Source organism: Bradyrhizobium sp. Gha (genome assembly GCF_900113735.1).
Taxonomy (GTDB): Bacteria; Pseudomonadota; Alphaproteobacteria; order Rhizobiales; family Xanthobacteraceae; genus Bradyrhizobium.
This window is the reverse complement of the sequence record NZ_FOQM01000001.1, coordinates 227,960-285,630: the sequence shown is the minus strand read 5'-3', so window position 1 is coordinate 285,630 and position 57,671 is coordinate 227,960. Positions and strand designations below refer to the sequence as shown.

The 57,671-nt window shown below is 63.0% G+C and carries 45 protein-coding genes and 2 pseudogenes (2 of these 47 running past the window's edge); 33 read left to right on the top strand and 14 right to left on the bottom strand.

Annotation, left to right across the window (positions count from 1 at the left end; genetic code table 11):
- A protein-coding gene (locus BM222_RS01400; RefSeq protein WP_092226486.1) for an AAA family ATPase crosses the window boundary here: on the bottom strand, positions 1-3,177 show its 5' portion. The gene continues 3,051 nt to the left of window position 1, outside the view; only the first 3,177 of its 6,228 coding nucleotides appear in the window; the start codon lies at positions 3,175-3,177; its stop codon lies off the left edge, out of view.
- A 519-nt stretch (positions 3,178-3,696) separates the two neighbouring features.
- Between BM222_RS01400 and BM222_RS01395 the strand changes: the two genes are divergently transcribed.
- Both BM222_RS01395 and BM222_RS01390 read left to right on the top strand, forming a co-directional pair.
- Positions 3,697-4,839 carry an AI-2E family transporter gene (locus tag BM222_RS01395; RefSeq protein WP_092226485.1) on the top strand — a complete coding sequence of 381 codons (1,143 nt, stop codon included), beginning with the start codon at positions 3,697-3,699 and terminating at the stop codon, positions 4,837-4,839.
- Positions 4,840-4,855: 16 nt separating this feature from the next.
- A complete protein-coding gene (locus BM222_RS01390; protein ID WP_092226484.1) occupies positions 4,856-5,311 on the top strand; it encodes a potassium channel family protein in 456 nt (151 codons plus the stop codon).
- Between the two features lie 34 nt (positions 5,312-5,345).
- On the opposite strand, the gene BM222_RS01385 is transcribed toward BM222_RS01390, so the two are convergent.
- Positions 5,346-6,029, bottom strand: coding sequence for a helix-turn-helix domain-containing protein (locus BM222_RS01385; protein ID WP_092226483.1), 684 nt, complete (start codon positions 6,027-6,029; stop codon positions 5,346-5,348).
- Positions 6,030-6,335: 306 nt separating this feature from the next.
- Here BM222_RS01385 and BM222_RS01380 point away from each other — a divergent pair, with 306 nt between their 5' ends.
- Positions 6,336-6,959, top strand: a complete 624-nt coding sequence (locus BM222_RS01380; protein WP_177242941.1) for a response regulator transcription factor — start codon at positions 6,336-6,338, stop codon at positions 6,957-6,959.
- 181 nt (positions 6,960-7,140) lie between these two features.
- Complete coding sequence (locus BM222_RS01375; RefSeq protein WP_092226481.1) at positions 7,141-7,509, top strand: response regulator transcription factor; 369 nt, start codon at positions 7,141-7,143, stop codon at positions 7,507-7,509.
- A 15-nt stretch (positions 7,510-7,524) separates the two neighbouring features.
- Here the strand turns inward: BM222_RS01375 and BM222_RS01370 are convergent, their stop codons facing one another.
- Together BM222_RS01370 and BM222_RS01365 are read right to left on the bottom strand one after the other, a co-directional pair.
- Complete coding sequence (locus BM222_RS01370; RefSeq protein ID WP_092226480.1) at positions 7,525-8,109, bottom strand: invasion associated locus B family protein; 585 nt, start codon at positions 8,107-8,109, stop codon at positions 7,525-7,527.
- A gap of 72 nt (positions 8,110-8,181) precedes the next feature.
- Positions 8,182-9,870 (bottom strand): aspartate:alanine exchanger family transporter, encoded by a 1,689-nt coding sequence (locus tag BM222_RS01365; protein ID WP_092226479.1) that lies wholly within the window; start codon positions 9,868-9,870, stop codon positions 8,182-8,184.
- Positions 9,871-10,005: 135 nt separating this feature from the next.
- Between BM222_RS01365 and BM222_RS01360 the strand changes: the two genes are divergently transcribed.
- From BM222_RS01360 to BM222_RS01335, 6 genes and pseudogenes are all read left to right on the top strand, one after another.
- The gene (locus BM222_RS01360; RefSeq protein ID WP_092226478.1) at positions 10,006-10,686 is read left to right on the top strand and encodes a YoaK family protein; all 681 of its coding nucleotides are present in this window, start codon (positions 10,006-10,008) and stop codon (positions 10,684-10,686) included.
- The gene (locus tag BM222_RS01355) at positions 10,683-12,386 is read left to right on the top strand and encodes a SulP family inorganic anion transporter (protein WP_092226477.1); all 1,704 of its coding nucleotides are present in this window, start codon (positions 10,683-10,685) and stop codon (positions 12,384-12,386) included. The genes BM222_RS01360 and BM222_RS01355 overlap by 4 nt, the downstream gene beginning before the upstream one ends.
- Before the next feature lie 136 nt (positions 12,387-12,522).
- Positions 12,523-15,276 (top strand): annotated as a pseudogene (locus tag BM222_RS01350) (decarboxylase).
- 18 nt (positions 15,277-15,294) lie between these two features.
- Entirely contained in the window at positions 15,295-16,995 is a 1,701-nt protein-coding gene (locus tag BM222_RS01345; RefSeq protein ID WP_092226476.1) for an aspartate:alanine exchanger family transporter, read from the top strand.
- Positions 16,996-17,014: 19 nt separating this feature from the next.
- Positions 17,015-17,449, top strand: a complete 435-nt coding sequence (locus BM222_RS01340) for a hypothetical protein (RefSeq protein WP_092226475.1) — start codon at positions 17,015-17,017, stop codon at positions 17,447-17,449.
- 195 nt (positions 17,450-17,644) lie between these two features.
- Positions 17,645-18,088, top strand: coding sequence for a hypothetical protein (locus tag BM222_RS01335; RefSeq protein ID WP_092226474.1), 444 nt, complete (start codon positions 17,645-17,647; stop codon positions 18,086-18,088).
- 38 nt (positions 18,089-18,126) lie between these two features.
- Here BM222_RS01335 and ppk2 read toward each other — a convergent pair whose 3' ends face one another.
- Both ppk2 and BM222_RS01325 read right to left on the bottom strand, forming a co-directional pair.
- Positions 18,127-18,927, bottom strand: coding sequence for a polyphosphate kinase 2 (gene ppk2 / locus BM222_RS01330; protein WP_092226473.1), 801 nt, complete (start codon positions 18,925-18,927; stop codon positions 18,127-18,129).
- Between the two features lie 21 nt (positions 18,928-18,948).
- Positions 18,949-19,401 (bottom strand): hypothetical protein, encoded by a 453-nt coding sequence (locus BM222_RS01325; RefSeq protein WP_092226472.1) that lies wholly within the window; start codon positions 19,399-19,401, stop codon positions 18,949-18,951.
- 165 nt (positions 19,402-19,566) lie between these two features.
- On the opposite strand from BM222_RS01325, the gene BM222_RS01320 reads away from it, so the two are divergent.
- The 6 genes from BM222_RS01320 (at position 19,567) to BM222_RS01295 (ending at position 26,390) form a co-directional block, all read left to right on the top strand.
- Positions 19,567-19,992, top strand: a complete 426-nt coding sequence (locus tag BM222_RS01320) for a hypothetical protein (RefSeq protein WP_092226471.1) — start codon at positions 19,567-19,569, stop codon at positions 19,990-19,992.
- Positions 19,985-21,217, top strand: a complete 1,233-nt coding sequence (locus BM222_RS01315) for an HlyD family secretion protein (protein WP_092226470.1) — start codon at positions 19,985-19,987, stop codon at positions 21,215-21,217. Before BM222_RS01320 ends, BM222_RS01315 begins: the two co-directional genes overlap by 8 nt.
- 103 nt (positions 21,218-21,320) lie before the next feature.
- Positions 21,321-23,204 carry a sensor histidine kinase gene (locus BM222_RS01310; protein ID WP_244546980.1) on the top strand — a complete coding sequence of 628 codons (1,884 nt, stop codon included), beginning with the start codon at positions 21,321-21,323 and terminating at the stop codon, positions 23,202-23,204.
- A gap of 150 nt (positions 23,205-23,354) precedes the next feature.
- The gene (locus tag BM222_RS01305) at positions 23,355-25,034 is read left to right on the top strand and encodes a DUF3300 domain-containing protein (protein WP_092226468.1); all 1,680 of its coding nucleotides are present in this window, start codon (positions 23,355-23,357) and stop codon (positions 25,032-25,034) included.
- Positions 25,031-25,948: a DUF2950 domain-containing protein gene (locus tag BM222_RS01300; protein WP_092226467.1), complete on the top strand. Its 918-nt coding sequence runs from the start codon at positions 25,031-25,033 to the stop codon at positions 25,946-25,948. Before BM222_RS01305 ends, BM222_RS01300 begins: the two co-directional genes overlap by 4 nt.
- The gene (locus tag BM222_RS01295; protein ID WP_092226466.1) at positions 25,932-26,390 is read left to right on the top strand and encodes a hypothetical protein; all 459 of its coding nucleotides are present in this window, start codon (positions 25,932-25,934) and stop codon (positions 26,388-26,390) included. The genes BM222_RS01300 and BM222_RS01295 overlap by 17 nt, the downstream gene beginning before the upstream one ends.
- A gap of 3 nt (positions 26,391-26,393) precedes the next feature.
- On the opposite strand, the gene BM222_RS01290 is transcribed toward BM222_RS01295, so the two are convergent.
- A complete protein-coding gene (locus BM222_RS01290) occupies positions 26,394-26,930 on the bottom strand; it encodes a GNAT family N-acetyltransferase (RefSeq protein ID WP_092226465.1) in 537 nt (178 codons plus the stop codon).
- A 161-nt stretch (positions 26,931-27,091) separates the two neighbouring features.
- On the opposite strand from BM222_RS01290, the gene BM222_RS01285 reads away from it, so the two are divergent.
- Genes BM222_RS01285 through fabI form a run of 4 tightly spaced genes read left to right on the top strand, consistent with a single transcriptional unit; the run spans position 27,092 to position 32,317 of the window.
- The gene (locus tag BM222_RS01285) at positions 27,092-29,320 is read left to right on the top strand and encodes a DUF3141 domain-containing protein (RefSeq protein ID WP_092226464.1); all 2,229 of its coding nucleotides are present in this window, start codon (positions 27,092-27,094) and stop codon (positions 29,318-29,320) included.
- Between the two features lie 29 nt (positions 29,321-29,349).
- A complete protein-coding gene (locus BM222_RS01280; protein WP_092226804.1) occupies positions 29,350-30,312 on the top strand; it encodes a phosphate acetyltransferase in 963 nt (320 codons plus the stop codon).
- A 5-nt stretch (positions 30,313-30,317) separates the two neighbouring features.
- Complete coding sequence (locus tag BM222_RS01275) at positions 30,318-31,532, top strand: acetate/propionate family kinase (protein WP_092226463.1); 1,215 nt, start codon at positions 30,318-30,320, stop codon at positions 31,530-31,532.
- Positions 31,529-32,317, top strand: coding sequence for an enoyl-ACP reductase FabI (gene fabI, locus BM222_RS01270; RefSeq protein ID WP_092226462.1), 789 nt, complete (start codon positions 31,529-31,531; stop codon positions 32,315-32,317). Before BM222_RS01275 ends, fabI begins: the two co-directional genes overlap by 4 nt.
- 174 nt (positions 32,318-32,491) lie before the next feature.
- Here fabI and BM222_RS01265 read toward each other — a convergent pair whose 3' ends face one another.
- From BM222_RS01265 to BM222_RS01245, 5 genes are all read right to left on the bottom strand, one after another.
- Positions 32,492-32,950: a MaoC family dehydratase gene (locus tag BM222_RS01265; protein WP_092226461.1), complete on the bottom strand. Its 459-nt coding sequence runs from the start codon at positions 32,948-32,950 to the stop codon at positions 32,492-32,494.
- Between the two features lie 12 nt (positions 32,951-32,962).
- The gene (locus tag BM222_RS01260) at positions 32,963-33,613 is read right to left on the bottom strand and encodes a 3-oxoacid CoA-transferase subunit B (RefSeq protein WP_092226460.1); all 651 of its coding nucleotides are present in this window, start codon (positions 33,611-33,613) and stop codon (positions 32,963-32,965) included.
- A gap of 4 nt (positions 33,614-33,617) precedes the next feature.
- Positions 33,618-34,265, bottom strand: coding sequence for a CoA transferase subunit A (locus tag BM222_RS01255; protein ID WP_092226803.1), 648 nt, complete (start codon positions 34,263-34,265; stop codon positions 33,618-33,620).
- 76 nt (positions 34,266-34,341) lie between these two features.
- Complete coding sequence (locus BM222_RS01250) at positions 34,342-34,956, bottom strand: hypothetical protein (RefSeq protein ID WP_092226459.1); 615 nt, start codon at positions 34,954-34,956, stop codon at positions 34,342-34,344.
- A complete protein-coding gene (locus BM222_RS01245; RefSeq protein ID WP_092226458.1) occupies positions 34,953-35,879 on the bottom strand; it encodes an alpha/beta fold hydrolase in 927 nt (308 codons plus the stop codon). The genes BM222_RS01250 and BM222_RS01245 overlap by 4 nt, the downstream gene beginning before the upstream one ends.
- 125 nt (positions 35,880-36,004) lie before the next feature.
- Here BM222_RS01245 and BM222_RS01240 point away from each other — a divergent pair, with 125 nt between their 5' ends.
- Positions 36,005-38,512 (top strand): alpha/beta hydrolase, encoded by a 2,508-nt coding sequence (locus BM222_RS01240; RefSeq protein WP_092226457.1) that lies wholly within the window; start codon positions 36,005-36,007, stop codon positions 38,510-38,512.
- A gap of 9 nt (positions 38,513-38,521) precedes the next feature.
- On the top strand, positions 38,522-39,385 hold the full coding sequence (locus BM222_RS01235; RefSeq protein ID WP_092226455.1) for an alpha/beta fold hydrolase: 864 nt from the start codon (positions 38,522-38,524) through the stop codon (positions 39,383-39,385).
- A 113-nt stretch (positions 39,386-39,498) separates the two neighbouring features.
- Here BM222_RS01235 and BM222_RS01230 read toward each other — a convergent pair whose 3' ends face one another.
- Positions 39,499-41,139, bottom strand: a complete 1,641-nt coding sequence (locus BM222_RS01230) for an acyl-CoA synthetase (RefSeq protein ID WP_092226453.1) — start codon at positions 41,137-41,139, stop codon at positions 39,499-39,501.
- A gap of 774 nt (positions 41,140-41,913) precedes the next feature.
- Here BM222_RS01230 and BM222_RS01220 point away from each other — a divergent pair.
- Positions 41,914-43,872, top strand: a complete 1,959-nt coding sequence (locus tag BM222_RS01220; protein ID WP_092226449.1) for a primary-amine oxidase — start codon at positions 41,914-41,916, stop codon at positions 43,870-43,872.
- A complete protein-coding gene (locus tag BM222_RS01215; RefSeq protein ID WP_092226447.1) occupies positions 43,838-45,115 on the top strand; it encodes an MFS transporter in 1,278 nt (425 codons plus the stop codon). The genes BM222_RS01220 and BM222_RS01215 overlap by 35 nt, the downstream gene beginning before the upstream one ends.
- Here the strand turns inward: BM222_RS01215 and BM222_RS01210 are convergent.
- Positions 45,013-46,167 (bottom strand): helix-turn-helix transcriptional regulator, encoded by a 1,155-nt coding sequence (locus BM222_RS01210; protein WP_092226445.1) that lies wholly within the window; start codon positions 46,165-46,167, stop codon positions 45,013-45,015. The two genes, BM222_RS01215 and BM222_RS01210, sit on opposite strands and share 103 nt — an antisense overlap.
- A 646-nt stretch (positions 46,168-46,813) precedes the next feature.
- On the opposite strand from BM222_RS01210, the gene BM222_RS01205 reads away from it, so the two are divergent.
- From BM222_RS01205 to BM222_RS01165, 9 genes and pseudogenes are all read left to right on the top strand, one after another.
- Positions 46,814-48,097: an ABC transporter substrate-binding protein gene (locus tag BM222_RS01205; protein WP_092226443.1), complete on the top strand. Its 1,284-nt coding sequence runs from the start codon at positions 46,814-46,816 to the stop codon at positions 48,095-48,097.
- The gene (locus tag BM222_RS01200) at positions 48,097-48,873 is read left to right on the top strand and encodes an ABC transporter ATP-binding protein (protein WP_092226802.1); all 777 of its coding nucleotides are present in this window, start codon (positions 48,097-48,099) and stop codon (positions 48,871-48,873) included. Before BM222_RS01205 ends, BM222_RS01200 begins: the two co-directional genes overlap by 1 nt.
- The gene (locus BM222_RS01195) at positions 48,870-49,637 is read left to right on the top strand and encodes an ABC transporter ATP-binding protein (RefSeq protein ID WP_092226441.1); all 768 of its coding nucleotides are present in this window, start codon (positions 48,870-48,872) and stop codon (positions 49,635-49,637) included. The genes BM222_RS01200 and BM222_RS01195 overlap by 4 nt, the downstream gene beginning before the upstream one ends.
- Before the next feature lie 3 nt (positions 49,638-49,640).
- Entirely contained in the window at positions 49,641-50,522 is an 882-nt protein-coding gene (locus BM222_RS01190; protein ID WP_092226438.1) for a branched-chain amino acid ABC transporter permease, read from the top strand.
- Between the two features lie 3 nt (positions 50,523-50,525).
- Positions 50,526-52,175, top strand: coding sequence for a branched-chain amino acid ABC transporter permease (locus BM222_RS01185; protein WP_092226436.1), 1,650 nt, complete (start codon positions 50,526-50,528; stop codon positions 52,173-52,175).
- Between the two features lie 60 nt (positions 52,176-52,235).
- Positions 52,236-54,557, top strand: coding sequence for a N,N-dimethylformamidase beta subunit family domain-containing protein (locus BM222_RS01180; protein WP_092226801.1), 2,322 nt, complete (start codon positions 52,236-52,238; stop codon positions 54,555-54,557).
- A gap of 79 nt (positions 54,558-54,636) precedes the next feature.
- Positions 54,637-55,002: a N,N-dimethylformamidase alpha subunit family protein gene (locus tag BM222_RS01175; protein WP_092226434.1), complete on the top strand. Its 366-nt coding sequence runs from the start codon at positions 54,637-54,639 to the stop codon at positions 55,000-55,002.
- A 59-nt stretch (positions 55,003-55,061) separates the two neighbouring features.
- Entirely contained in the window at positions 55,062-57,401 is a 2,340-nt protein-coding gene (locus BM222_RS01170; protein WP_092226432.1) for a N,N-dimethylformamidase beta subunit family domain-containing protein, read from the top strand.
- Between the two features lie 98 nt (positions 57,402-57,499).
- Positions 57,500-57,671 (top strand): annotated as a pseudogene (locus BM222_RS01165) (glutathione binding-like protein) (it continues 523 nt past the right edge of the window).

The window sequence follows — 57,671 nt, the reverse complement described above, 5'->3', positions numbered from 1 at the left end:
GCCGCGCAGCGACCGAATGAGCTGCAACTGCCCGGCGATGCGATCGGCGGCAAGGTCGACGTGGGCCCGGAGTGCGAAATCGAGGCCTGCCTCGGCTTCCCGCTGCACTTCGGCGAGGGGATCGCCGCAGGCGAGAAGGTGCGTCAGGAAGTGGTGGCGGGTGAAGCTCGCATAGCTCACATCGCCGACTTGCTGCGCAGCGTCGAAGGCTCGCTTCAGCCAGGGACGGCCTGAGCGCACATCTCGGGTCCAGCTGCCGAAGCCGAGATAGACGCGGGCCTTGAACCGGTCCAGTCCGCGGGTTTCGACCAGATCGAGGCCGAGCCGGGCAAAACGGTAGCCGGCGTCATAGTTGCCGAAGTCGGGACCGAGCACGGTGCCGAGCACGATGTAGGCGAGGCACGATGCGTCGGAGTTGCCATATTGCAGGCTGAGATTGGCCATGCGTGCAACGATGAGCCGGCGCAGCTCATCATCGATATACCAGGCCGGCGAGACCAGGACCGTCAGGACGTCCATCGTCCCGCGTGCGATCGGATCCGCCATCTGCGGCAGCTCGAGCAGCGCCTCGACCGGACGATGGCCGATCTCTTGCCACATCCGCTCGTATTCGCGGTGGACTTCATCCGGCGTCGGATGTGCCGACCAGTCGATCCCGACGCGACGCAGATAGTCAAGCGCAATCTCGATGTCGCGATCGCTCGGCTCCATTCGCAATCGGGTCACGGCCGCGAGGTCGGGCAGGGTGGCCGCATGCTGCGCCAGTTCGGCAAGGCGCGCGTTCGCCTTGACGTGTTCGCCGGCCAGGAACTCGCATTCGGCGCGCTGTAGCGCCAGCGTGAAGCTGAGCGCGTAATGCTGCTCCCAGCGATCCAGGGGCAGCATGGCCTCGCCGGTCGCGAAATGGGTGTGGGCCATGGCGAAGTCCGTAGCGGCCTTGGCTCGGCGACCGGCCAAGAGATTGAGCTCCGCCAGCCTGACGCGTTCCTCGGGCGAGGTGATCAAGGCCCTGCCGCGGTTGAGTTGGCCGACGATCTCGAAGACGTCGTCCTCGACGGCATTGGGCGCGGTTCGCGCCGCGAACAGGCGGCCAATGCGAAGATGCGCCGCAGCCCGTTCCTCCTCCGGAATCAGCGCATAGGCCGCCTCCTGAAACCGGTCGTGGACGAAGCGGTAGGTGCCGGCTTGCGGCTCCACGAACTCCTGGCGAACGGCAGGCCACAAGTCGGCGTTGACCTGCTCATCAGAGATGCCGAGCACGATGGAAAGCATGGCGACCTCGGCGACATTGCCGAGACAGGCCATCTGCTGCAAGGCCGTACGCGTCGCTGCAGGAAGCCGGGTCAGCTTCCCCAGCATCAAGTCGATGACGTTGTCCGTGTATCGCTTGGCGTGAATGCGATCGAGGTCCCAGGACCAGCTGATAGCATCGTGGTCGAACGCAAGCAGGCCTTCGTCGACCAGCGAGAACAGGAACTGAATGGCGAAGAACGGATTGCCTGCGGTTTTCTCGTGCACGAGCTGGATCAGCGGGGCTGCGTGGCTGGGCTCGCAACGAAGCGTGTCCGCAAGCAACTGGCCGAGATGCCTGTGGCCAAGTGGTTCGAGCGTGATCTCTACGATCCGTCGTCCCCGCGCCTTGATGGCTTCACGCATGCGCATGACGGGATGAACGGAGTCCACCTCATTGTCGCGATAGGCGCCGATCAGCATCAGGTGCTTCAGGCCTGATCGGGTCAAGACATCCTCGAGCAGCTCGAGCGTCGCCATATCGAGCCATTGCAGATCGTCGAGGAACAGCACCAACGGATGCTCGGCCCGTGCAAACACGCCGATGAACTGCTCGAACACGCGGTGAAAGCGGCTTTGCGCATGCTGAAGCGGCAGCTCCGGAACGGGCGGCTGTTCGCCGATGATGGCCTTCAGCTCCGGGATCAGGTCCACGACGAGCTGCCCGTTCGGGCCAAGTGCGCCGAGCAGGGCCTGGCGCCACGCGCTCAGCTCGGCTTCGCGTTTGCCGAGAAGAGGGCGAACGAGGCCCTGGAACGCCTTGACGAGTGTGGCGTAGGGGATGTCGCGTTTATGCTGGTCGAATTTGCCTGATGCAAACAAGGCGTGCGAGGACACCAGCACCTTGTGCAGCTCGTTGACAACAGAAGATTTTCCGATGCCGGAATATCCCGCGACCAGGGCCAGTTCCGGCGCGCCGCTTTTGACGATCCGTTCGAACGAGGCGAACAACATCTCGCACTCGGCTGCTCTTCCGTACAGCTTCTCGGGAATGAGCAGCCGGTGGGGCGTGTCGTGCTCGCCGAGCGGGAAGTCCTCGATGCGGTGCTGAAGCTCCCATTCCGCAAGACAACGCTGCAAATCCCGCTCGGCGCCGCCTGCTGTCTGGTAACGCTCCTCGGCCATCTTGGAGAGCAGCTTCATGATCAGCCTGGAGACCACGGCTGGCACGTTGCTCGATCGCTTGGCCGGGGCCTCCGGTTCTCTTGCGACGTGACAGTGCACCCATTCCATCGGATCGGACGCCACGAAGGGAAGCGAGCCCGTGACCATCTGGTAGAGCGTGACACCGAGCGAGTACAGGTCGCTCCGGGAGTCGATCGAGCGGTTCATGCGCCCTGTCTGCTCGGGGGACATGTAGGCGAATGTGCCCGCAATCTGCGCGTCGGCAGCCGCGGAAAGCCGTTCGCGTGGGCGGCGGGTTGCGAAGCCGAAGCCGGTGAGATGCACGCTGTCCTTGCCGCGGCTTACCAGGATGTTGGCCGGCTTGATGTCCTTGTGCACCAGGCCCTGCTGATGCACCTTGCCCAGCGCCGCGGCGATCTGGATGGCGAGGCGCAGGAAGCTGCCCATCTCCATGGGGGCGTCGGTCAGCGGCTCGCCACCGTGGTCCTCGAGGACAAGAATGGTGCGGCCATGGTCCTGCACCAGCTCCAGCGGCTTCGCCGCCCACGCGCTGTCCAGCTTGTCCTTCAATGCAAATTCGTGAGCCAGACGATCGAGACTTTGCGGGCTTGGATGCTCGGCGGCCGGAACGACGGCCAGCACGATCTGCCGTTCACCGTCAGTGCGTTCGCGGAAGGTGCGGCACAGAAGAACCCCTTCATCGTCACTGAGGACCTGCGGACCGTGGGCCCAGCCGGCACCCATAAACGATGAAAGGTTCATCTTCGTAGACCATGCCGCCGCCGAGCCCAAATGGGAGCTCAAGTTGGAGCCGAAGCTGGCTCGCCCCGTACTCTGCCTCACCCTCCAACAACGCGACGTTACCGGTTCTTTGTTCGCGCCTTCATTCCGGAGGCCGGTTCGATCGACGAGGCCGGACACCGTGAAATCGTACCGGTGTGAAATCGTATCATTTGCCACAATCTCGTCAACGGATCGACGAGACGACACAAACCGCCATGCAACAGAGGTCTTTTGCGGGCCTATGGCAACTTCAGGGAGAATGAGCGCGTCCGCGGCCACCGCAGCGAGAGCTTTCGCGCGATTTCTTTCGCGTTGCCGATCTTGAGCGGTAGACGGCGAGTTCGGGCATACCGTTTGTCGGCCGCTACCGCGAGGTCGACAACACCCGCCCCGACGCGAGCAGCCGAACGCCGAGCTTGATCTGGATCAAGCCCCCGAAGCGGGCCGCACCCCAGCTAGTCTGCAGCGTGCCGTCCGTCGATCAGGAGGCGACGAGCCTTGAAGACGCTTCGCCAGCTTGTGTCCGGGGAGGACATCGTCCAGCTCGTGATTCGGCTCGGCTTGCTCGGGCTGCTGATCTCGTGGACCTTCATCGTGATCCGGCCGTTCGTGCCGATCCTCAGCTGGAGCGCTGTGTTGGCTGTGGCGTTTCATCCAGTCTTCGCCTGGCTCGCCCGACGCCTCGGCGGCCGTCCCCGGACCGCATCAGCCGTTCTCACCCTGATCATGCTGGGCATCGTCACTGGTCCCGCTGCCTGGCTGGGCCTGAGTGCGGTTGAGGGGCTTCGGTACCTTGCGGGCCAGATCGGCAACGGAGATCTCATGCTTCAGGAGGCGCCGGAACGGATCAGGAATTGGCCCCTGATCGGTCCACAGCTCTACGCGTTCTGGAATGAGGCCTACACGAACGTCCGTGCCGCGCTGCGCGAACTGGCGCCGTATTTGAAGCCGCTCGCCGGGATGATGTTGTCGTTTGCGGGTAACACCGGTATCGGGATGCTCCAATTCCTGCTGTCAGTGGTCGTCGCCGGTTTCCTGCTTCCGTACGGGGCACAGCTTGTTGCCGCGCTCCGCGGCTTCCTGTTGCGCATCGTGCCAGGCCGGAGCGAGCATTTCCTGGAACTCGCCGGTGCGACCATACGCGCGGTCTCACAAGGCGTCATCGGTGTCGCCATCGTGCAGGCGTTGCTGGCGGGCATCGGTTTCAAGCTCGCCGGCATTGCTAGCGCGGGGCTGCTCGCAATCATCGTGCTCTTGCTGTCGATCGTTCAGATCGGCGCCGCCATCGTTCTTCTTCCCGTGCTCGTCTGGATATGGATGGACAAGGACGTCACCGTAGCCCTGCTCCTGACGATCTATCTCGTCGTCGTAGGTCTTCTCGACAACATCCTGAAGCCGCTTCTCATGGGGCGAGGGCTGACGACGCCCACGCTCGTGATCCTGATCGGGGTCATCGGCGGTACGCTTGCGCATGGGATTATCGGGCTGTTCATTGGGCCGATCATCCTGTCGGTTGCTTGGGAATTGGCAGCTGCATGGATCGTGATCGATCGCGCCGAGCCGATTCGGGTGGGCCAGGCCGCCGCTGCCGCGACGGAAACCGTCGTCGTCGATCATGACGAGCTGGGTCTCCAGAATTGAGGTCGGGTTCGCTGCTATGATGCTACAATTCCTTCTCGGCACCCTCGTCAGCGTGATCAATATCGGGCTCCACGCGCTGGTGACGGTGGTCGCGGTCGCCATCGCCCGCAGTGCAGGTCTGCGTCATAGCAATCGGCCGAGGCTGCATCTCATGGGCGTCATGATCGCGGTTGCCGTCGTGTTGAAGATCGCCCACATGCTCGAAATCCTGATGTGGGCGGCGACCTACCACGTCGTCCGCGTCGCTCCTGCCGACACCGACATGCTCTATTTTGCTTTCGTCAATTACACCACGCTCGGCTACGGCGACATTACGCCGGTGCGCGAATGGCAGTTGATCGGCCCGCTGACCGCGATGAATGGCGTCCTTTTGTTCGGCTGGTCCGCCGCCATTCTGTTCGAAGTCTTGCGCAAGACGCTCGAACATCTCGGGCTGACGGAGGCGCCCGGCAAAAGTCTGCCACGGCTCTGATGCAGCGGGACTCGTGGATCCGCATTTCGCCGGTTCAGGGCTGCAGATCCAGGCTGGCGAGCTGGTGCCGGTCGAGCAGCACGATCTGGCGCTGGGTGTTGCCCACGAAGCCGAGAACGCCGACCTCATGCAGGCGTGACAGAGCCCGCGAGACGGTTTCCAGCGTCAGCCCGAGATAGTCGGCGATATCGCGCCGGGACATCGGCAGCGCCAGGACGCCCGCCGCCGTCAGCCGCTTGTCCATTTCGAGCAGGAAGGCCGCGACCCGCTCGAGTGAAGTCTTGCGTCCCAGCAAGAGCATGTGATCTTCGGCATGCTGGAGATTGTTCGTGGTCATGCGCAGGAGGTTTTTGGCCACCATGGCATCGTTCTGGGCCACCGTTTCAAGGCTTTGCCGCCTCACGAGGCGCACGGTCGTGTCGACGATCGCTTCAGTCGTGAACCGGTGCTCGTTGCCATTTTCGAGCCCGAAGATATCGCCGACGAGGTGGAATGCGCCGATTTGCCGGCGGCCATCCGATAGCAGCTTGTAACTTCGTACCGCTCCGGACTTGACCTGATAGACATATTCGGCCGGCTCTTTCTCGCCGTAGATCTCGGTTCCTTTCCGATAGGAAAATTCGCTTAAACTGACCATCGCATTTGAGTCACTTCTCATGCCGAGGTCGCGGAGGGAATTTGGACGCGGTGCGGACTCCGTCGTGATGCGAACGAACATGGGCCAACTCCACAGCTTTGTCGCCGAATCGGTCGGTCAGACGAACAATCTCGGCCGGAAATGCGCCGCGCTAACCCACTCCCGCCGAAGCTGATTTTCGGCTATGGTGGTGGTTCAATCCATTGTCCCAAGGGGCATTGTACCAAGGGACAGCAAAAGCCGTTTGATGCGCGGGATGAGAAGGCGCAGCTGCTGCGCGAATGTGGCTCAGTGCGAAGCAAAGATTTCCATTACCAAACTGTTGAAGATGATATTTCAAACCGAAAGGACCTCAACGGTCCCCATTGAATGCGCGAGAGGTGGAAGGTGGCGGGCCTCGTTCACGTTGTCGACGACGACGAGTCCTTTCGTACGGCGATTGAACGCCGGCTGAAGCTTGCGGGCTACGATGTCGCGACCTATGCGTCGTCACAGGCGCTGCTGGAGTCCGCGCCGAACGACGAGCAGGCGGGATGCATCCTGCTCGACGTGCGGATACCGGGACTGAGCGGCCCCGATCTACAGGCTCACTTGATCGCGTCCGGCTCGACTTTGCCGATCATCTTCCTGACGGGACATGCAGATACGCCGACCACGGTGCGGGCGATCAAGGCGGGTGCGGAGGACTTCCTGACCAAGCCGATCTCCTCGGAGCAGTTGATCGATGCAATCGAGCGCGCATTGGCCAGTCAGGAAATGGCGCGCGCCCAGCGCAGCAGGCTGGATGCATTTCGTGGTCATCTGCTCAGGCTGACGCAGCGCGAGCGCCAGGTGTTCGATCTCATTGTTCGTGGCCGGATCAACAAGCAGATCGCCCATGAGCTCGGGACCAGCGAACGCACGGTGAAGGCGCATCGCCATCAGGTGATGGAGAAGATGCAGGTCCATTCGCTTGCGGAACTCGTTTCCATAGCGGAGCGGCTCGGCATGCTCGACGGCGACGAGCATTAGCTTGTCGGCCGTTCATTCCGACGCTGTGACTTCCCCAAAGGACAATACTGAGCCGCGTTGACAGGCGCAGCGCGCCGTGTGCAATTGTGCACAGAAGGCCTGCTCGGAAACGCGAAGCATTCACATCCCGTATCCCTGCACCGTCGCACGACTTCGTCATCTTCCGGAAAGGCAGACTGCCTTGACCCAGCGCGAATCCGTGTTTGTCGTCGATGACGATCCGTCCATGCGAGCCTGCCTGGATAGGCTGCTGCGCAGCCACGGTTTCGAGACCACGCTGTTCGACTCCGCAGGTGCCTTGCTCGACCACGGCCAGTTCGATGATGCGATTTGCATCATCCTCGACATCAATCTCGGGGCAAAGTCAGGGATTGATGCGCGGCATCGACTGCTTGAACAGGGCGTCACCGCACCGGTGGTTTACATCACCGGCAACGACAGCGCCGCAAACCGCGCGGCGGCGACCGCATCGGGGTGTGTCGCTTATTTGACGAAGCCGTTTTCCGCAGAGGTCCTGATCGAGTCGGTGACGCGCGCGACGGCCGCTTAGGGCCGGCCAGTCACTTCACTCCTCGACATATTGCTCCAGCGTCTTGGCCGGCACGCCGCTGTGGGCGGCCGCGAATTGCGCCAACGGGATCGCAGTCGTGAGGGCGAGGAGGTTGGTATCGACCAGTTCGAGCGTCAGCGCCTTGCCGGCCTCCATCCCCTCGATGATTTTCGGTGCCGCTACGTCGGCTGCGATGCATTGATTGGCCAGGCACCAGGTGTAGGGCACGCGGACGGGGGGCCCGCCGTCGATGCTCAGCTTCGGCGCCTGTTGCAGGTACATGCCCACAGGCACGAACAATTGCAGCCGCACGTTGGGTGCATTCTCGCGCTCGATCAGGTCAACGCGAACGGCCGTTTGTCCGGTGGGGAATTTTCCTGTGATCGAGGTCCGACACAGCATCGGCGCGCCACCAGCTTTGAAGCAGAGCTTTTGCCAGTCGCCATAGGTGATGTCCTTGGCTTCGCGCTGACCGCGCGTTGCGACCTCCGCGGCCGTGTCGGCTTGCGCCGCTTTCGGCGCCGCGATGCCCGAGCTTGCCGCCGTCGCCAGGACCGCGGCGCTCAGGAGACCGCAGAGAGCATCAAGAGGACGAGGCATCGTTGCAACTCCAAGATCCGGCCCAAGATCCGGCTCAAGATCCGGGCTCATTTCTGCGCATCGCGAACTCCCTCACCCCTCGAAAGTCGCGGCGACCACGATCGGACCGAGCACCGTCAGCACGACGTTGCCGATCGCATAGGGCACGGCGACGCCGAGCACCGGCGTCTGGCTCTCGGCGACGTCGCAGGCGCTCGTGACGGCGGCATCGACGGTCATGGCGCCGGCCAGCGCCCCGCAGATGACGACCGGATTCATGCGGAGAATGTAGCACGCAACGAGCGTTCCGACCGTCATCGGGATCAGCGTGACGGCGATACCCATGCCGACCAGCAGCAGGCCATGGGCCTGGATCGCGGACCAGGCTGCGAGACCGTTGCCGAGCCCGATCGCCGCGATGAAGCCGCCGAGGCCGATGTCGCTCAGCGTCTGCTGCGCCGCCGGCGGCAGCGCGCCCAGGGTCGGCTTCCGCGAGCGCAGCCAACCGCAGGCGAGGCCTGCGATCAGCGCGCCGCCACCACCACCGAGCGTCAGGGCGACCGCGCCGACCTTGATGCTGGCAAGTCCGGCGAGGAGGCCGACGGCGATGCCGGCGGCGAGGAAGGCGATGTCGGTCCGGTCGCCGGCGTTGAGCGCGTGGCCAACCTGCGCTGTCGCGCGCGCGATGTTGCCGGTGCTGCCGACCAGCGTCATGACGTCGCCGAGATAGACGCGCGTGTCGGGGCCCAGCGGCACGTCGCGGTCCATCCGCGTGAGAGCGCGCAGGAAGACGCCGCGTGCATTGTCGCCGACGATCTCGGCCACCTCGCGGATCGATCGGCCGTGCAGCTTACGGTTCTCCACCAACACCTCGATCACGTTGCCAGGCAGGCTGCGCAACAGCTCGTCGGCATCGATTTCCTGGCCGATGACGGGCTTTGCCGCGACGATGGCCGCAGTCGGCCCGGTCAGGACGATGTCGTCGCCGTCCTCGAGCATTGCCTTCCTGTGCGGGGGGACATCCGCGCCGCGACGGACGATCCGCTCGACGATGGTCCGGCCACCGATGTCCGCCTCGATGGCCTCGATCGTGCGGCCTGCGGCGGTCGAGACCCGATAGGCGCGGGCCTGGAATTTGCGATAGGAAAGATTCTCCGTTTTCGCCGGAGTGCCGCCGGCAAGCTCCGCCTCGAGCTTCTTGGCTTCGGCCTTGAGATCGATCCGCATCAGCCGCGGTGCGACGAACGGCACGAACAGCAGCGTCAGGATGTATCCGAGCACATAGGTCACGGCATAACCGGCCGCGATATTGGCTTCCTGCTGCTTCAACACATCGGCAGGCAGGCCGAGTTGTGCCAGCGCGCCCGATGCCGTGCCGATCACCGAGGATTGCGTCAGCGCCCCGGCGGTGAGACCCGCGGCCGTTCCGGTGTCGAGCTTGAACGCGTGGGCGAAGATGAGCACGAGCACCAGGCCCGTCGCGCCGATCACCAGCGCCAGCACGACCTGCGCGAGAGTGCGCAGACTGAGAGAGGCAAAAAACTCCGGTCCCGACCGGTAGCCGATCGTGAAGACGAAGAGGCTGAACAGGATCGCCCGCAGGACCGGCGGGAACGTGAAGCTGCCGAGTTGTCCGATCAACACGGCGACGATCAGGATGCATGCGGTGGTACCGATCGAGAAACCGCGAAGCTTGATGCGGCCGAGGATGGTTCCGATCGCAATCGCCAGCAGCAGGAAGATCTCCGGTGCGGTGGTGATGATCCACCTGACGGTATCCATGGTCGCGTTCCCCGGGGCGCTTTGCTGCGATTTGATTGGCGGCGGGGAAAGATTGCTTGATCCAGATCAAGCCTCGGCACGGACGAGGCGATGCCTATGATTTGATGAAGTGTTTGCGAGAGCCGCTTTGCCGACATGAGTACCCTGGACGTTGCAGCCGGCGCCATCCGCCGCGATGAAACTGTCGAGATTGTCCTGCTGCTGGCCTTCGCCGGCGGCTTCATCGACGCCTACACCTGGATCATTCACGGCGTGCTGGCGAATGCGCAGACCGCCAATGTGATCTTCCTGTGGGTTCATGCGATGGGAGGTGAGTGGGCGGAGGCATTGCACTTCGTTCCGCCGATCCTTGCCTTCACCTTCGGCATCGTGATCGCCGCCTGGCTGCGCCGCGTCGCCGGCGAGAGGGCCAGCGCACTCAGCATCCTGCTGGAGATCCTGTTCCTGATCACGATCGGCATCCTGCACAACCGTCTGCCGGACCTCGCCGGAACGCTCGGTATTTCCATGGTCGCGGCCATACAGGCAGCGATGTTCGTCAAGGTCGAGGGAACGGTTTGCAGCACGGTGATGATCACCGGTAACATGCGACAATTCGTCGAGAATCTCTTCGCGATCGTGTGCGGAGGCGCGCCGCTCGGGACGCTGCGCAAGTCGGCCATCTTCTATGCGCTGTGTGCGGTGTTCGGCTGCGGCGCGGCGGTCGGTGCTTTTGCCACCAGGTCCATTCCCAACCTCGCGCTCGGTCTTCCCGTGGTCGCGCTGCTGATTGTGCTGCTGCGCTTCGAAGCGACGCCACGCGAGGTGACCCAATGAATTCGCCTCCAGATCCCGGCTGGACACGTTACTTCCCGCCGTTCGGCTGGCTCGCCGCCTATCGCCGCGAATGGCTGCCGTGCGACGCGGTCGCCGGCATCACACTGGCCGCTTACGCGATCCCGGTTTCGCTCGCCTATGCGGCGCTCGCCGGCTTGCCGCCGCAGATCGGCGTCTATGGCTACATGCTCGGCGGCATCGGCTATGCGCTGCTCGGCTCGTCGCGCCAGCTCGCGATCGGCCCGACCTCGGCAATCTCCTTGATGATTGCAGCCACCGTCGGCGTGCTGGCCGGAGGAGATGCGGTCCGCTACGCCCAGATCGCCAGCCTTGCAGCCTTTGCGGTGGCGGTGCTGTGCTTCATCGCCTGGCTGTTCAAGCTCAGCGTGCTCGTCCGCCTCGTCAGCGACAGCATTCTGGTCGGCTTCAAGGCCGGCGCCGGACTCACCATCATCATGAGCCAGTTGCCGAGCCTGCTCGGGGTCGCCGGTGGCGGCCACAATTTCTTCGATCGCGCCGGCAAATTGGTTGGGCAGCTCGGCGGGGTCGATCCGCTGGTCCTGGGCATCGGCGCCGTCGCGCTCTTGCTTCTCTTGCTTGGCGAGCGGCTCCTGCCGGGCAAGCCCGTTGGCATTACCATCGTTGCGGCTGCGATCATTCTCGCAACGCTCCTGGGCTTGCCCGGCCTCGGTGTGCCCGTTACCGGGAAAATACCGGAAGGGTTGCCGGCGCTGGCGATTCCGACATTCGGCCTGCTGGAATTCGACGACCTGTTTCCGCTGGCCGCAGGTTGCGTGCTGCTCGCCTATATCGAAGGCGTATCGGCGGCTCGCAGCTTTGCCGCCAAGCATGGCTATCAGCTCGACGTCCGTCAGGAGTTCCTCGGATTGGGCGCGGCGAACCTCGCCGCTGCTTTCGGCCATGGCTATCCCGTCGCCGGCGGACTATCGCAATCGGCTGTCAACGACAGTGCCGGTGCGCGCACGCCGCTGGCGCTGGTGATCTGCTCGGTGACCCTCGGGCTTTGCCTGCTGTTCTTCACGGGCGCGCTGACCAATCTGCCCAAGGCGGTGCTGGCGGCGATCGTCTTGGCCGCCGTCTACAGGCTGATCGATCTCCGCGCGCTGCTGCGAATGTGGCAGGTCAGCCGGATCGATTTCTGCGCGGCGGCGATCGCCCTGATCTCCGTGTTGCTGCTCGGCATCCTGCAGGGCGTTCTGCTGGCGTCGATCGCGTCGATCTTCCTGTTGCTGGCGCGGGCCTCGCGGCCAAACGTCGCGTTCCTTGGCCGCTTGCCCGGCAGCGGGCGTTATTCGGACCGCGCGAGGCATGAGGGCATCGAGCCTTTGGTCGGGATCATCGCCTTCCGGCCCGAAGCGTCGCTGCTCTACATCAATGCCGAGACGATCCTGGAGACCGTTCTGATCGCCCTCCGGGCGGCGCCGGGCGTCCGGCTGGTGGTCTGCGACTTGTCGGCCTCGCCCTATATCGATCTGGCAGGCGCGCGCATGCTGCACGAGCTCCATGACGAACTCGCGTCACGCAGCGTGACCTTCTGCATCGTCGGCGCGCATGCGCAGCTCCGCGACCTCCTGCGCGCCGAAGGGCTCGCGGCCAAAACCGATAGCGGCCAGTGGCTACGGTCGCTCGATAGTTTGCTCGGCGACGACCAGGCGACCACCGCGCAGCGAACGGCCTGACTCCGTCTTGTTGCGATGCGAACGGCTGGCGCGTGTCCGGGCGGCGCACGCAACCGTTGATTTGAATCAATGCCGTGAGCGGCGCCGCACTCACGATCCCGCATCACCTTTCGCGCCAGAAGACCGGGAGAGACACATGTCCAAGGACAGCAAGGCCGCGCAGAAGCGCATCGACCAGTTCTTTTCCGGTCCCGGCGCACGGGCAGACGATTGGCGTGATCTGGTCGAGTCCGCGAAGGTCTGGGCCCGCGGGGGTCATCGCGCGGGGTATGACGCTGCGCTCGCCGGTCTGTCGGTCACTGAAGAATTCCACGGCTATCCCGGCCTGCAATTGATGGCGGCCCTGCGCGAAGCAGCCTCGAGCGGCGATGCGGCAGCGTCGTTGTCGCTCGCGACCCGGATCACGCAGGCTTTGGCCACGCGATCCTTCCGCCAGCATGCCGGTGACTGGAATGAAAGGGATGACGGCAATGGCGATGCGCCTGAGCTGGTGCCGCCGACCTTCGCGGGGCACAAGGGACGCCGGCCTTATTTCGAGACCTTGATTGTGACAGGCGTGTCGTCCAGTCAATGGCCGGCACTGGCGGCCGAGTGGCGCAAGCTGCGCCGCCCCGAAGATGGCTTCATCTACGAGCCCGTCATCGTCGGCAGCCTCGAAGACGCCTTCTGCGCGACGATGCTCAATCCCAACCTCGGCGCCGTCGTCATCAACGAGGGCTTCGGGCTGCGCTCGCGGCACGATGCGCCCGTCCTCCGTTCGATGACGGCTATGGCCAACCTCAAGGATGAATCCGATGCGTCCGCGCTGCGGCTCGCCCAGATCATCAAGCGGATCAGGCCCGAGCTCGACCTCTACATGATCTCGAACCGCGACGTCGAGGAACTCGCCGGCAATCCGGAGGCTAACGTCGTCCGCCGCATCTTCTATTCTGTGGAGGAGCTGCTGGAGCTGCATCTGTCGATCCTCGAAGGTATCCAGGACCGCTACGACACGCCGTTCTTCGACAATCTCAAGAAATACGCGCAGCGTCCGATCGGCACCTTCCATGCGCTGCCGATCGCCCGCGGCAAGTCGATCTTCAAATCCGACTGGATCCGCGACATGGGCGAGTTCTACGGCCCGAACCTGTTCCTGGCCGAGAGCAGCGCCACAACGGGCGGCCTCGACAGCATGCTGGAGCCGACCGGCAATATCAAGAAGGCGCAGGAGAAGGCGGCGAGGGCGCTCGGCGCCGATCGCGTCTTCTTCGTGACCAACGGCACCTCGACCTCCAACAAGATGGCGGTGCAGGCGCTGCTCGCGCCTGGTGACATCGCGATCGTCGATCGCAACTGCCACAAGTCGCATCATTACGGCATGGTGCTGGCCGGCGCCCAGCCGCTCTATGTCGAAGCGTTCCCGATGACGGAATATTCGATGTATGGCGCGGTGCCGCTGGCGACGATCAAGCAGGCGCTGCTCGGCGCCAAGGCCGACGGCCGGCTCGACCGCGTCAAGATGCTTGACCTGACCAACTGCACCTTCGACGGCCACATCTACAATACCCGCCGGGTGATGGAGGAATGCCTCGCCATCAAGCCCGACCTGATCTTCCTGTGGGACGAAGCCTGGTTCGGCTTTGCACGCTTCTCACCGTTCCTGCGCCGCCGAACTGGCCTCGGCGCCGCCAATGAGATCGAATCCTGGATGCATGATCCGAAGTCGGTCGCTGCCTACGAGAAACAGCAGGCCGAGCTCGGCAAGAATCCGTCCGACGAGGTGCTGCTCAAGACCCGGCTTATTCCCGATCCGCGACAGATCCGCCTGCGCGTCTACCAGACCAACTCAACCCACAAGTCGATGTCGGCAATCCGGCAAGGGTCGATGCTGTCGGTCAAGGACGTCGAGTTCCACACCGTTGAGCAGCAGTTCAAGGAGGCCGTGTTCACGCACGCCTCCACCAGCCCGAACCAGCAACTCATCGCCAGCCTCGATATCTCGCGGCGGCAAATGGAGCTGGAGGGCTATGGCCTCGTCGCCAACGCCATCGAGATCGCGTTGGCGATCCGCCAGGCGGTCAACAACAATCCGCTGATCTCGAAATACTTCCGTATCCTCGGTGCCGACGCCATGGTGCCGGCCCAATACCGCCAGAGCGGCTTCACCGACTTTCTCGCCGACGGCGTCAACTGGGCGAACACGCTCAAGAGCCTGGACTAGGACGAGTTCTGTCTCGACCCGACCCGTATGACGCTGGTGTGTGGCACGGCCGGCTATGACGGCACGCAGTTCAAGGGCATTCTCGCCAGCGAGTACAACATTCAGGTCAACAAGACCTCGCGCAACTCGGTCCTCGTCCAGTCCAACATCAACAATACCCGCAGCGACGTTGCGCATCTCATCCGCGTGCTCGCCGAGATCGCGGGTGAGGTCGACCGGGGGTTGGCGCAAGGCGGTAGCAACGCCCGCCAGACCTTCGAGGCTCGTGTCAAGAGCCTGATGAAGGATGTGCCTGACCTGCCGAACTTCTCGCATTTTCACCCGAGCTTCCGCAGCGATGCCGGGGACAAGACCAATGAAGGCGACATCCGCAGCGGTTTCTACGCCGCCTATGACGTCGCGGGCTGCGAGCACATCCGCCTCAACGATCCCGAGATCGATCGGCGGCTGAAGGCCGGTCCCGAGCTGGTCTCGGCCAATTTCGTGATCCCGTATCCGCCGGGCTTTCCGATCATGGTGCCGGGCCAGGTGATCACGCAGGAGACCATCGACTTCATGCGCAAGCTCGATGTGAAGGAGATCCATGGCTACGACGCCAAGGAAGGGCTGAAGCTCGTGCGCGCGGAAGCCTTGGCGAAGCTCGGCCGGCCGAGGCCCGGTGCGCAACCGAAGCTCAAGGCCGCGTCATAAGTCCTGGAGGGGACCAACATGAAACCGTTTTTCGAGTTCTTGCAGCAGTATCCGTATCTGCTGCTGTTCTTCGTCGTCGGTCTCGCCGTCTATATCGGCCGGGCCAGCATCAAGGGTTATGGCCTCGGCATGGTCGCCGGCGCCATCGTAGTGGGCGCGGGTCTGTCGGTGTGGTCGTCGACCTATGGCGTGAAGCTCGAGCTGAACAATTTTGCCAAGAGCCTGTTCTATTATCTCTTCATGTACGGCGTCGGTTTGCGCGTCGGTCCGTCCTTCATCAACAGCCTGAAGGGTGACGGCCTCAAATTCTGCCTCCTGGCGGTGGTGTCGAGCGTCCTGGGCCTCGCGCTCGTCGTTCTCGGCGCAAAGATATTCGACCTGCCGGTCGGTGCCGCCGGCGGCATGCTGGCGGGCTCGCAGACCATGTCGGCAGCGATCGGCTCGGCCGAGCAGGCTGTCACCTCAGGCGTCGTCAAGCTGCCGGAGGGCATGAAGCCCGAGCAAGCTTCCGGCATGATCGCGCTGTCCTACGGCATCACCTACATCTGGGGCACCGTCGGAATCATCCTGATCTGCAAATATCTGCCGCGCTGGTGGGGCGTCGACGCCAGGGCCGCCGCGAAACGATACGAGCAGGAATTCGGCGTGAAGGATCTCGAAGGCGGCGGTCTCACCGGCTATCGCCAGTTCGGCCTGCGCGCCTATCGGCTGGAGAACCCGGCGCAGGTCGGGTTGAGCATCGCCAAATTCCGCACGATGAATCCGGAATACCGGATCGTCAATGTCGGGCGCAACGGCGAGCCGCAGGGCGCCGATCCCGACTTCGTGCTGCAAAAGGGAGACATCGTCGCCCTTGGCGGTTCGACCGAGCATCTTACCGAAAAGATGGGCCTCATTGGTCCGGAGGTCGTGGACGCCAAGACGCTCGGCATCCCCATGGACCAGGCGGACATCCTCGTCATCAACAAGGACATGGTGGGACGCACCTTCGAATCTTTCCGCGACACCGCGATTGCCGGCCAGTTGCAGGTCACCAAGGTCGAGCGCGGCGGTGTTCAGATCCCGGCCGGTCTCAAGACCAAGCTGGAGCGCATGGATATCGTCTCCGTGGTCGGTCTGAAATCCGCGGTCAACGAACTCGGCGAGATGTGGGGCCGCATTGCGCGGGCCAACACGTCGACCGATTTGCTGACCCTGTCGGTCGGCATGATCATCGGATTCCTGATCGGCATGGTCGAATTCCCGGCCTTCGGCGCCAAGGTCGGCCTCGGCAACGCCGGCGGCCTGCTGCTCTCGGGCGTGATCGTGTCTTCGGTCGTCTCGCGGCTCCGCTTCTTCGGCAACACGCCGAATGCGGCCCGCAACGTGCTCGAGGATCTCGGCCTCGTCGTCTTCGTCGCCATCGTCGGCGTTAATGCCGGCGCGGGACTGCTGTCGCAGCTCACGGGCGCGATCGCCTTGAAGATATTCATCGTCGGCTTCATTGCCTGCACGATCCCGCCGTTCATCGTCTGGGCGATCGGCTTCCACGTCTTCAAGATCAATCCGGCCGTGCTGATGGGCGGTGTCGCCGGTGCGCGGTCGCATTCAGGCCCGTGCCGCGAGGCGGCGGTCGAAATCCAGAGCTCCGTGCCCTGGATCGGATTCCCGGTCGGCTATGCCGTCTCGGGCATCCTGCTCACCATCTTCGGCTATTTCGCAATGCTGCTGGCGCAGTAAACAAGGGGAACGTAACGTCATGAGAAAGTTTGCCATCGAAGCTGCCCTGGTCGCGTCGCTCCTGGGTGTTGCCGGATTCAGCACGGCCTCGCGTGCCGACACCGGCCAGGTCGCCGTGGTCTTCACCAAAGGCGGCTTCATCGTCGGCGTCGGCGGCGGGGAGGGCGTGCTCCTTTACCGAGGCCGCAAATATCCCTTCACCGTCTCCGGCATGAGCGTCGGCTTCACGGTCGGGGCTTCGACCACGAAGCTCGTCGGCCGCGCGCTGAACCTGAAGGGACCGGCGTCGATCGAGGGCACTTACGCCGCGGGCGGCGCGGGCGGCGCGGTTGCGGCGGGCGCCGGAGCCGTGCAGCTCCAGAACGGCAACGGCGTGATCCTTCAGCTCAGCGGCCCGAAGGTCGGTGCCGAAGTGTCGGCCGCGGTCGGCGGCGTGACCATCCGTCTAAAATAAAGTTGATCCCGGCCCGCAGCGGGCACGTTCACGTGCGCGCTGCGCGAGCCCATCTCTTAAAGCTTTCGTCTTGTTGATTTAAGTCAAGCGCGAACGCAGACCGATAACCGACCTTATCGTCGGGTGCCCATCGCGGTCCTGCGGCGGCATCACCGAAGAGCGAGTGACGGCACCCCAATCAACGGAGGAGATGCCATGCTTCGTTATCTTCTGGCTGCCCTTGCGGTCATTGTCCTGCTTGCCGTCAGCCTCATTCCCGACAACGCTTTCGCCCGCCGGGGTGGTGGCGGCTTCCATGGCGGCGGCGCGCGGGCGGGCGGCTTTCACGGCGGAGGTTACCGCGGTGGTGCGGTTCATGCCGGCCGCGTCCATGGTGGGTATCGCGTCGCCGGACGTGCGCGTCCTGCTCATCCGATAGCCGGTCGTCCCGGCCGCTATCCGGTCGCCGGCCGGCCGGGTCGTCCGGTCGCCGGTTATCCGGGATACCGTCCCGGCTACGGATACGGCCGCGCGGCCGTTGGTGCGGCCGCGGTCGGCGCCGCAGCAGCAGGCGCCTACGGCGCTTATGGATACTACAACAACAGCTGTTATGACAGCTACGGCAACTGGGTCTGCGCGCGAAATCCGTATGGCTATTGAGCGAACGACAGATCAGGCCGCTCAGCGGCCTGATCTGCTCAATAGCGCTGCGCGACGAAATTCATCTCCTTCAGGCTGGCCTGGTCGTTGTAGCGTCCCTTGTCGGAGCGCTTCGGCAGCTTGATCTTGTCCTTCTTGATGCGCTTGTAGGGGATGGCGCCGAGAAGGTGGGCGATGCAGTTCAGCCGTGCCTTTCGCTTGTCATCCGAGCGGATGATGTACCAGGGCGCCTCTTTGGTGCTGGTTTTCTTCAGCATCAGGTCGCGCGCCCGCGAATAGTCGTACCACCTCGAATAGGATTCCAGGTCCATCGGGCTGAGCTTCCATTGCCTGACAGGGTCGTCGATGCGCGCATGGAAACGACGCTCCTGCTCCTCCATGCCCACTTCGAGCCAGATCTTGATCAGGATGATGCCCCCATCGATGACATATCTCTCCATCTGCGGGCACAGCGCGAGGAAGCGCTCGTGCTCGGCGGGGGTACAGAATCCCATGACATATTCGACGCCGGCGCGATTGTACCAGCTTCGGTCGAAGATCACGATCTCGCCGCCGGCCGGGAATCTTTCCATGTAGCGCTGGAAGAAAAGTTGCGTCTTCTCGCGATCCGACGGCGCGGGCAGGGCAACGACGCGGAACACGCGCGGGCTGACCTTTTCGGTGATGGCCTTGATCGTCCCGCCCTTGCCGGCGGCGTCCCGGCCCTCGAACAGAATGATGACCCGCAGCTTGTTCTCCCGCACATAGTCCTGGAGGTGACAGAGCTCGACCTGGAGCTTCTCGAGCTCTTTCTCGTAGTCCTTCCGCTTCATCCGTTCCGCAGGTACGTCCCTGGCCATGCCGGTTCCTTCTGTTGCGCCTCAATCGTCCCAGGAAATGGTGATGCCGACATCGCCAGGCACCCCGCCGGGGAACTCGATGATCTGATAGGCGATGCGATAGCCGCGCGGTTTCAGATAATCGGTCCAGAGCTGGAAAATCTCCTTGGGGATACCGGTCAGGGTATTCTCCCAGCCCTTTTCCATCTGGTTGATGGCGCGGCCCTTGTCGGTGCAGAGCGAGTTGGGGAAGCGATAGACCATCACTTCGGTCATCCCGTTGCGTACCGCGCGCTGGATGATGGTCGAGGCGAGCTTGATCTTCTCCTCCTCGGTCTTGCCGGAGGGCTTGCTCAGGCGCTCGATCAAAGCCTGCTTTTCGGCCTCGGCAGCGGCCGCGGCGCGGACGTATTCCTCGGCTTTCTCGGCCTCCTTGAGCGCGGCTTCCTTCCGAATCTGAGCGGCATTGGGGATGAGATCGTCGAGGGCGGGCATGGCTAGCGCCTCCTGATGGCAGTGCGATCAGCACGCTGAGAACGCTAGGTCGGGGAGGGGGCGTTCCCTTGATTCAAATCAAGCAAACGGAGGGACTTCCGAACACACTGCCGCAAGTCCCCATTCGCGACCCGGGAGAGACGTTTGAGCGACCAGCTTCATCCGATGGCCCCGCACCATCTGCCGTTCTATCTCGCGCCGGGAAGCGGCACGGATACGCTGATGGTGGTGATGGGCATCTTTCTCATCGCCGTCATCCTCTGGCTCGGCACGCTTTATTGGAAGCTGCACAGCCTGCCCGAGCGGATGGCGCACAAGTCGCAAAAGTTGCAGTTCGAGTTCGTCGCGGTGCTCGGCCTGATCTCGCTGTTCACGCACATGCACATCTTCTGGATCGCGGGCCTGCTGCTTGCGCTGATCGATCTGCCTGACTTCGGCACGCCGCTGCGCAGCATTGCCGGGTCCGTCGAGAAGATTGCAGAGGCGACGCCGGCCGGCGATGGCGAGGAGGTGCGGGCAGACGCTGCGCCTGCGCCGGCTCTGCCGGAAAAGCCGGGGTCTGCCAGGGAGAAGGAGCACAGCCATGCTTGAGCTCATGATCTGCTCCCTCGTCACGATCCTGCCCGATTATCTCTATCGTCGCTATGCTCAGGGCAAGCGCTTCGGCAAGGAGATCACCTTCTTCTCGGTCTGGTACGAGCTGCGCTGGGGCATCACCGGCTGCCTGATGCTGACGGTGTCGCTGATCACGATGATCTTCTATTTCCACCCCGCGACGTCATCGGCGACGCTCTATTTCCGTACCGTGCCGATCCTGCCCGAAGGCTCGGGCCGCGTCGCCGAGGTCAAGGTCGGCTTCAGCGCGCCGGTGAAGAAAGGCGATGTGCTGTTCACGCTGGACGCCTCGAAGCAGCAGGCCGCCTACGACACGGCGAAGCGAAAGGTCGCGGAGGTCGACGCCGCCATGCAGACGGCGCAGGCCGACGTGGTCAAGGCCGAGGCCCAGGTCGGTGAGGCAAAGGCCAATTATCAGCAGGCCAAGGACGAGCTCGAGGTCAAGAGCGAGCTCCAGCGCCGCAACCCCGGCATCGTCCCGCAACGGGACATCGAGAAGCTCCAGGTGCTGGTCGATCAGCGTCAGTCCGGCATCGATGCCGCGAATGCCGCGAAGCAATCGGCATCCATGCAGATCTCGATCCTGCTGCCGGCGCAGAAGGCCAGTGCGGAAGCCGCGCTCGACCAGGCCCAGGTCGATCTCGACAAGACACAGGTGCGCGCCGGTGTCGACGGACGCGTCGAGCAGTTCCTGGTTCGCCCGGGCGACGTCGTCAATCAGCTGATGCGCCCGGCGGGCGTTCTCGTTCCGGAAGGCGCCGGCCGCAAGGTTCTGCAGGCCGGATTCGGCCAGATCGAGGCGCAAGTGATGAAGGAGGGCATGGTGGCGGAGGCGACCTGCATCTCCAAGCCATGGGTGATCATCCCGATGGTGATCACGACGGTTCAGGACTACATCGCTGCCGGACAGTTCCGGGCCGGCGAGCAACTCGTCGATCCCCAGAACGCCGTCCGTCCCGGCACCATCCTGGTTTTTCTGGAGCCGCTCTACAAAGGCGGCCTGGATGGGGTCACGCCCGGCAGCAGCTGCATCGTCAATGCCTACACCAGCAATCACGAGGAAATTTCGGCCAACGACACCCCAACCAGCCGGAAGATCGCGCTGCACGTCGTGGACGGCGTCGGCCTCGTCCACGCGCTGCTGCTGCGCATTCAGGCGCTGTTGCTGCCGATCCAGAACCTGGTGCTGAGCGGTCATTGAGCGGGTTCTGGAGGAATTGGCGCTGTCCGCGCAGGGCAATTCCCGCTAGAATTGCCCGTTCAAGCAGCCGTTGGAAGCTGCGCGAATGGAGCTGAGCGGGCGCATGTCCAGTGTTTCGGTCAGGCCGTGGCCGGCCGTAGCCGCATGGTTATGCCTGAGCCTGTTCGTCGCCTTCTGCCTGCCGCCCGGGCGAGCCGGGGCCGTCGAGCGAAGCCAGCGCGGCGAGTTCAAGCGCGTGCTCGTATTGCATTCCTTCGGCCGCGACTTTCGGCCCTGGAGCGAGTACGCGCGGGACATCAAGGCCGGGCTCGAGCGACAATCGCCCTGGCCGCTCGATATCCAGGAGCATGCGCTGCTCACGGCGCGCTTCAACAATCCCGGTCCCGAGGCCCCGTTCGTCGACTATCTGCATTCGCTCTATCAGGGCGAGAAGCCCGACATCGTGTTGAGCATCGGCGCGCCTGCCGCCCGGTTTGCGCAGAAATACCGCGCGCGACTATTCCCCGATACGCCGCTGATTCTTTCCGCGGTCGAGCATCGGCTGATCAATCGCGACGATCTCCGCGACAACGACGTGGTCGTGGCAATCCGCAACGATTTCGTGGCCGCGTTCGACAACATCCTTCGGCTTCTCCCGGACACCAAGTCGGTTGCGATCGTGATCGGAGCCTCGCCGCTCGAGAAATTCTGGATGGAGGAGGTGAAGCGGGAGCTGAAACCTCTCGGCGACCGGTTGGAGCTCGTCTGGTATTCGGACTTGTCATTCGAGGACATCCTGAAGCGCGCATCGACCCTGCCGCCGCATACGGTGTTGTTCTGGGGGCTGATGTCGGTCGATGCGGTCGGGGTCGTCCACGAGAGCGACATTGCCCTGCGCAGCCTGCATGCAGTCGCGAATGCACCGATCTTTTCCTACCAGGAGCCCTTCTTCGGCGACAGCACCGTCGGGGGACCGATGCATCTGGTTTCGGAAACGACTTCGAGGACCGTCAGCGCCGCGATCGGCATTCTCGGCGGAGCGGATCCCGCCAGCATCAAGTATGAACCCCTCGGCTTCGGTGCGCCGAAATATGATTGGCGGGAATTGCGACGCTGGGGCATCAGCGAGAGTCGCTTGCCTCCGGGCAGCGCGATCGTGTTTCGCGAGCCGAACGTTTGGCAGCGCTATCGCTGGCAGATGGTGTTGATCACCGCGGTATTTCTCGTGCAGGCGGGTCTGATCAGCGGCTTGCTGCACGAGGGGCGCGGTCGCAGGGTCGCCGAAGTGGAATCCCGCCAGCGCTTGGCAGAGCTTGCTCACGTCAATCGCTACTCCACCGTCGGCGAGCTGACGACGTCCATCGCCCACGAATTGAACCAGCCGCTTGGCTCCATCCTGACCAATGCCGAGACCGCCGAGCTGATGCTCAAGGGCAACTCGCCCGATCTCCACGAGCTCAGCCAGATCCTGGCCGATATCAGGCGGGACGATCTGCGGGCGAGCGAGGTGATCCGCAGGCTGCGCGCCGTTCTGAGAAAGACGCCGTTCGAGGTCAAGGACATCGAGCTCAACGATACCGTTCGCGAAGCGATCGGGCTCGTGGGGGCCGTCGCTCACGGACGCCGCATCGCATTGACCTACATGCCTGTCCTGATGGATCTGCACGTCAAGGGCGATCCGGTCCAGCTTCAGCAGGTCATTCTCAACCTGATCATCAACGCGATGGACGCGGTCTCCGAGACGGACGGTGAAAAACGCGAGGTCAGCGTCGCGACCCTGCGTGCCGGCCATCACGCCGAGATCAGGATCACCGACACCGGAGCCGGAATAGCCGCCCCCGATCTTGCAAATGTGTTCGATCCGTTCTTCACGACCAAGCCGGAAGGCATGGGTATGGGGCTCGCGATCGCCAAAACCATCGTCGAGGCGCATCACGGCACGATCAGTGCGTCAAACCAGTTGGCGGGGGGCGCGCTGTTCACGATCCGGCTTCCGATCGCGCGCTAGCAGGCGGCAGCACGACCTTGATCGGGCCTCCTCTCGTCGGCGAATGACGCTTCGCTCTCGCGCAGCAGCCTCGCGTTTCGTTGATCTCGATCAACAAGCGCCGGCGTGTCGGCTCGATCTTCCGACGCGGGAAGTGTGAAGGAGGATGGGATGTTTCGCTGCGGCAAGATCCTGATGGCGCTTGCGTTCACAATGGCGACCTGGTCCGCCGCAATGGCGCAGACCCCGACGGCACCCGCGAATCCCGCTCCGCAAGCACAACCGGCAGTCTCGCCGGCACCGGCGGCCGAGCTCCTGAAGCCGGAGCAGCTCGAAGCCTTGGTCGCGCCGATCGCGCTCTATCCCGACGAATTGCTGGCCAACGTGCTGGCCGCTTCGACCTACCCGCTGGAGGTGGTGCAGGCCGACCGCTGGCTGAAGGAGCGCAAGACGCTGAAGGGCGATGCGCTCAAGACGGAAGTCGAGAAGCAGAGCTGGGACGACAGCGTCAAGGCGCTGGCCAGTACCGCCGATGTCCTGACCATGATGAGCGACCAGCTCGAATGGACCAAGAAGCTCGGCGACGCCTTCCTCGCTCAGCAGCCCGACGTGATGGATGCGATCCAGCGGTTGCGCAATAAAGCCTATGACAACAAGAAGCTTGTCACCACCAAGCAGCAGAAGGTCAGTGTCCAGTCTCAGGAGGGCAAGCAGGTCGTCGTGATCCAGCAGGCGGATCCCTCGGTCATGTACGTGCCTTATTACGATCCGGCGACCGTCTACGGCAGCTGGCCCTATGCGGAGTATCCGCCCTATTATTGGGGGTATCCATCCTATGTCGGCGCCGGCGTTGCGGCCGGCATCGCCTTCGGCACGGCGTGGGCGATCGGGCGCTGGGGCAACTACTGGGGCGGCGGCTGCAACTGGGGCAATCGCAACGTCTACGTCAATCATCGCACCACCAACATCGGCAACGGTTGGCAGCACAACCCGGCGCATCGCGGCGGCGTACGCTACGCCAACAACAACGTGCAGCAGCGCTTCGGCAACAACAACGTCAGGGCCGGTGCGTCGGACCGGATGGATTTCCGTGGCCGAGATGGCAACCAGGTGCTGCGTCCGGATCAGGGCGCTGGCGCAGGAGATCGCGCAGGAGATCGTGCAGGAGATCGCGCAGGGGATCGTGCAGGAGATCGTGGCGGCCCCGGTGATCGCGGCGGTGCTGGCAATCGTGGCGATCGGCCTGGTGCTGGTGATCGTGCCGGAGCCGGTAATCGTGCCAAGGGCAGTGGTGATCGCGCCAAAGGTGGCGGCGATCGCGCCAAGCCTGCGACCAAGGCTGCGAACCGTGCCGGCGGCAGTGCGGCCAATCGCGGCGGTGGCGGCAATCGCGGCGGTGCCATGAACGTTTCTTCGGGCCGCTCGGCGGCCGCCGCGTCCGCACGCGGTCGCGCGAGCATGGCGAGCATGCCGCGCGGCGGCGGCGCACCGCGCATGGCCGGGCGTGGCGGCGGAGGCGGAATGGCGATGCGTGGCGGCGGCGGAGGCGGTTTTGGCGGCGGCCGCGGCGGCGGTGGTGGCCGGCGCTCCGATATCGCGCTGAAGCACGATATCGTTCTGCTCGGCCATCTTTCCAACGGCCTCGGCTATTACCGCTTCAGCTACATCGGCAGCGAGAAGGCCTATGTCGGCGTGATGGCGCAAGAGGTCGAGCGGGTGATGCCTGAGGCCGTGACCCGCGGCAGCGATGGCTATTTGCGCGTCTATTACCACAAGCTCGGACTGACATTCCGCAGCTACCGCGACTGGCTCGCCGGCGGCGCGAAGATTCCTGCGGAGGCGACGCCATGACCGGGTTGAAATCGTTCCGCCGCGCAGTGTTGCCGGGCTTCATGGTGCTGGCGGTGCTTGGCTCTGCATCGCAGGCGCAGGAATCCTACAAGACACCGGAAGACGCCGCGGCTGCGCTGGCGGCCGCGGCCAAGAGCGGTCCGAAGGACATCTTGAAGGTGCTCGGCAGGAATGCGCAGGATATCGTCTCCTCAGGTGACGAGGTTGCCGACGTCGATATCCGTCAGCGCTTCGCGTCGATGTACGACGCCAAGCACGGCATCAAGGCGGAAGGCAACAAGACCGCGACCTTGATGCTGGGACCGGACGATTTCCCGTTCCCGATTCCGCTGGTCAACACCAAGGCCGGCTGGGAGTTCGACATCGGCGAGGGACGCATCGAGGTGCTGCGCCGGCGCATCGGCCGCAACGAGCTCGATGCGATCCAGACCGCGCTCGCTTTCGTCGACGCCCAGAACGAATACGCCGACAAGGACCGCGGCGAGGGCGTCGGCGTCTATGCCCAGCGCATCGTCTCCTCGCCCGGCAAGAAGGACGGCCTGTTCTGGCGCGACGACAACGACCCGAGCCCGCTGGGCGCGCTGGCAGCCGAGGCTTCGAACGAGGGTTATCGCGCGGGCGATGTCGGACCCGTGCCCTATCACGGTTACTACTTCCACATCCTCAAAGGGCAGGGCCGGGACGCGCGCGGCGGTGCGCTCAACTATGTCGTCAACGGCAAGATGATCGGTGGCTTCGGCTTGATCGCCTGGCCCGCGGAATACGGCAACTCCGGCGTCATGACGTTTCTCGTCAATCACGAGGGCATTGTCTATCAGAAGGATCTGGGCCAGCGCACCGAGTCCATCGCCGCGCGAACCACGCTGTTCGATCCCGACGAGACCTGGAGGAAGGTCGATGCAGCAAAGCCCTAAACCGCGACCGCGCGTGTTCCGCCTGAGCGCGGCTATCCTGCTGGCGCTCGGGCTGACCATTCCGGCGACGCCGACCTTCGCGCAAGCCGCCGGCCATGTCCGCGCCAAAATCGTCAAGGCCGGCGTTCTGGTCGGCGGCGGCGCCGGCAATGGTGTGCTGACGTATCGCGGCAAGACCTATCCATTCAGGATCAGCGGTCTGAGCTTCGGTGTCACGGTCGGCGCGACAGTCGGCCGCTTCGATGGCTGGGCGTCGGGCATTCGCGAGGTCGCCGACTTCGCCGGCACCTACAGCTCGGTTGGCGGCGGCTTTGCCCTGGTCGGCGGCGTCAACGGCATCCATCTGCGCAATGAGAAGGGCGTGAACATCGTGCTGCAAGGCCCGAAGGCGGGCCTCGAGCTCGCCGCGAATATCAGCCAGATCACGATCGCGTTCAGATGAGGCTCACGCGGACCGCGCGGGGGCGAGATCGAGAACGAGGCGCACCGTCGCCGGATCATCACTTCGCGCCATTCTGAAATCGGCCCTCGCGAACACGCGGCGCATCGAGGCGTTGCCGGACAGAACTTCGGCCGTGAGCTCCCGCATCCCATGCTCCCGCGCAATGTCGATGAGATGCCTCAGGAGCAGGGAACCGATCCCGCGGCCTTGCCAGGCGTCCACCACGACGAACGCCATCTCGGCCCGACCGGGGTCCGTGACCACATATCGACCGCCGCCGACGATCGCAGGATGCCCTTGTTCCTCGACAAGGGCAGCAAGTGCGACGTGATTGCTGAAATCCACGTCAATGAAGAACGCACGCTCCTTCTCCGAAAAGTGCCGCTTCATGACGAAAAACCGGGTCCGGAGCGAGTCCGGCCCGGTGCGCTCGATCGCCGCCAGCATGTCGGCCTCGTCGTTCGGGCGCAGCGCGCGGATCTCGATCGGTGTACCGTCCCTCAGCGCCGCCCGCGCGCTGTAATTTGCGATGTCTGACATGCCGATGTCGCTCCGGCGGTATTCGGCTCGCCAGGCAAGCCGTGCCTCATGAGGCCTGTGCAGGATGAGAGCCTTTTATGCGGGCAGATCATCTTGACCTAGATCAACGCTCGTCCTCGCCCAGCGCCGTCAATTGTCGAACGCGACGGAGAGGTCGAAACATGTCCATGGACAACGCGCAAATTCCGAGCGGTCCAATGTCGGGCCTGGTCGCTTCGGCGGTCGAATACATGATCGATGCGGGGCAACGCAGTGTCCTGTTCCTGGACATCATGCGTCGCCGCGGCGATCAGTACAGGGAACACATCGCGCAGACCGCGCCGCATGTTCTGCAATATACCGCAGAATTGATCATGGATGGCCGCAAGCTCGATGATCCCGTCAATTACGCGCTGGTGCGCATCCTTCCGCCTGAGAATGTCGAGATCGACATGGATCGGCGGCCATTCGTCGTGATCGACCCACGCGCGGGCCACGGCCCCGGCATCGGCGGCTTCAAGGCCGACAGCGAGATCGGCGTCGCCATGAAGGCGGGCCACCCCTGCTATTTCATCGGGTTCCTGCCGGATCCGATGCCAGGACAAACCATCGAGCGCATTGCGCGCGCCGAAGCCATCTTCATCGAAAAGGTCATCAGCCGTCATCCCAATGCGGACGGCAAGCCTTGCGTGATCGGCAATTGCCAGGCCGGATGGGCGCTCATGATTCTGGCCTCGCTGCGCCCTGAGCTGTTCGGACCGCTGATCATCGCCGGCGCGCCGCTGGCCTATTGGGCCGGTGTGCGCGGCAAATATCCGATGCGCTATTCGGGCGGGTTGTTGGGCGGAAGCTGGCTGACGGCTCTGACGTCCGATCTTGGCGCCGGCAAGTTCGATGGCGCCTGGCTGGTGCAGAACTTCGAAAACCAGAACCCCTCGAACACGCTGTGGACGAAGCAGTACAACGTCTATTCCAGGGTCGACACCGAGGCGGACCGCTACCTCGAATTCGAGCGCTGGTGGGGCGGCCACGTCAACCTCAACGCGGAGGAGATCCAGTTCATCGTCGACGAGCTTTTCGTCGGCAACAATCTCGCCGCGGGCAACATCGAGATGTCCGACGGCCGCAAGGTCGACCTTCGCAACATCAGGTCGCCGATCGTGGTGTTCTGCTCCAAGGGCGACAACATCACGCCGCCGCAGCAGGCGCTGAACTGGATCCTGGATTGCTACGCCGACGTCGATGAGATCAGGGCCTACGGGCAGACGATCGTATATACCGTGCACGAAACTGTCGGCCACCTCGGCATCTTCGTGTCCAGTGGCGTCGCCAAGAAGGAACATGCCGAATTCTCCGAGAATATCGATCTGATCGACGTGCTGCCGCCTGGGCTCTATGAAGCGACGTTTGACGCCAAGGCCGTCGATACGACGAATGCCGATCTCGCCACGGGCAATTGGGTCATGCGCTGCGAGGCGCGGACGCTCGATGACATTCGCGCCATGGGCGGTAACTCGCCCGAGGACGAGCGCCGCTTCGCCACCGCCAAACGCGTCTCTGAGATCAATCTCGAGGCCTATCAGAAATTCCTCCGGCCCTGGATCAAGGGCATGGTGACGCCGCAAATGGCCGAGTGGGCTCACGAGATGCACCCGCTACGGCTGCAATACGAGCTGTTCAGCAGCAAGAATCCGTATATGGCGACGGTGAAATCATTGGCCGAGAAGGCCGAGGAGAAGCGCAAGCCAGTCTCGAAAGATAATCCATTCCTTGCCTTCCAGGAGCAGATGTCGAACCAGATCGTGCATGCTCTGGACAGTTGGCGAGATCAGCAGGAAGCTCTGAGCGAGGCGATGTTCCTCAGCATCTATGGGTCGCCGGCGCTGCAAGCCGCGGTCGGCATTGATCCCAGTTCCGTACCTTCCGGACGGAGGGAGATGTCCGCAGAGCATCGCGCGATGCTGGAGAAGCGCGTTGCTGAACTCAAATCGCGGATCGGTGAAGGAGGCCCTCGCGAGGCAGCGCTGCGCGCCTTGCTCTATGTCGGGTCGGCGCGCGGGATGGTCGACGAACGAAGCATCGAGGCCCTGCGGCAGATCCGGAGGGACCAGGAGGGGGCGCGCATGACCCTGTCCGAATTCAAGATGCTGGTGCGCGAGCAGTTCTTCATGCTGCTGCTCGATCGGGACGCCGCGCTGGCGGCCATCCCGAAGATGCTGCCTGACGACGTCAATTCTCGCCGTCGCACCTTCGAGGCGATGGAGCGGGTGCTGTCGGCCAGCGAGGATGTCACAGGTGAGCGCGCGAGGCGGCTGGGGCAGGTTGCCGGCCTGTTCGGCATCGACACGTCGGAGGGTTCCGAAAGAGGCTCGAACGTTGCCCCTTTCGATCCCAGGGCGAAGGCATCCTAACGCGGGTTGCAAGGACCGGGAGCAACATGATGTCACCAGATGCGGCGGCTACGCACTCTCCCAGCAAGTACGATCGCCTGATCGCCGCGGCGAGGGCGATCCCACCGGCGCCCACCGTCGTCGTGCATCCCTGCGACGAGACGTCGTTGCGGGGCGCCCTGGACAGCGCGGCTGCGGGCATCATTCGGCCCGTGCTGGTCGGGCCGGAGCGGAAGATCAGGGATACCGCCGCCAAGTTCGATCTGGACATCTCCCGCTGCGAGATCGTCGATGCCGTGCACAGCGACGATGCCGCAGCCAAGGGCGTCGAATTGATCCACGCCGCGAGAGGTGAACTTCTGATGAAGGGCAGCCTGCACACCGACGAATTGATGCGGGCCGTGACCGCCAAGGTCGGCGGGCTGCGGACCGATCGGCGCATCAGCCATGTGTTCGTCATGGACGTGCCGGCCTATGCCGAGACCATCTTCGTCACCGACGCCGCGATCAACATCTTCCCCGACCTCGATGCCAAGCGCGACATCATCCAGAACGCGATCGATCTCTACAACCAGGCCGGCTTCGGCCAGTCGCCGCGCATCGCCATCCTGTCCGCCGTGGAGACGGTCACATCGAAGATTCCGTCCACGATCGAGGCTGCGGCTCTTTGCAAGATGGCGGACCGCGGGCAGATCACCGGCGGCGTGCTTGACGGGCCGCTGGCGTTCGACAACGCGATCGATGTCGAATCCGCGCGCATCAAGGGTATCAAGTCCGAGGTCGCCGGCCGCGCGCAGATCCTGGTCGTGCCTGATCTGGAATCGGGCAACATGCTCGCCAAGAATCTCGCTTATTTCGCCAAGGCCGACGGCGCCGGCATTGTGCTCGGCGCGCGGGTGCCGGTCGTCCTGACCTCGCGTGCGGACAGCGCGAGGGCGCGAATGGCATCCTGCGCCGTTGCCGCGCTTTATGCCAACGCCCGGCGCCAGAAGGCGCCGACCATTGCGGCGTGATTGCCATGGACAGCGTCCTCGTCGTCAACGCCGGCTCCTCGAGCGTCAAGTTCCAGGTCTTCGCAGTCGACGGTGAAGGCAGGCTTCGCCGGCTGATCAAGGGGCAGGTGGACGGCATCGGCAGTCGTCCGCGCCTGCGGGCGAATGGAGCAGGCGGCGATCCCATGGCCGATCGCGCCTATCCGATCGAGGCGGTCGGGGACGTTCCGGCGGCGATGGCGATCGCCGGCGAGTGGCTGCGCAATGAGGTTCGTATCCAACCCCTGGCGGTCGGGCACCGCGTCGTCCATGGCGGGCCGGAATTCGAGGGGCCGGTTCTGGTCGATCATGGCGTGGTGGCACGGTTGGAGCGTTTCGTGGCTCTGGCGCCGCTGCATCAACCGCACAATCTGGCGCCGATCCGTTCGATCCTCGCCAATTTCCCTGCGGTACCCCAGGTCGCCTGTTTCGACACCGCGTTTCACCGCACCCATGGTCCGCTAGCCGATCATTACGCGATCCCGCACCAGCTCCACGCCGAAGGCGTGCGCCGCTACGGGTTTCACGGCCTGTCCTATGAGTACATCTCCCGCACCTTGCCGCAGATCGCGCCCGATATCGCAAAAGGTCGGGTGATCGTCGCCCATCTCGGCAGCGGCGCGTCGATGTGCGCCATGAAGGGCGGACAGAGTGTCGAGAGCACCATGGGATTCACCGCGCTCGACGGGCTGCCGATGGGCACGCGCCCCGGCCAGCTCGATCCGGGAGTCGTGCTGTACCTGATGTCGGAGAAGGGGATGACGGCATCGAAGGTGCAAGATTTCCTTTACCGCGACTGCGGCCTGAAGGGTCTCTCCGGCGTCAGCAATGACATGCGCGAGCTGCAGGCGAGCGGCGATCCGAAGGCAAAGCTGGCGGTGGATTATTTCGTCTATCGCATCGGTCTCAGCGCCGGCATGCTGGCCGCGGCGCTGCAGGGGATCGATGCCTTCGTCTTCACCGCCGGCATCGGCGAGAATTCCAGCGGCATTCGCGCGCGCGTGGCGGAGCAACTCGGCTGGCTGGGTGTGGCACTCGACCCAGCCGAAAACGCGCGCCATGCGCGCCTGATATCGGCGAAGGCCAGTCTCGTGCCCGTCTATGTCATACCGACGGACGAGGAATTGATGATCGCACAGCATACGCTGTCGCTGCTGATGAACGGCCAATCGCGCGGCCCCAGACATGAGAGGGTGTCATGATCCCAGTATTTCCGGACAGCAAAGTTGCTCTGAAGGGGAAGAAGGGCCTCGTCGTCGGCATCGCCAACGACCAGTCGATCGCCTGGGGTTGCGCCAGGGCGTTTCGCGCGCTCGGCGCCGATCTCGCCGTCACCTATCTGAACGAGCGTGCCAAGAAGCACGTCGAGCCGCTGGCCCAGGCGCTTGAGGCGCCGATCTTCGTGCCGCTGGACGTCATGGTCGAGGGGCAGACGGAAGCGGTGTTCGAACGCATCAAGTCGGAGTGGGGGCAGCTCGATTTCCTGCTTCATTCCATCGCCTTCTCACCCAAGGAGGCGCTGCACGGCCGCGTCGTCGACGTCGGCCGTGACGGCTTCCTGAAAACCATGGACGTCTCCTGCTGGTCATTCCTGCGCATGGCGCATCTCGCTGAGCCGCTGATGAAGAACGGCGGCACGATGTTCACCATGACCTATTACGGCAGCCAGATGGTGGTGGAGAACTACAACATCATGGGCGTGGCGAAGGCGGCGCTCGAGGCTTCCGTTCGCTATGCGGCTGCAGAGCTTGGGCCGAAAGGCATTCGCGTTCACGCGATCTCGCCGGGACCGCTTGCGACCCGCGCGGCCTCAGGCATTCCCGAGTTCGACGAGCTCATGGACAAGGCCCAGTCCAAGGCGCCCTCGCGCAGCCTCGTCAGCATCGACGATGTCGGCAATGCCACCGCGTTCCTGGCGCTCGACGGCGCGAAGCTGATCACCGGCGGCGTTCTCTATATCGATGGTGGCTATCACATCATCGATTGATGGCGGATCGGTGCGTTGTCGCGCCGGGCCCGGTTGCCACGGCACGTGGGGTGATGATGGCATATTGCCAGTGTTTTGCCCGACGGGGCAATGCATTTTTTTCGTAAAAGCAGAAGGCGTGGCGCAGTGGACCCCAATGGCTACTGTGCATGGGGTTGTTTTCGAGATTTTGTTTCAGCGGTAGTGCAGGGCGATCAGCTCGGCGACGCAGGCGGGCTTCTTGCCGCCCTCGATCTCGATCACGAGATGATAGTTGACGCGCAATCCGTCGGGCGGCACGTCCTCGGCTTCGGCGACCGTGACGCGGCCGCGCAGCCTCGAGCCAGCCGGCACCGGCGCAAGATACCTGATCCGGTCCGCGCCGTAGTTGAGCGTGTTGCGCAGGCCCTTCAGGCCGATGACCGAGCGAATGAACAGCGGGGCCAGGGCGAGCGAGAGAAGGCCATGAGCGATGGTCTTGCCGCCGGGCATTTCCTTGCTCGCGCGCTCCTGGTCGACATGGATCCATTGCTCGTCACAGGTCGCCTCGGCGAACTGGTTGATGCGCTCCTGCGTGATCTCGATCCAGTCGCTGGCACCGATCTCCGTGCCGACAGCCGATTTGATCTCGTCGAAGTTGCTGAATATCCGCATGGGTTGACCTGCTCAGAGTCTCATTTCCGGAACATTGTCGGGAATGGCGAGCTCAGCCTCGGTCAGTGCCACGACTTCGCCGACGCTGATGCCGGGTGCGGTTTCGAGCAGTGCCGCCTTGCCCCCGGGGAAGCCGATCACGGCCATGTCGGTCACGACCAGGTCGACGGGGCGCGCCGAAGTCAGCGGCAGCGAGCATTTCGCCACGATCTTCGACTTGCCCTTTGCCGCGTGCTGCATGGCCACGATGACGCGCTTGGCGCCGCTCACGAGATCCATGGCGCCGCCCATGCCCGGCACCATCTTGCCGGGGATCATCCAGTTGGCGAGATGACCATGTGCGTCGACCTGGAGGCCGCCGAGCACGGTGACGTCGACATGACCGCCGCGGATCAGCCCAAACGACATCGCGCTGTCGAAGGTCGAGGCGCCCGGCAGCGCGCTGATCGGGCGCCCGCCGGCGTCGGTGAGGGTCGGATGGGCCATGCCCTGCTCGGGAATCGGCCCGGTGCCGATCAGGCCGTTCTCCGACTGGAAGAAGACTTTCAGATCGGACGGCACGTAGTTCGCGACCAGCGTCGGAATGCCGATGCCGAGATTGACGAGATTGCCGCTCCGCAACTCCTTGGCGACGCGCCGGGCGATGATGATCTGGGGATCCATGATGTCACCCGTTGGTGATGAGGTAGTCGACCAGCGGCGCGGGAGTGACGACGTGATCGGGCGCAATCACGCCGACGGGGACGATATGCTCCGCCGTCACGATGACGGTGTCCGCCGCCATCGCCATGATCGGATTGAAATTGCGCGAGGTGAGCGCGTAGGCCAGATTGCCGAGATAATCGGCAAGAAAGGCGTGCACCAGCGCAAACTGCGCGCGTAGTGCAGTCTCCAGCAGGTATGCCCGGCCATCGACCTCGATCTGACGCTTGCCTTCCGCAACGAGGGTCCCGACGCCCGTCGGGGTCAGCACGCCGCCGAGGCCGCATCCGCCGGCGCGGATGCGCTCGACGAAGGTGCCTTGCGGGACGAGGTCGACGGCGATCTGGTTCGCCAGCATCTGCTGCTGCGCCTTCGGATTGAGGCCGATATGCGTTGCGATCAGCTTCGACACCAGCGCCTGATCGAACAGCTTGCCGACGCCCTTGCCGGGCGTCGCCGCGTCGTTTGAGATCAGCGTCAGGCCTGCCTTGTGCTGGCGCGCGACCTCGTCGAGCAGGCGCTCCGGCGTCCCCACGCCCATGAAGCCGCCGACCATGATGCTGGCGCCCGCCGGTATCATTGCAACGGCTTCTTCGACGGAAACGGCCTTCATGATTGAAACTCCCGGTCGGATACCGAAGGGCAGCAGCGGATTTTTGCCCACCGTCACCGCGGTCCTTTGATTTGCATCAAGGCTGACCGTCATTTGAACCATCGACGGCGATCCCGACGCTTCGGAGCATGTCGTGCCACAGCTTGCGCACCTCACGGTGGCGGCGTTCCAATGCGGAGTTGATGGCGTCGCGATGGGGCTGCAGCGTTGAACTCTTCAGGACAATGATCTGGGTTTGGAGCATGCGCCCGCTCTCGAACTCGATGTGGCGCAGCGCCATCACGAACGGATCATCCGGATTTGCGGCGGTCGGCAACAGTGCAGCCGGCCGGATCGCGGCATGGACGGCATGCGCAAGGGTCGCGAGCCCTGCCGCCATGGCGAGGGGCCAATCGGGTATGTCGTGCACCGGTGCCGGGTACCAGGCGCTTTCCCAGCCCACGGCCATGTAACCCAGGCCGGGGTCGGGCGCCCAACTCGTGGCGCGGATCAGCAGGGAGACGATTTCAGTTTCGCGGAAGAGCTGCGTATTCAATTCGGTCTGCCAGCCGGACTCAAGCGTTGCAGGCACGGTCAGTGCGGACTGCCGCGCCAGCGCGCCATGCGCCGAGATCAGGAATGCCGCGACCCGGGTCTGTTGGTGCGGCGGAATGCGGCCGTCCGACTCGAGAGGACCGAGGAAGCCGCTCATGGCAGCGCTCGCTTGACCGGAATGGCGCGCAAATGATCGTAACCGGCGGGGAAAGGCGTAAGCTCGCCGCCAGGCTCCTCCGGCGCCACCCAGACGGCCTGATTGCCTTGCCAGCGGCCGGCCAGCACGTCCTCGGCAAAGCGTGCAAGCAGATCGGCTGTCAACGCGCCTTTCTCCAGCGTGAAGGCGTGATAGGCCTTTGGAATGATCACCATCGAGCTGTTGGGAATCTCGATGCGCAATGTTTCGTGAACACTACGCGGTGTCAGAAAATCGAACTCGCCGTTGAGGATCATGGTCGGAACAGCGATCGCGGACAGACGCGGCGTCAGCGGCTGGAAATCGAGGAAGGATTCCATCAAGTTCTGAAGTGCGTAGACGTCGTTCACCAGCCACCCCTGGCGCTTGACGGTATCGAGCTTGTCCAAGAGCGGCTCCAGCCATTGGTCTGACAGATTCATCGGCAGCAGCAGGTCCTGGAGGTAACTTGTGCCGCCGAGGATCAGTCCAGTGCGCAGGGCGTTGCCAAGCAGCAAAAGCTGGGGCGACAGCTCCGCAAAGCAACTCATCGGCACCAGCCCGGAGAGCCGCCCGCCATGGTCGATGGCGTATCGCAGCGCGATCAGGCCGCCGAAACTGACGCCACCCAGGAAGATGGGACTGTCTCCAAGCTCGTCGATCAGAAGGCCCAATGCACCGACCTGGTCGTCCTGGCTAATGTAGAGCGTCGGCTTGTCCGAGGCGCCCTGACCAAGCAGATCGAATGTCGCGACGCGAAAGCCTCGCGCGAAAAGCGCGGCGCGATAAGCGCCCCACAGCTCGGAATATTGCGTAAGCCCGTTCACGAGGACGTAGGCAGGCGCGCCCGTCGGCCCGTCGAGCTCATAGCGTATCCGATACGAGCCGTGGCTGAGGAAAGGCATCGCGAATTACCGACGATCTGATTCCTCCAATCCTCAACCTCCGCGCCGGAATTCCATTGAGTTAGATCAAAGCTCCCCGCGCCGAGGTTCCTAGCGTACGAAAAACTGTCCAGGGAGGAACCGTCATGACCGGGACCGACATCGCGAAGCGTTGCTTCGTTGGCTTGATCGTGCTGCTGGTCGGCACCGCTCTTGCTGCCGCACAACCCTTTACCCGCCGCTCGTCGCAGGTGCAGCATGACGGCTTGAAGAAGACCTACGAAATCGCCAACTTCCGTCTTGGCGGCAAGTACGACCTGACCGATCCCTCCAAATGGGAGAATGGCGGCGAGGGAGGGGTCACGCTGGAGTCGCTCGGCGCAGGCCAACTGCGCACCGCCTATATTGCCATCGGCAACGCGCGTCGCAACGCCGCCGGCGAGATCACCAATGCCGTCGTGATCAACTCCTACTATTCCGGCGATTCCACCGACATGTACGAGCAGTGGGTGAAGGGCGCCGCGCTGTCAGGCGGCGTGCCGATCATTGGTCCGGGCCGCCCGATCGATACCGATCGCTACTATGTCATCATGGTCGACCCGCTCGGCACGTGGGGCGCCAGCAAGCCGTCCGACGGGCTCGGCGTCAAATTTCCACAATACAGCTACTACGACATGGTGCAGGCCAATTATCGCCTGCTGCGGGACGAGCTGAAGGTGGCGCGCGTCGCGCTCGTGACCGGCGTCTCCATGGGCGGCACGCAGACTTACGTCTGGGGCGTAATGCATCCGGAGTACATCAACGCCCTGATGCCGATCGGCGGCACCACGCAGTCGGATGGCGACGACCCCGTCGGCAATTGGACGTTCCAGATGATGACGGCGGCGATCCAGTCCGATCCGGTCTGGCAGGCCACCAACGGCGATTACTACAAGCTGCCCAAGGAGAAGCATCCGGTACCGGGCGTTGCGTTCGGCTGGTCGATCCTCGGAATGACGGGTTACGACTTTGCCTTCCGGACGACCCAGAACTGGCCCGCCGTTCAGCCCGAGATATTCTACTGGGATCCGCCGAACGAGAAGGCGGGATTGAACGTCACCAACCGCGCCAAGCTCTATGACGCAGTCGACCTCGTCTGGCGTAACCGGGTCGGCGAGACCCACAACATCAACCCGTATCTCGGCCGCATCCAGGCCCGCACGCTGGTGATGCACATTACCAACGACCTGTGGCTGAACTTCAAGCTGGCGCAGAAGGCGGTCGATCGTGTACCCGGCGCGGACCTGATCGCGCAGGAGAGTCCGGTCGCCCATTACGGCGTGTTCCCGATCATCAATCAGCGCAAGAACGATCCGAAGTTCGTCGCCTTCATGGACGACGTGGCGGCGCTCGATCGAGCCCAGAAATTCGTCGACAAGAATTATCGCACGCCCGATGTCGCTCAGAAGATCGATCCCAAGAAGTCGTTCTGGAAGGCCTATGTGACCTATCCCTATCCGGTCAAGTTCGCCGACGCCAAGGACAAGAGCGGCAATTCCTGGGAAATCGGCTACATGGACGAGTATGCCGGCACCGACAAGGACCCGCAAGTGCTCGTCATCATCCACGGCAAGGGTGCATTCGGCGGCCACTACGGCAATATCATGCAATACGCATTGCGCAGCGGCCTGCGCGTGATCGTACCCGACCTGCCGCATTACGGCATGTCCGGGCCCGGCAATCTCGACAAGAGCCCGGCGCGCACCATGCAGGACATGCGCGAGGTGATCTACGACCTCGTCGTCAACCAGCTCGGCGTCAAGAAGGCCTACTATCTCGGTCATTCGCTCGGCGGTCAGTTCGTGGTGGGCTATGCCCTGACCTGGCCCGAGGCGGTCCAGGGCCTTGCCCTGGAAGCGCCGTCGGGCCTCGAGGAATATCCCCGCGAGATCACCATCGCGAAGGACAAGAAGGCTCCTCTCTTTGCGGACGGTCTCGGCCGTGACTTCGACAAGTGGAGGCAGGTCTGGGACCAGACCGGAATCCTGGCGGCGGAGAAGGCGCGCGACGAGCAGAACATCCGCGACTTCTTCTATTTCAAGAAGCGTGACCCGGACACCGGCGCGGTATCGGCCGCAAAGAGCGGCTACTTCTTCAGCGACAGCGAATATGCTCGCTTCCACACCGAGCAGCGCGTTGGGCTCACCAAGGGCAACCCGAAGGAGCTCGAGCAGTGGTGCAACGTCTTCATCTTCGACATTTATACCATCGGCGCAGAGCTCCAGCAGGATGACCCGAAGAACCTCTATGAAAGGGTCACTCAGATCAAGGCGCCGATCTTCCTCGCCTTCGGCGACAAGGAGCCGTTCATCCCGACGCCTGCGTTCAACGGGCTGACGGACCTCGGCCGCGACGTCATCACGCCCTTCATGACGCGGATGACGAATGCCGGCAATCGGCCAATGCTCAAGATCTATCCGGAGACCGGACACTTCATCCACACGGACAACCCCGTGGAATATGCCGCCGATGTCGTGGACTTCGTGACCAAGGGAATGGTCGACACCTCGTCGCCGCTCGGCACCGACCGCATGATCAAGGGCGCGGTGGTATCGGCCTTGCCGGTGGCGCCCACGCCGCCCGGTGCGGCGCCGACGGCGGGTCTGAACAAATAGGATCTGTCCATGCCGAGAGTGCAGGCGGGCGACATCCAACTTGGCTGGAGGGAGTGGGGACGAGGCGACGTCACCGTCGTCTTCATCCACGGCAATCTCGCCAGCAAGGATTGGATCGAGCTTGCCGCGCCGATGTTCCCGACTGGGGTCCGCGTGGTCGGAATTGATTGGCGTGGTTGCGGAGACAGCGACCGGCCAAAGCCGGCTTCGGACCATTCCAACTACACGATGCAGCAGCACGCCGAAGACATGCTGGCCGCCCTCGATGCGCTCGGCATCAGATTCTGCCACCTTGCGACCCATTCGACCGGAGGTATCATCGCCGCGCGCATGCTGTTGAAGCAGCCGCAGCGCTTCGGCCGCGTCTTTGCGCTGGATCCGGTGACCCCGCTCGGCATTGCCTTCAATGCCGATCAGATCGGGCTGTTCAGGGCGATGATGGCGAGCAAGGAGCTGACGCGGTCCGTGATGGCCACCGCCGCCTCTTCGCTGTTTGTCCCGGAGACCATAGGGTCAAATAAGGTCCCACGCTTTCGTGAGGGTCTCGGCGAGATCCAGGCTCTATTCGACCGGATCATCGAGCAGACTTTCGGCGTGTCGGAGGGGATCTGGATCGGAACGCCGGTGAACCTGACGCGCGAGAGTGCGAGCCGCGAGCTTGAGGGGCGCATGTCGGAGATCCGGCATCCGCACCTCGTTTTGTGGGGCGAGTCGGACGGTTGGATTGCACTCGCGGATCTGCGCACCATGGCCGATGCGATGCCGGATTGTCGGCTGGTGATCGTGCCCCGCATCGGGCATTCGATGAACCTTGAGCAGCCGGCGCTCTATGCCGGTTATTTCGGAGCCTGGTTCGGAGGACTGTCCGCGTAGCAGTCCAGTTTGAAGAGCTATTTCATACTCGACTTGCGTGATGAGTATGAGCGCACTGATGCCCTCTCAGCGTCGCTGCGACACCGAGCGCATCCCATGATTTCGTCGCGTGCTCAGGTCGAGATCGCCTTGGCCGATCCGACCCTGTCGCGTAGAACGAACTTCTGAATCTTTCCGGTGGACGTCTTCGGCAACTCTCCGAACACGACGCCCTTCGGCGACTTGAACCCCGGCAGGTGCTCGCGACAGTAGCCGAGCATGTCGGCTTCGGTGGCGGTCGCGTTCGGCTTCAGCTCGACGAAAGCCCAGGGTACCTCGCCCCACTTTGGGTCCGGCTTGGCGACCACGGCAGCGAACAGCACCGCCGGATGCTTGTAGAGCACATCCTCGACCTCGACCGAGGAGATGTTCTCACCGCCGGAGATAACGATGTCCTTGGAGCGGTCCTTGATGATGACATAGCCGTCCTTGTCGATCACGCCGAGGTCGCCGGTATGGAACCAGCCGCCGGCGAAGGCAGCGCGGGTGGCGTCGGCGTTCTTGAGGTAGCCCTTCATTACAATGTTGCCGCGGAACATGACCTCGCCGGTGGTCTCGCCGTCACGCGGCACCGGCTGCATGGTATCGGGATCGATGACGGTGACAGCTTCCTGCAGCGGGTAGGGCACGCCCTGGCGGCGCGTGAGCTGCGCGCGGTCATCGGTTGAAAGGTCGTCCCAGCCAGGCTGGGCCGCGCAGAACGCCGCCGGGCCATATACCTCGGTCAAGCCATACACGTGAGTAAGTTTGATGCCGATGCTCTCGGCGCCGGCGAGCACGGCGACCGGCGGGGCTGCGCCGGCGATCAAGCCCTGGACGAATTTGGCCGCGGTGCCACGAGGCGCGCCCGGCGCATTGATGAGCGCGTTGTAGACGATCGGCGCGCCGCTCATGTGGGTGACGCCATGTCGGGCAATCAGGTCGAAGACCCTGGCGGGGTCGACCTTGCGCAGACAGACGTTGATGCCCGCGGTAACCGCAATGGTCCAGGGAAAACACCAGCCATTGCAGTGGAACATCGGAAGCGTCCACAGATAGACCGGGTGCATGCCCAGGTTGGCTGCCAACACATTACTAACCGCGTTGAGATAGGCCCCGCGGTGACAGGTGACGACGCCCTTGGGATCGCCCGTCGTGCCAGATGTGTAGCTGAGTGCGATGGCATCCCACTCGTCTTCGGGATAGCGGGGCAGGAACTGCGAATCGCCCTGGGTGATTGCCGTTTCATATTCGACCTTGCCGATCCGTTTGCTGTCCTTGAATGCCGCATCGTCGACGTCAAAGATAAACGGCTTCGGCCCGGTCATCAGTGTGGTTGCCTCCGCGATCAGGTCGGAGAATTCCGGGTCGACGAAGACGACCTTTGCGCTGCCATGGTCCAACTGAAACGCGAGTGAAGCAGCATCCAGCCGCAGGTTTAATGTGTTCAGCACCGCCCCCACCATCGGTACGGCAAAGTGGAGCTCATGCATGGCCGGCACGTTTGGCAGCATGGCTGCGACGGTATCGCCCCCACCGACGCCGAGCGCGGTGAGATAGGAGGCCAGACGCCGACACCGATCGTAGGTCTCGGCCCAAGTGAATCTGCGGTCCTCATAGATGGTGCTCGTGAGGTGCGGATAGACGGTGGCCGTGCGCGCGAGGAAACTCAGCGGCGTCAGCGGTTGGAAATTGGCCGGGTTCTTGTCCAGGCCAGCGTTGTAGGGCTCCAGCATGTTTCCTCCTGTTGCACGAACATTGGGCCGGGATTCCAAACGGTGTCGTCGCGAGCGAACCGGGCGCCGTCTTAGCATCGCGCCGGTACCCGCAGAATCGGTCAACTAACGTATTGCAGCACTCCGATGCGCAACGCAGACTCGACCATCCGGCCGTTTTCGCAATTCAAACGACAACTCGAAGAACTATTCGAGCGAAATCGACAGGAGGAAATCTACAGGAGGAGCAAATGCCCAACAGCTCGCAATGTGTTCGGAATAGCTCAGAAAAGCGCTGTGCGATCTGCAACGGAAAGTTTGGTCTCGTCCGGTACTACAGTTGGCGAACCGCCCTCTGTTCAAAGAAGTGCCGCGAGCAGCTCAAATGCCGCGAGCAGAGCGATCGAAGATGGTTGCTCCACTGGGCTCAGGCCGCTTGACGATCGGCTCCTGCGGTGAGGCACACATAAGAAAACTTCACCGTTCGCATTGTCATGTTGTCCGCGCCAACGGTGGGTGCGTGGTGATGAGCGCCTCGATTGTCCATGTGTATCTTCCGGAATTCGAAGCCGTAAAACTTCCGACGATCTGCAGTGCTCGGCGAACGGATTATCGAAATCGGTCAGCTGACGTATTGTCGAATGGCGATGCGCGAATGAAATTCGGCTGTCTGTTCTGCGAGCAAACCGGGCCAGACGTTGGTCTGGTGAGAAACGATGCGTCGAGGTGTGATCTGCGGGCGCATTCCGTCGCTGCGCTCGTCTGCACCCAGCCGCCTATGCAAGGAGGTAACCTATGGACACTACCGCCGCTTCGTCGTCCTGCACGTGCGTCCCGGACAGCTCTACCACGGATGCCGTGAAGCATCCTCTCGATCCCTTGACGGCGGCCGAAATCGCTGCGGTGATCCGGATCGTCCGCAATGATCCACAGTACGGCGCCGAATTTCTCTTCGAGACGATCGAACTTCTCGAACCTGAGAAATCGGTCGTACGTCAGTACAAGCCCGGAAATGCCATAAAAAGGGCAGCTCGGGTCAATCTGTTCAAGGTCAGGGAGGATGGCGTCTGGCGTCTGACGGTTTCGCTTGCGCAAGAAAAAGTTCTCACGTCGAAATATGTGCGAACCGCCAAGCCGATGATCCAGCTCGAACAGTTCACGGCCATCGAAGACGCCGTGCGCGCGGCTCCCGACTTCATAGCTGCCTGCAAGAAGCGCGGCATCGAGGACATGTCGCTTGTCTGCATCGATCCGTGGTCGGCGGGTAATTTCGACATTCCGGGCGAGGATGGCCGATATCTCGCGCACATTTTCGCCTGGCTGCGTCTGCGGGAGAACGACAATCTCTATGCGCACCCGATCGGCGGCCTGAACGCCGTGGTCGATATCAAGACCTACGAGATCATCCGCGTCGACGACCATGAGATCATCCCGATTCCCGAGGCAGAGGTGAACTACGAGGCGGAGTTCATCAAGAATCCGCGCACGCCCTACAGGCCTCTCAATATCGTTCAACCCGAGGGCGTTTCGTTCAAGCTCGATGGACATCGGCTGGAATGGGACCGGTGGTCCGTGCTTGTCGGCTTCAATTCACGCGAGGGCCTGACGCTGCATGATATCAGCTACGATGGGCGACCGGTCGCGCACCGCGCGTCGCTGGTGGAAATGGTCGTCCCATACGGCACTACGGAGAAAGGGCATTTCCGGAAGAATGTCTTCGATATCGGCGAGTACGGCATAGGCAAGCTCGCGAACTCGCTGAAGCTCGGCTGTGATTGCCTCGGTGCCATAGCCTATCTCGATGCACATCTCGCAACGATGGACGGCGACGTCATCACGATAGAAAACGCGATCTGCATCCACGAGGAGGATGCCGGCCTGCTGTGGAAGCATTGGGACTTCCGCTCCAACAATGTTGCGTCACGGCGTGCCCGGAGGCTGGTCATCTCGTGCATCGCGACGGTCGCCAACTACGAATATGGACTGTTTTGGTACTTCCATACGGACGGCTCGATCCAGTTCGAGCTCAAGGCGACCGGTATCATCAACACGGCCGCCTGCCATCCGGGCCAACCCGGCAAATATGGCAGGGAGGTCGCCCCCGGCGTCGTCGGTCACATTCACCAGCACATCTTTTGCGCGCGGCTCGACATGAATATCGATGGTGACGACAACAGTGTCGTCGAGCTCAATACGAAGGCCGATGCTTGGGGGCCCGACAATGCCTACGGCAACGGCTTCTACGAGGAGGAGACGGTTCTCAAGACCGAGCTTGGCGGGTGCCGCCAGGTGAACCCCGCGACCCATCGGGCCTGGAAGATTATCAACCCCAATCGCAAGAACTGGGTTGGCACGCCGACAGGGTACAAGCTCGAGGCCAATCACCCCGTGACACCATTCATCCATCCTGAGTCGCCGTCGGGCAGGCGGTCGACTTTCATCAACAACCAGCTCTGGGTGACGGCCTTCGATCCCGAAGAGCGATATCCGGCTGGCGAACACATGAACCACTCGGATGGGACGGGAGGAGTCTCCGATTTCGTCAGGAAGAACCGGAATATCGAGAACACCGATATCGTGCTCTGGCACGTCTTCGGTCTTCACCACCAGGTTCGCCCTGAGGACTTTCCCGTTCAACCCTGCATATTCACCGGGTTCAAGCTGATGCCGAGCGGCTTCTTCGATCGCAATCCCGGCATCGATCTCGCGCCCGACAGGAATGCCGCGAGTTGCCATGCGCAGGCCGCCGAGTAGGGTGCGGCTCAAACCCGTCGCATTGCAGCTCGTCCGACCGGCCTCGTGGGCCGGTCGTGCCTCCCCCACGTCGATGGCCTCCGCGATCGTCGCTTTGGCGATCTTTGCAGGCTCGGCTGCACGTGTCCTCCCCGCGTTGTTGGCCGTCACGATCCAGCAAGATCGGGGCTTGCAGCCCTCCGACGTGTTCTTGCCGATCACGCTCGGCATTGCAGTCTCCGCGTGCGCAGCGCCGTTGGCGGCGTACAGCCTCGAACGCTGGGGCGTTCGAGGGCCGTTGATCGCCAGTCTGGCTCTCCTTGCGATATCGCTTGCGTGGACGACGTGCGCCGCATCGCCATGGCATCTCACTGTGGCCTGGGGCCTGGGTTTTGGTTTCAGTGGATCTTTGAGCGCCTCCCTTCTCGGCGCGATGGCCGGCAGCCGTGGCGGCGCAGTGCATTGTGGGACACGCTTCGGTCTCCTGGCCTCGATACAGCCGCTGGGAGCGGCGGCGGGACTGCTGCTGGCAGCGCGCGCGGCCAATGCGCTCGATTGGCGCTGCGTGTTCCAGGCCGCTGCCGTCGGCGTGCTCGCCACGGCGTTCGCCGTTGTCCTTGTCCCTATATCCCGACGAGGAGACTTGCCGCGAGAGCCCAAGTCCAAGCGGCACGGAGCATTGCATCCAAAGGAGAAGAACTGGCGGTTCTGGGTCCTTGCCACGATCTTCTGCATCCGCGGCGCGTCGACATCCGGCCTGATCGATGGCCAGCTCGGTATGCTCTGCATGGGCGCGGGTCTCGACCTCACATCGAGCGCCGACGTCATGGCGATTGTCGTATTTGGCAGTGCGATAGGAAGTGTGGTGAGCGGGCGTCTCGCGGACCGGTGTCCGGCGCGAACGGTGCTGGCGCTCTACTTCTTCGTCCGCGCGCTCCTCTTGCTCTGGCTTCCGTTTACCGGCTTCAGCCTGGTCGAATTGGCCCGGTTTGGCGCGCTCTATGGACTGGACGCGGCACTGACGTTCCCTGCACTGGTCAGGTTGATCTCTGGAAATCTAGGCACGCGTCACGTCGGCAGAGCGATGGGCTGGATGACCGTGATGCACCTGGCAGGAAGCGTTATCGCTTCGGTCGGGATCGGCGCCCTTGGCCTCGCAGCCTATGCGGTCGGTTTCGTCGGCGTCGGCCTCGCCTGCCTCCTGGCCGCGGGCCTCGTGGTGCTTCTGAAGGATGGGCCTGCGCAAGGCGCGCCATCCAGCTGAGATTGTCGCTGCCGATCAATGGCCGGCAAAGTTCCGAGATCGGCGCGCAGGGACTCCGCCAGCAGCATTCCTTCGGACACCGCAAGTGCCGCGAGGCGCGTGCGCGAATCGCACCCCATCTTTGCGAGGATATGCTCGATGTGCGTGGAGACCGTGCGGGGCGACACGAAGAGTTGCTCGGCGATGTTGGGATTTGACGCGCCGCTGGTCACGAGATGCAGGATCTGTATCTCCCGGAGCGAGAGATTATACGGCCAGCGAATACATTGTTCTGTGATCAGGAGGATGTTTCCACGGCAGGGCGTGATCGTAACCTGGTGACAGCGGCCGGCCTCGTCCGGCCAGACGAAGCGTTGAGCGCTGAGCGATTTCGCCTTCTCCAGCACCAGCCGGCGAAGTTCTCCGCCCTCGCCGAGATGCGGGCCCGGACTACGGTTGGGGAGGTGAAACGCAAAACCGTTCGGCGAGACGGCGATGGCATAGGCGCCTGGCGCGAGCTCATCGGCCAGCAGCTGTGGTGTCCTGAGTTGATCGCATATGTTCAGCAGAATCGGGCGGAAGCGCTCGGTCATCTCGCGGTGCTCGTCCTTGGCGTGGGCCTCCTTGGACCAGCTCATGTGGATGGCCCCGATGTACCGGCCATCGGCGACGCGCAGGCACATCGTGGAGCCTTCCCTGAAGCCATCCGGCATCAGGTATTCCTGGGCGGTGAGGGTATCCGGCAAAGAGAGATTCCAGTCGCGCTTGTAATCTCGCCAACGCAGCGAGTGCGTATCCCTTTCGCGCGCTATGGCGTAAGCGGGGCAGGTGCCAGGGAAGCCGTCGAGCACGTAGGACATCGTTTTGTCCGTGTATCCGTCGACCGCCAGAAAACGGTGGTTTCGGGATATCGGATCCATCGCGACTAGCGCGATCGCCTCGCTCCTCACGAACTCGCGTAACAGACGGGTGACCTGGGTCGCTTGGTCGATGATCTGATCATTCAGGGCTGCCGCCGGTGCATCGAGCTGCACCGTAGCCGACATCGCGTGGTCGATCGCTGCCGATTTCACTGTGAGCCTCCAGCTCGTGAAAGATCTTGCCAACGGTTCTTGATCGAATCTTCTTCTTGGCCGCCAATGATCCGTTAGACCCGCGGCACCGCGTAGTGTTTCGCGTCCTCAGCAGAGCAAGGTCCGCGCCAACCAATGCGAGCTGCCACATGACGATGTGGCCATTCGCTCTGCTATCCCGATCGTCCCGGATCGAACTGAGACGCCGAGCTGGAAGCTGCAATCGCATGTTAGAGGCGGTCACTCCTTTAGTCAAAACAGTGTCACACTGCACCTCATTCAAGGCCAGCAATTCTGACGCAAGATGACTTTCCGCGCTGCCGACTGATGAAAATCTGGGCGTGGCTTGCTGCGCAAGTCGTCACCCTGAGCTCGGTTCGCACCCGCAGCGTAGTTCTGGCTCGCACCAGGCTCTCCAGGCGAGCCTTCAAAATCGGTCGGCTGACGTATTGCTGAAAATCGGCAGAAGACCGAGGCTCTGACAAATGCGGTTCGGCCGAAACCACCATTGTCAGTCCGTGGGGATACGGATCGAGGCCGCACCACCCGGCGGTGTTTGACGCATCGTCTCGCTCTAACAGAGGTCCGGCCCGGTCTCGGTCGCGATGCCGAGAAGCCGCGCGCCATTGCTGGAAAGGTTGCTCGGATGGTTCTCAAACTCACCAGGCGTTCAGTGACCACCGGCCTCGGCGCCGCCATGGCCGCACCATTTGTCGGACGGTCGGCGCTTGCCGCCCAGCCGATCGTTCTCGGCGTTCCCTACTGTCAGACGGCTGCAGCGGGTGTCGCGGATCACCAGGACTTCCTGAACGGGACGACGCTCGCGATGGAAGAGATCAATGCCGCAGGCGGCATTCTCGGCAGGCCGCTGAAGCTGTTCACAACGGACATGAATGTTCTCTCCCCGGAATCGTCCAAGCAGGCGCTGGCCGCCTGCGTTGATGCAAAGGTCGACGCAATTTCCTTTGCTTTCACGCTCGTCCCCTTGCCGGCGATGGACGCGACGGCGAAGTACAAATGTCCCTACATCAACGGCAATGCGCAACGCGCCGGCACCGCTGCCGTCAAGGAGCAGCCGGACAAATACAGCCACATCTTCCAGTTTTGTCCGTCTGAGGTGAACTACGGATGGAGCTATGCGGTCTGGCTGGAAGACCAGGAGCAGGGAGGCGTCTGGAAGCCGAAGAACCGCAAGGTTCACATCATTCAGGAGCAGATCGGTTACTGCCAGACGATATCGCGCGCGGCCCAGGAAGCGATCAAGCGGCGCGGCAAATTCGAGGTCGCCCGCATTACGGATATCCAGTATCCCGTGCAGGACTGGGCACCGGTCATTCGCGAGATGAAGGAGGTCGATGCCGCCGCGATCATGGTGGACCATTGGGTGGCTGCTGAATACGCCGCTTTCTGCAAGCAGTTTGTGGCAAGCCCGGTGCGCGACTCGCTCGTCTATCTCCAATACGGCCCCTCCCAGCCGGAGTTCCTCGAGCTTGCCGGTTCGGCGGCGAACGGCTTCGTCTGGGGCACCACCATGGGCATCTATGGTGACCAGAGGGGGCTCGCCTACAGGCAGAAGTACAAGAAGCGCTTCCCCGGCATTGCCGGGCTTGCCTATACCGGCATTGCTTACGATCAGACCTACTACCTCAAGAAGGCCTGGGAAGCAGTCGGCGATCCCCGGAAGTTCAGGGAGGTCTGCGACTGGATCCGGACCAACCCGCAGCGCGGCGTCTGCGGCTACGTCGATATGGGCAACCCATATCAGGAAGCGCTCCATTTCCCGGACAATGGAGGCGACGAATTGCAGGCGCGCAAGCTCGAGGCCGGCGTCGCGCAGCTCTACGTCCAGATCCAGGGCAGCGAGCACAAGATCGTATATCCCGGTCCGGTCTCGGAAACGAAGCTGATCTCTGCGCCGTGGTGGAGCTGATGCTCAGGCAAATCTCCCGAAACGAGGCAGCTGAGCGGGGCGGAAAGGCCGCCCTGTTCTCCTGCACCGGCATCTCGCTCGATCTCGGCGGTCGCGAGATCCTCCGCGACATCAACCTGCATGTCGAGGCCGGGGAAGTGCTGGGCATCATCGGACCGAACGGCGCGGGCAAGACCAGCCTGTTTGAGATCCTGTCTGGCCGCATGCCGCCAAAGAGCGGCTCAGTGTGGTTCAAGGGCGAGAATGTTACGGGCTTGCCGTTGTATTCCCGCTCGCGTTTGGGGATCGGCCGCACGTTCCAGACGCCGGTGGTCCCTGACGAGCTGACCGTCGGCGAGACGTTCAAAGCGGCGCGTCAGGCTCACCGTCCGTTTCTCACGAGGTTCGACGCCGAATATGGCGCCGACCTCGTCGGTCTGAAGATCAGTGACGACACGCCGGCGACGCAGCTCGAGACCTTCAACCGGCGCAAATTGTTGCTGGCCTGCCTGCTGATGCGCCGGCCCTCGTTGCTGCTGCTGGATGAGCCGGCGGCCGGCCTGATCAATTCGGAGGTCGACGAGATCGATACTCTGCTGCGGATCCTCGCAAAGGAGATGAACATTGCGATCCTCATCGTCGAGCACCGCATCGAGCTCCTCGGGACGATCGCCGACCGCATTCTGGTGATGGATGCCGGGGAGGTCATTTCCGAGGGCCTGATGGACGACGTCATGGCGGATCCGAAGGTTCACGCGGCCTACTTCGAGGATTTCAGCGAAGAGGCGGATGCATGAATATCTCCGTGAGCAACCATTTGCCGGGAGCTCCGGCGCGTCAGCCGCAGCGCGAAGTCCTCAACGTCAAGGGATTGTCCGCAGGCTATGGGCCGGTTCGCGTCATCCACGATCTTGACCTCGTCGTCCATTGTGGGGAGCGGATCGGCATCGTCGGCCTGAACGGCCACGGCAAGTCGACCCTGTTCTATGCAATCGCCGGACTTACCGGCTGGCAGCGCGGCTCGATCAAGCTGAACGGCAGGGAGGTCGGTCGCACGCGAAGCCAGGGGCCGGGGCGCTACACCCACGAGATCGTGCGCGCAGGATTGGCGCTGATTCCTCAAGGCGACGAGATCTTTCATGGCCTGACCGTCGAGGAGCATCTCGATTCCGGGGCCTACACCGCGGCAGCCTGGCGCGATCGCGCCGCGCGCAAGCTCCGCATCCTGGAGATATTTCCACCGTTGCGGAAGCTGATGGGGGTACCCGTGGGGCGCCTGTCGGGCGGGGAACGGCGCATGGTGTCGATCGGCCGCGGCCTGATGACGGATGCGTCGCTGTTCCTCGTCGACGAGCCCTCGCTCGGGTTGGCGCCCAAGATCGGCAAGAGCGTGATCAACGCACTGATGGCCGTCAAGCTCGGGAATGCCGCGATGATCATCGCGGAGCAGAACGTTGCGCTGCTGGAAGGCCGGGTCGACCGCGTCATCGGCATGCATGTTGGAAAGCTCAAGGGTGAGGCCTCGGCGGCCCTCGCGTTGAACGTTTATCGAAAGGCGTAAAACGTGGATATCTGGTTCATCGTCAGCAACACCATCGTCCTTGCGTGCATTTACGGCACGCTTGCGATTGGAATTTCGATCACCTGGTCGAGCCTTGGCCTGCTCAACCTCGCCTACGGCTTCATATTCGCATTCTCGGGCTATGGCGCCTGGCTGTTTGCGCAGCATGTCTCGGCATCGGGGCCCGGGGTGCTGGCCGCCGGTATCCTCGCAGGCGCGCTCGGAGGAGTGATCATCTGTGCGGTCGGGTTCATACCAATCCACGACAAGCCAAACTTCACCATTCGAGGTCTGATTGCGACGCTCGCGATCAATCTGATCGGCACGCAATGTCTGCTCTGGTGGTTCGGCCCGCGATCGAAGAGTCTGCCGGAGATATTCGGCAACTGGTCGGTATCCTTGCCGGGTGTGGTCTTCACGGCCGACAAGATCGGGAACGTGGTGACATCCGTCCTGATATTGGCGGTCGTTCTAAGGTGGATGCAGTCGAGCCGCCGTGGCCTCGAAATCCGCGCCATGATGATGAATCCGCATGCGGCATCCATCGTCGGCATCGGCGTTCGGCGAACCTCATTCTATGTCATGGGCATCACGGGCGGGCTGGCGGGTCTCGCGGCCGTTCTTCTCTCCCAGACCTACTATATCTCGCCGTTCGGCGGACTGATGCCGATGATCAAGGGCGTCAGCATTGCGCTCTGTGGCGGGCTCGGCAGCGTGCGCGGCGCCGTCATCGCCGCCATCGTGCTCGGCCTCAACGAGGCGCTGACCAGCATATCGATCGGCGGCCGGTACGTTCTCATCACCCAGTTCGTCGTGATCATCGTCATTCTCTTGGTCCGCCCGCGCGGCATTGCCGGGCTGCTCGACAAGGCGAGGGAGGCCTGAGCAATGTCAATTGATAGCGGCATCACGTGGCGCAATCCGCTCTTCGTGTGGGGCGGCAAGCGCGACGTCGAAGAGCTCCCGACCATTCCGTTCCGCAGCCACCAGGAGGTCTGGGAAGGAACTCGTCGATCGGCAACGAAGCTGAATGTCGTCGGCCGTCTGCGCTACTACTACAAATGGCCAGGCCACGGCGGAACGATGTGGAATCGCCTCCGCTACTGGCCGACCCGCCGCCGCGTGCTTCGCCTGCGCGGGGAGTACAACCCAAAGACCTTGCGCGCGGAGAAGACGATCGTCGACAAGCGGCCCATCTGGTGGATCTTGGGGCTTCTTGCGCTGGCGATTGCTCCCCTGTTCACGCCAGGTGATCTGCAGAACACGCTGCTGACGGCGGGAGCCACGTTCGGCATCTATGCAGCTATCAGTCTGTGCTGGATGCTCATCATGGGAACTGCGGGCGTATTTTCACTCGCCACCTATGCGGTCGTCGGGACGGCAGCGTTCGTTACGGCATTGCTTGCCGTCAAGTTCGCATTGCCCTGGTGGTTGTTGCCGCCGATCGGGGCTCTGGTGGGGCTGGTTTTCGGTGGGATCATCGCGCTGCCGGCAACGCGGCTCGACGGATTCTACTATGCGCTTCTCACCCTTGGTCTCAACGAGCTTTGCCGGGTCTACTTCGTGACGTCGAAGGAGTTCGGGTCCGCGAATGGCGGCCTGTACGGTGCCGCGACCTACATACCGGAAGACTGGTCGCAGCTGGGTCAGCTGCTGCTGGCGTACTACGCCTGCTTCGGCCTGATGCTGCTGGCTTTGCTGCTCTACCGGTTCGTCAACGGCCGCCGGCTTGGACGAATCCTGCGCATGGCGCCCGAAAAGCGCGAGGCCTTCGCCGAGGCAACGGGGGTCAACTTTCGCCAGGCGCGCGTCTGGGTGTTCCTCATCTCGTCAGCGGCGCTGGGCTTCATCGGGGGATTCTATACCTCGAATTTCGGCGGGGTGGCGTTCTCGATCTTCAACTTCGATACCGTGCTGCTCGGCCTCGCCATGCTGGTCATCGGCGGCGTCGGACGCGCGGAAGGCGCGGTGGTCGGAACGCTCATCGTTGTGTTCTTCGACCAGGTGCTCAATACGTGGGGACCGGCTCGCTTCATGATCATCGGGCTCATCATGCTCCTGGTCGTGCTCTACCTGCGTAACGGGCTGTTCGGCATCAAGGCGCAGTTCCGTGCCTGGCGCGACAAGAAGAAGAGCGAGCGGCGATCGACGCGAGCGGAGAAGGGCGGCGAGATCCTGCCCGAGGAAGCGACCGAGACCGAGGACAAGAGCGTCATCTACCAGCGGCGCCACGACAAGATGACCCGCGACCACCTCAAGACTCTGGTGTCACCGGAGATCATCGAGGAGCATCGCCACTCCCTCAACGGGCAGCACAGTGAGGCGCTCGAACGGCTCCTGATCTACTTCCGCACCCGTCCTCAGGTGGAGAAGTACGCCATCATGGCCGTGGAACGCTTCGAAGGCTATCGCATCGTCGCTCTGTCAGGACATCGTGGCGTAGCGCCGCGTGTGGTGGAGGACCGAATCTACGCGACGCCGGACGAGGCCTGCCACGGCGTCTTTATGCGGCGCGTTCAGGATCTACTGGAGTCCTGATCACGGACGAAGCGTTCCGACCTGCGCGCGGACGCTGGGCTTCTAAAGAGGGAGTTGGCGGTGACACCGGTCAGACTTTTTGGCTACACGGACAGGATCTCGGTCAAGCCGGGCGAGACGATTCAGTTTCATGTCAGCGCCGAGGGGACGGATACCGCCGAGGCGCAACTGGTGCGCCTGATCCATGGCGATCAGAACCCGTCAGGACCAGGCTTCGTCGAGGAAGAGGTGGCGTGTACCGCGAACGGCAGGTGGCGGGTCGAGCGGCAATTCACCCAGGTGGGATCGTTCCTCGAGGTCGATGATCCCGAGGCCCGGCTGGCGTTCACAAATAGCTTCACTCTGTTCGCCTTCGTTCACCCGACATGGCCGGCATCCGGAAAACGGCAGACGATAATCGGCCGATGGGACGGCGATCGTAAGCAGGGCTACGGCATCGGCATCGACGAGAAAGGCTATCTGCAGTTCTGGAGCGGACGGGGCGAAGAGATCGAGCGGCTGACCGCCACCGTGCCGCTGCAGGTGCAGATGTGGTATTTCGTGGCCGTGACCTTCGATGCCGAGACCAGGCGCACGACCTTGCACCAGGTCGGCGTCGGCAACAGGTACAACGGCCTGCTGGGCAAGGTCGCGCTGGTGGATTACGAATCCCGCTCGTCTGCGACTTTCCGGAGCATGCCCGGCAACCTGGCCTCAACTCCGTTTCTGATGGCAGGTTCGCGTAGCCGCGACGCGCAACAGCGGGCGTGCGTGTCGGAGCTCTATTGGGGCAAGATCGACCGGTGCGGTGCATTTGGCCAGGCTCTACAGTCGGCCGAGCTCGACACGATCAGGAGCGAGCTTGTGCCCACGATGGACAGCCTGGTCGCGTACTGGGATACGAGTGCGGGATACACCGATCGCGGCATCGGTGATGTCGTGGTCGACGTCGGTCGGTACAAGCTGAATGCCCGAGGATACAATCGGCCCGTTCGCGGCCAGACCGGCTGGAACTGGGACGGCTTCACCGATTGCTTCCGCCTGGCTCCGCAAGAGTTCGGGGGCATCGAGTTTCATGCCGACGCGCTGACGGATTGCAATTGGAAGGCAACCGAGACCGTCGTCCTGCCGCACGGCCTCAAAAGCGGCTGCTATGCCATGAGGCTGCGATCTGGCTGGGGAAAGAGCGTGAGCGAGGAGCATGTCGTCTTCTTCGTGCGGCCACGAAGGCCGCGGGCGCGTATCGCGTTCCTGTTTCCGACGCTCACCTACCTTGCCTTTGCGAACGAGCGCCTGAGCTTCGATCACCCGGAGCGCGAAGCTTTGACGGGACAGTCGGCTGTGCTGTCCGATATCGACATCGAGATGTATATGCGAAACGATTTCGGGCTGTCGACATACGACATGCACGCCGATGGCAATGGCGTGTGCTACAGCTCTTATCACCGTCCGGTGATGAACATGCGGCCGAGGTACAGGATGCCGAGCCTCGATGTGGCTTCGGGATTGGCTGCGGACTTATCGATCATCGCATGGCTGGACCACAGCGGCTTCGAGTACGAGGTCCTGACCGACGAAGACCTCCATCGCGACGGGTCGGAGGCGTTGTCGCCGTACGCTTGCGTTATCAGCGGCTCGCGCCCGGAATACTACACCGAGCAAATGTTGGATGCGACCGAGGATTACATCGCCGGCGGCGGCCGTTACATCTATGCAGGCGGCAACGGGTTCAATGCCACGGCGGGCATTCGCGATGGCGAACCATGGATCATGGAATGTCGACGCCGCGATGATGGGTACAAGCCGTGGGTGTCCCGCTACGGCGAGCACTACATGGCAACGGACGGGATGCGAGGTGGTCCCTGGAAGGTACTCGGACGGGCGACCCAGAAGCTGGTCGGCATCGGCCTGAGCAGCTCGGGCGGTGGACGGAGCGAACTCTACCGGAGGATGCCGGACAGCTATCACCGCACGGTGTCCTGGATCACCAAAGGTGTCGATGGCGAGATCATCGGTGACGCCGGTCTTGCCAATGACGGCGCCGCGGGGCTGGCGCTCGATTATTATGACCGCGCTCTGGGGACGCCGCCGCACACCAAGATCATCGCCTCGTCAGGGGGCCACACGGACAGCTATGTCGTGAACCAGCAGCTCGTCCTCTATTCCTACCTTGGGCTCTATGGGTCGTATGACTGGCGGGTTCATGCCGACATGACCTACTTCACGGCCCCCCACGGCGGCGCCGTGTTTGCATGTGGCTCGGTCGCATTCGCGCAATCGCTGCCGATCAACAATTTCAGGAACAACGCATCCCGGGTGCTGGGGAACGTGGTGGAGGCATTCGCGGGGGCCGGCAGATTGCCCGGGTTTGCCTGGGTCAACGAGGAAAAGCAGTGGGCTTGATGCATCCGTCAGGGGGAGCCGCGTCGGCACGTTCCGCGGCCGTGGTTCACGTCAAACATTTGCAGGTGGAGAGCTGAGAATGCTGCCTCTCGAGTACGACAGGTCCGAGGACCGCGACATCATCGTCCGGGATCGATTCGACGGCTTCCGCCGCGAGTATCTGCGGACGCTGGTGAACCCCGAGGTCATCGAGGAGCACCGGCAATCGGCGCTGGGACAGCACAGCGAGAAGCTCGAGCGACTGTTGATCTATTTTCGTCAACGCCCGCTCGAGCAAAGATATGCGGTCAGAGCAATCGAGCCGTTCCGGCGCTATCAGGTCGTCAGGCTCTCAGGACGTCGGGGAGTCCCACCGCGTTTGGTCGATGGTGCCATTTACACATCGGCGAACGATGCTCGTCACGGCCTGTTCCTGCGTTGCATCCGCGACCTTCTCGAAACCTAGCGCAACACGTCTGCCGGGCAGGGCACCTTGTCCGGCTTCTCGATGGGAAACTCCGCACCATGGCGCAGATCAAGATATTCGGTTACGCAGACAAGATCTCGGTGAAGCCGGGCGATACCATACAATTTCATGTCAGTGCCGATGGTACGTCGACCGCTGAAGCGCATCTCGTGCGCCTGATCCATGGCGACGAACATCCGCATGGTCCGGGATTCATCGAGGAAGAAATCGACTGCGTCGCCAACGGCACCTGGCAGGTCGAGAAGCAGTTCACGCAGGTCGGTTCCTTCCTCGAGGTGACCGACCCCGATCGCAAGCTCGCGCTCGACGGCAGCATCACGCTCTGTGCATTCATCTGGCCGACATGGCCCGATGTCGGGCATCGGCAATGCCTGTTGGGCCGCTGGGACAACGACAGGAATCACGGCTACGGTCTGGGAATCAATCCAAGCGGCAGGCTGGAGTTTTGGGTCGGGTGCGGAAACGAGGTCGACTACCTCCAGGCTGAGCTGCCGCTGCAGAAGCAGGCTTGGTATTTCGTCGCGGCCACTTTCGATGCGCGAAGCGGCCGCGCCACGCTGCACCAGGAAGGCGTCGTGAACCGCTACAACAGCCTGCTCGGCAAGGTCGCGCCGGTCGAATACCGCTCCCATGTGTCGGAGATGTTTCGATTCAGGCAGAACAACCTGCCCGATACGCCGTTCCTTGTGGCGGGCTCGCGCGACTGGCACGCGCTGCGTGGTCACTTCGTGTCGCAGCTCTATTGCGGGAAGGTCGATCGTTGCGGTGTGTTCGATCGCGCTTTGGCTCGCGCCGAACTCGATGCGATCCGCGCCGGCGGGAAGCCGCCGTCGGACGGCATGGTCGCATATTGGGATACGACGAAGGGGTATACAGATCGTGGAATCGGCGATCTTGTAGTCGACATTGGACCAAACCGACTCGATGCGAGGGGCTACAACAGGCCGGTGCGTGCACAGACCGGCTACAACTGGAACGGCCGCAACGACTGCTTCCGGCTCGCCCCAGATCAATACGGCGGCATCGAGTTCCATGCCGACGCGATGATCGACAGCAATTGGAAAGCCACAAAGACGCTCGAGCTGCCCGAAACGTTGCGCAGCGGAGCCTACGCGATGAGAGTACGCGGCGGCGACGGCGCGGGCCTGGCCGAAGAGTACATCGTGTTTTTCGTTCGGCCCCGCATGCCTACAGCGCGAATTGCTCTGCTGTTTTCCACCGCGACCTATCTGGCCTATGCCAACGAGCGCTTCGCAACAGACGGGCAGATCGTGCAGCCAATGGCGGGCCAGCCGCCGACGATCTCCGAGGTCGATATCGAAATCTACGAAAATCCGGAATTCGGTGCGGGGTGCTACGACACGCATGCGGATGGCGCCGGCGTCTGCTACACGAGCTACCGTCGTCCGATGGTGAACATGCGCCCCAAATACCGGATCGCCGCCTTCGACTTGCCGTGGAATTTTCCGGCAGATCTCTCGATCCTGGCATGGCTCGAGCACAAGGGGTACGACTACGACGTACTGACTGACGAAGATGTACATCTGGAGGGTGTCGCCGCGATGGCGCCCTATGCGTGCATCTTGAATTCCACGCATCCGGAATATCATTCCGAGCGCATGCTCGACGCCCACGAGGATTACATCGCCGGCGGTGGGCGCTTCATCTGCATGGGCGCGAACAGCTTCTGCTGCAACGTGGCGTTTCGCGAGGACGAACCGTGGATCATGGAGTGCCGCAAGACAGGTGGACACTGGATTGCCTGGGCGGCGCGGTCGGGCGAGTACTACCTCGCCACGACGGGACAGATGGGCGGTATCTGGACCGGCTTCCAGCGCTGGGGGCAGAAACTGGTCGGTAATACGTTTGCGGGCGAGGGCTTCGCCCATAGCCAGCCCTACCGGCGGATGCCTGACAGCTATGATCCCGCGCTGGCCTGGATAACCGAGGGGATCGAAGGCGAGACCATCGGTGATTTCGGCCTAGGCAACGGCGGCGCGGCGGGCATCGAGATCGACTGCTACAAGCTGGGGTTCGGCACGCCGCCCAACACCAAGATCATCGCATCCTCGGGGGGGCACCCCGACAACTACATCGCCCACGACGAGGAGGGAGCCCACGCCCACCAGGGATTCAGCGGGACGCACAACTACATCCTGCGGGCCGATATGGTGTACTTCGAGGCACCCAACAACGGTGCCGTATTTGCAACCGGATCCATCGCATTCGGGAGTGCTCTGCCTATCCACGGATTCGAGAACAATGTCTCGCGGCTCCTGAGCAACGTGGTGGACGCGTTCGTCAGACCGGGTCCGCTGCCCGGTTCGTCGAACAGACCCAGGGAGAATACAGGAAGACTTGAACCGGTTGGTCCCTAAGCAACATCCAGCTCACGTGACGAGGTGTCGAGCCCGTAGTCCAGAGATGTCAAGCTCGCGCGCAATTGGGTCGATTGTGATTTCGAGGAAGGTCCGGAATGATTGACTTGCACTACGCGCCGACCCCAAACGGCTGGAAGATATCGATCCTGCTCGAGGAACTGGGGCTGCCGTATACCGTCGTTCCGATCGATATTCGCGCGGGTGAGCAGTTCAAGCCCGAGTTTCTGGCCATTAGCCGAACAACCGTATTCCGGCGATCGTTGATCG

Coding starts and splice junctions, on each gene's coding strand:
- BM222_RS01290 (WP_092226465.1), bottom strand. CDS start 26,930: ATGTCAGACATCGCAAATTACAGCGCGCGGGCGGCGCTGAGGGACGGT.
- BM222_RS01235 (WP_092226455.1), top strand. CDS start 38,522: ATGCCGAGAGTGCAGGCGGGCGACATCCAACTTGGCTGGAGGGAGTGG.
- BM222_RS01360 (WP_092226478.1), top strand. CDS start 10,006: ATGAGTACCCTGGACGTTGCAGCCGGCGCCATCCGCCGCGATGAAACT.
- BM222_RS01170 (WP_092226432.1), top strand. CDS start 55,062: ATGGCGCAGATCAAGATATTCGGTTACGCAGACAAGATCTCGGTGAAG.
- fabI (WP_092226462.1), top strand. CDS start 31,529: ATGATCCCAGTATTTCCGGACAGCAAAGTTGCTCTGAAGGGGAAGAAG.
- BM222_RS01280 (WP_092226804.1), top strand. CDS start 29,350: ATGTCACCAGATGCGGCGGCTACGCACTCTCCCAGCAAGTACGATCGC.
- BM222_RS01365 (WP_092226479.1), bottom strand. CDS start 9,870: ATGGATACCGTCAGGTGGATCATCACCACCGCACCGGAGATCTTCCTG.
- BM222_RS01275 (WP_092226463.1), top strand. CDS start 30,318: ATGGACAGCGTCCTCGTCGTCAACGCCGGCTCCTCGAGCGTCAAGTTC.
- BM222_RS01390 (WP_092226484.1), top strand. CDS start 4,856: ATGATGCTACAATTCCTTCTCGGCACCCTCGTCAGCGTGATCAATATC.
- BM222_RS01300 (WP_092226467.1), top strand. CDS start 25,031: ATGACCGGGTTGAAATCGTTCCGCCGCGCAGTGTTGCCGGGCTTCATG.
- BM222_RS01185 (WP_092226436.1), top strand. CDS start 50,526: ATGTCAATTGATAGCGGCATCACGTGGCGCAATCCGCTCTTCGTGTGG.
- BM222_RS01265 (WP_092226461.1), bottom strand. CDS start 32,950: ATGCGGATATTCAGCAACTTCGACGAGATCAAATCGGCTGTCGGCACG.
- BM222_RS01195 (WP_092226441.1), top strand. CDS start 48,870: ATGAATATCTCCGTGAGCAACCATTTGCCGGGAGCTCCGGCGCGTCAG.
- BM222_RS01315 (WP_092226470.1), top strand. CDS start 19,985: ATGCTTGAGCTCATGATCTGCTCCCTCGTCACGATCCTGCCCGATTAT.
- BM222_RS01325 (WP_092226472.1), bottom strand. CDS start 19,401: ATGCCCGCCCTCGACGATCTCATCCCCAATGCCGCTCAGATTCGGAAG.
- BM222_RS01295 (WP_092226466.1), top strand. CDS start 25,932: ATGCAGCAAAGCCCTAAACCGCGACCGCGCGTGTTCCGCCTGAGCGCG.
- BM222_RS01305 (WP_092226468.1), top strand. CDS start 23,355: ATGTTTCGCTGCGGCAAGATCCTGATGGCGCTTGCGTTCACAATGGCG.
- BM222_RS01200 (WP_092226802.1), top strand. CDS start 48,097: ATGCTCAGGCAAATCTCCCGAAACGAGGCAGCTGAGCGGGGCGGAAAG.
- BM222_RS01215 (WP_092226447.1), top strand. CDS start 43,838: ATGCCGCGAGTTGCCATGCGCAGGCCGCCGAGTAGGGTGCGGCTCAAA.
- BM222_RS01240 (WP_092226457.1), top strand. CDS start 36,005: ATGACCGGGACCGACATCGCGAAGCGTTGCTTCGTTGGCTTGATCGTG.
- BM222_RS01335 (WP_092226474.1), top strand. CDS start 17,645: ATGCTTCGTTATCTTCTGGCTGCCCTTGCGGTCATTGTCCTGCTTGCC.
- BM222_RS01205 (WP_092226443.1), top strand. CDS start 46,814: ATGGTTCTCAAACTCACCAGGCGTTCAGTGACCACCGGCCTCGGCGCC.
- BM222_RS01175 (WP_092226434.1), top strand. CDS start 54,637: ATGCTGCCTCTCGAGTACGACAGGTCCGAGGACCGCGACATCATCGTC.
- BM222_RS01345 (WP_092226476.1), top strand. CDS start 15,295: ATGAAACCGTTTTTCGAGTTCTTGCAGCAGTATCCGTATCTGCTGCTG.
- BM222_RS01320 (WP_092226471.1), top strand. CDS start 19,567: ATGGCCCCGCACCATCTGCCGTTCTATCTCGCGCCGGGAAGCGGCACG.
- BM222_RS01310 (WP_244546980.1), top strand. CDS start 21,321: ATGTCCAGTGTTTCGGTCAGGCCGTGGCCGGCCGTAGCCGCATGGTTA.
- BM222_RS01230 (WP_092226453.1), bottom strand. CDS start 41,139: ATGCTGGAGCCCTACAACGCTGGCCTGGACAAGAACCCGGCCAATTTC.
- BM222_RS01260 (WP_092226460.1), bottom strand. CDS start 33,613: ATGGATCCCCAGATCATCATCGCCCGGCGCGTCGCCAAGGAGTTGCGG.
- BM222_RS01250 (WP_092226459.1), bottom strand. CDS start 34,956: ATGAGCGGCTTCCTCGGTCCTCTCGAGTCGGACGGCCGCATTCCGCCG.
- BM222_RS01340 (WP_092226475.1), top strand. CDS start 17,015: ATGAGAAAGTTTGCCATCGAAGCTGCCCTGGTCGCGTCGCTCCTGGGT.
- BM222_RS01255 (WP_092226803.1), bottom strand. CDS start 34,265: ATGAAGGCCGTTTCCGTCGAAGAAGCCGTTGCAATGATACCGGCGGGC.
- BM222_RS01285 (WP_092226464.1), top strand. CDS start 27,092: ATGTCCATGGACAACGCGCAAATTCCGAGCGGTCCAATGTCGGGCCTG.
- BM222_RS01385 (WP_092226483.1), bottom strand. CDS start 6,029: ATGTTCGTTCGCATCACGACGGAGTCCGCACCGCGTCCAAATTCCCTC.
- BM222_RS01220 (WP_092226449.1), top strand. CDS start 41,914: ATGGACACTACCGCCGCTTCGTCGTCCTGCACGTGCGTCCCGGACAGC.
- BM222_RS01355 (WP_092226477.1), top strand. CDS start 10,683: ATGAATTCGCCTCCAGATCCCGGCTGGACACGTTACTTCCCGCCGTTC.
- BM222_RS01370 (WP_092226480.1), bottom strand. CDS start 8,109: ATGCCTCGTCCTCTTGATGCTCTCTGCGGTCTCCTGAGCGCCGCGGTC.
- ppk2 (WP_092226473.1), bottom strand. CDS start 18,927: ATGGCCAGGGACGTACCTGCGGAACGGATGAAGCGGAAGGACTACGAG.
- BM222_RS01245 (WP_092226458.1), bottom strand. CDS start 35,879: ATGCCTTTCCTCAGCCACGGCTCGTATCGGATACGCTATGAGCTCGAC.